Source organism: Enterobacter cloacae complex sp. 394I7 (genome assembly GCF_057320345.1).
The window spans coordinates 397689-454549 of sequence record NZ_JBXWCR010000002.1 but is presented as its reverse complement, the minus strand read 5'-3'; the positions used below and the strand labels follow the sequence as shown (position 1 = coordinate 454549).

General features: G+C 56.0%; 56 protein-coding genes, 5 tRNA genes and 1 pseudogene (2 of these 62 cut by a window edge). 29 read left to right on the top strand and 33 right to left on the bottom strand.

The window, feature by feature from the left end:
• The 4 genes from AC2FAP_RS13265 to AC2FAP_RS13250 all read right to left on the bottom strand — a co-directional run.
• On the bottom strand, positions 1-839 hold the 5' portion of the coding sequence (locus tag AC2FAP_RS13265; RefSeq protein WP_138014110.1) for a xanthine permease. Its footprint begins 706 nt before the window's first position; only the first 839 of its 1545 coding nucleotides appear in the window; the start codon lies at positions 837-839; its stop codon lies beyond the left edge, outside the window.
• Between the two features lie 11 nt (positions 840-850).
• On the bottom strand, positions 851-2266 hold the full coding sequence (locus AC2FAP_RS13260) for a YlbE family protein (protein WP_032680426.1): 1416 nt from the start codon (positions 2264-2266) through the stop codon (positions 851-853).
• Positions 2266-3807 carry an acyl-CoA synthetase FdrA gene (fdrA, locus tag AC2FAP_RS13255; protein WP_272756027.1) on the bottom strand — a complete coding sequence of 514 codons (1542 nt, stop codon included), beginning with the start codon at positions 3805-3807 and terminating at the stop codon, positions 2266-2268. The genes AC2FAP_RS13260 and fdrA overlap by 1 nt, the downstream gene beginning before the upstream one ends.
• Positions 3808-3913: 106 nt before the next feature.
• On the bottom strand, positions 3914-4519 hold the full coding sequence (locus AC2FAP_RS13250) for an ankyrin repeat domain-containing protein (protein ID WP_047366136.1): 606 nt from the start codon (positions 4517-4519) through the stop codon (positions 3914-3916).
• Between the two features lie 320 nt (positions 4520-4839).
• On the opposite strand from AC2FAP_RS13250, the gene AC2FAP_RS13245 reads away from it, so the two are divergent.
• Entirely contained in the window at positions 4840-5769 is a 930-nt protein-coding gene (locus AC2FAP_RS13245; protein WP_020883871.1) for a LysR substrate-binding domain-containing protein, read from the top strand.
• On the opposite strand, the gene AC2FAP_RS13240 is transcribed toward AC2FAP_RS13245, so the two are convergent.
• Complete coding sequence (locus tag AC2FAP_RS13240) at positions 5766-5924, bottom strand: YqaE/Pmp3 family membrane protein (RefSeq protein ID WP_032678825.1); 159 nt, start codon at positions 5922-5924, stop codon at positions 5766-5768. The two genes, AC2FAP_RS13245 and AC2FAP_RS13240, sit on opposite strands and share 4 nt — an antisense overlap.
• A gap of 179 nt (positions 5925-6103) precedes the next feature.
• On the opposite strand from AC2FAP_RS13240, the gene AC2FAP_RS13235 reads away from it, so the two are divergent.
• The 3 genes from AC2FAP_RS13235 to AC2FAP_RS13225 all read left to right on the top strand — a co-directional run bounded on the left by AC2FAP_RS13235 (position 6104) and on the right by AC2FAP_RS13225 (position 7193).
• Positions 6104-6403, top strand: a complete 300-nt coding sequence (locus AC2FAP_RS13235) for an ArsR/SmtB family transcription factor (protein WP_020883869.1) — start codon at positions 6104-6106, stop codon at positions 6401-6403.
• Positions 6404-6412: 9 nt separating this feature from the next.
• On the top strand, positions 6413-6934 hold the full coding sequence (locus AC2FAP_RS13230; RefSeq protein ID WP_150342913.1) for a rhodanese family protein: 522 nt from the start codon (positions 6413-6415) through the stop codon (positions 6932-6934).
• Positions 6935-7013: 79 nt separating this feature from the next.
• Entirely contained in the window at positions 7014-7193 is a 180-nt protein-coding gene (locus tag AC2FAP_RS13225) for a YodC family protein (RefSeq protein ID WP_014171310.1), read from the top strand.
• Between the two features lie 38 nt (positions 7194-7231).
• Here the strand turns inward: AC2FAP_RS13225 and stpA are convergent, their stop codons facing one another.
• Positions 7232-7636, bottom strand: coding sequence for a DNA-binding protein StpA (stpA, locus tag AC2FAP_RS13220; RefSeq protein ID WP_020883867.1), 405 nt, complete (start codon positions 7634-7636; stop codon positions 7232-7234).
• Between the two features lie 493 nt (positions 7637-8129).
• Between stpA and alaE the strand changes: the two genes are divergently transcribed.
• Positions 8130-8579, top strand: coding sequence for an L-alanine exporter AlaE (gene alaE, locus AC2FAP_RS13215; RefSeq protein ID WP_020883866.1), 450 nt, complete (start codon positions 8130-8132; stop codon positions 8577-8579).
• A 32-nt stretch (positions 8580-8611) separates the two neighbouring features.
• On the opposite strand, the gene AC2FAP_RS13210 is transcribed toward alaE, so the two are convergent.
• Positions 8612-8956, bottom strand: a complete 345-nt coding sequence (locus AC2FAP_RS13210) for a DUF2002 family protein (protein ID WP_006811693.1) — start codon at positions 8954-8956, stop codon at positions 8612-8614.
• Between the two features lie 160 nt (positions 8957-9116).
• On the opposite strand from AC2FAP_RS13210, the gene AC2FAP_RS13205 reads away from it, so the two are divergent.
• The 13 genes and pseudogenes from AC2FAP_RS13205 to leuA all read left to right on the top strand — a co-directional run bounded on the left by AC2FAP_RS13205 (position 9117) and on the right by leuA (position 23818).
• On the top strand, positions 9117-9443 hold the full coding sequence (locus AC2FAP_RS13205) for an ElaB/YgaM/YqjD family protein (RefSeq protein ID WP_449541520.1): 327 nt from the start codon (positions 9117-9119) through the stop codon (positions 9441-9443).
• 252 nt (positions 9444-9695) lie between these two features.
• Complete coding sequence (gene nrdH / locus AC2FAP_RS13200) at positions 9696-9935, top strand: glutaredoxin-like protein NrdH (RefSeq protein ID WP_020883865.1); 240 nt, start codon at positions 9696-9698, stop codon at positions 9933-9935.
• Positions 9932-10342, top strand: coding sequence for a class Ib ribonucleoside-diphosphate reductase assembly flavoprotein NrdI (gene nrdI / locus AC2FAP_RS13195; RefSeq protein WP_014171316.1), 411 nt, complete (start codon positions 9932-9934; stop codon positions 10340-10342). Before nrdH ends, nrdI begins: the two co-directional genes overlap by 4 nt.
• Positions 10315-12459, top strand: coding sequence for a class 1b ribonucleoside-diphosphate reductase subunit alpha (gene nrdE, locus AC2FAP_RS13190; protein WP_449541519.1), 2145 nt, complete (start codon positions 10315-10317; stop codon positions 12457-12459). Before nrdI ends, nrdE begins: the two co-directional genes overlap by 28 nt.
• Positions 12460-12468: 9 nt before the next feature.
• Positions 12469-13428, top strand: a pseudogene (gene nrdF, locus AC2FAP_RS13185) (class 1b ribonucleoside-diphosphate reductase subunit beta).
• A 333-nt stretch (positions 13429-13761) separates the two neighbouring features.
• Positions 13762-14964, top strand: a complete 1203-nt coding sequence (gene proV, locus AC2FAP_RS13180) for a glycine betaine/L-proline ABC transporter ATP-binding protein ProV (RefSeq protein ID WP_020883862.1) — start codon at positions 13762-13764, stop codon at positions 14962-14964.
• Positions 14957-16021 carry a glycine betaine/L-proline ABC transporter permease ProW gene (gene proW, locus AC2FAP_RS13175; RefSeq protein WP_014171320.1) on the top strand — a complete coding sequence of 355 codons (1065 nt, stop codon included), beginning with the start codon at positions 14957-14959 and terminating at the stop codon, positions 16019-16021. Before proV ends, proW begins: the two co-directional genes overlap by 8 nt.
• A 9-nt stretch (positions 16022-16030) precedes the next feature.
• Positions 16031-17029, top strand: a complete 999-nt coding sequence (gene proX, locus AC2FAP_RS13170; protein ID WP_025203399.1) for a glycine betaine/L-proline ABC transporter substrate-binding protein ProX — start codon at positions 16031-16033, stop codon at positions 17027-17029.
• Positions 17030-17178: 149 nt separating this feature from the next.
• Positions 17179-18363 carry an MFS transporter gene (locus tag AC2FAP_RS13165; protein ID WP_014171322.1) on the top strand — a complete coding sequence of 395 codons (1185 nt, stop codon included), beginning with the start codon at positions 17179-17181 and terminating at the stop codon, positions 18361-18363.
• Positions 18364-18677: 314 nt separating this feature from the next.
• A complete protein-coding gene (gene emrR / locus AC2FAP_RS13160) occupies positions 18678-19208 on the top strand; it encodes a multidrug efflux transporter EmrAB transcriptional repressor EmrR (RefSeq protein WP_014171323.1) in 531 nt (176 codons plus the stop codon).
• 127 nt (positions 19209-19335) lie between these two features.
• Positions 19336-20508, top strand: a complete 1173-nt coding sequence (gene emrA, locus AC2FAP_RS13155; RefSeq protein WP_020883861.1) for a multidrug efflux MFS transporter periplasmic adaptor subunit EmrA — start codon at positions 19336-19338, stop codon at positions 20506-20508.
• A 16-nt stretch (positions 20509-20524) separates the two neighbouring features.
• Positions 20525-22072, top strand: coding sequence for a multidrug efflux MFS transporter permease subunit EmrB (gene emrB / locus AC2FAP_RS13150; protein ID WP_182268862.1), 1548 nt, complete (start codon positions 20525-20527; stop codon positions 22070-22072).
• Positions 22073-22168: 96 nt separating this feature from the next.
• Positions 22169-23818, top strand: a complete 1650-nt coding sequence (gene leuA / locus AC2FAP_RS13145) for a 2-isopropylmalate synthase (protein WP_104440319.1) — start codon at positions 22169-22171, stop codon at positions 23816-23818.
• Here leuA and AC2FAP_RS13140 read toward each other — a convergent pair.
• The 19 genes from AC2FAP_RS13140 to mltB form a co-directional block, all read right to left on the bottom strand.
• Positions 23815-24579: an AraC family transcriptional regulator gene (locus AC2FAP_RS13140; RefSeq protein WP_032680417.1), complete on the bottom strand. Its 765-nt coding sequence runs from the start codon at positions 24577-24579 to the stop codon at positions 23815-23817. The genes leuA and AC2FAP_RS13140 overlap by 4 nt on opposite strands.
• Positions 24580-24633: 54 nt before the next feature.
• Positions 24634-25149: an S-ribosylhomocysteine lyase gene (gene luxS, locus AC2FAP_RS13135; RefSeq protein ID WP_008499539.1), complete on the bottom strand. Its 516-nt coding sequence runs from the start codon at positions 25147-25149 to the stop codon at positions 24634-24636.
• A gap of 152 nt (positions 25150-25301) precedes the next feature.
• Positions 25302-26846: a glutamate--cysteine ligase gene (gene gshA / locus AC2FAP_RS13130; protein WP_182268861.1), complete on the bottom strand. Its 1545-nt coding sequence runs from the start codon at positions 26844-26846 to the stop codon at positions 25302-25304.
• Positions 26847-26929: 83 nt separating this feature from the next.
• Positions 26930-27358: a YqaA family protein gene (locus AC2FAP_RS13125; protein WP_032678833.1), complete on the bottom strand. Its 429-nt coding sequence runs from the start codon at positions 27356-27358 to the stop codon at positions 26930-26932.
• Positions 27355-27921 (bottom strand): fructose-1-phosphate/6-phosphogluconate phosphatase, encoded by a 567-nt coding sequence (gene yqaB / locus AC2FAP_RS13120; RefSeq protein WP_182268860.1) that lies wholly within the window; start codon positions 27919-27921, stop codon positions 27355-27357. The genes AC2FAP_RS13125 and yqaB overlap by 4 nt, the downstream gene beginning before the upstream one ends.
• 133 nt (positions 27922-28054) lie before the next feature.
• Positions 28055-28131: transfer RNA gene (locus tag AC2FAP_RS13115), tRNA-Arg, on the bottom strand.
• Between the two features lie 64 nt (positions 28132-28195).
• Positions 28196-28272: transfer RNA gene (locus tag AC2FAP_RS13110), tRNA-Arg, on the bottom strand.
• 161 nt (positions 28273-28433) lie between these two features.
• Positions 28434-28510 (bottom strand) — tRNA-Arg (locus AC2FAP_RS13105).
• A gap of 64 nt (positions 28511-28574) precedes the next feature.
• A tRNA-Arg gene (locus tag AC2FAP_RS13100) sits at positions 28575-28651 on the bottom strand.
• Positions 28652-28655: 4 nt separating this feature from the next.
• Positions 28656-28748: transfer RNA gene (locus AC2FAP_RS13095), tRNA-Ser, on the bottom strand.
• Between the two features lie 343 nt (positions 28749-29091).
• Positions 29092-29277 (bottom strand): carbon storage regulator CsrA, encoded by a 186-nt coding sequence (csrA, locus tag AC2FAP_RS13090; protein WP_000906486.1) that lies wholly within the window; start codon positions 29275-29277, stop codon positions 29092-29094.
• A 241-nt stretch (positions 29278-29518) separates the two neighbouring features.
• On the bottom strand, positions 29519-32146 hold the full coding sequence (gene alaS / locus AC2FAP_RS13085; RefSeq protein ID WP_485452949.1) for an alanine--tRNA ligase: 2628 nt from the start codon (positions 32144-32146) through the stop codon (positions 29519-29521).
• 131 nt (positions 32147-32277) lie between these two features.
• Complete coding sequence (gene recX / locus AC2FAP_RS13080; RefSeq protein WP_182268858.1) at positions 32278-32778, bottom strand: recombination regulator RecX; 501 nt, start codon at positions 32776-32778, stop codon at positions 32278-32280.
• Between the two features lie 68 nt (positions 32779-32846).
• Complete coding sequence (gene recA / locus AC2FAP_RS13075) at positions 32847-33905, bottom strand: recombinase RecA (RefSeq protein ID WP_020883855.1); 1059 nt, start codon at positions 33903-33905, stop codon at positions 32847-32849.
• A gap of 89 nt (positions 33906-33994) precedes the next feature.
• Entirely contained in the window at positions 33995-34492 is a 498-nt protein-coding gene (pncC, locus tag AC2FAP_RS13070; protein ID WP_020883854.1) for a nicotinamide-nucleotide amidase, read from the bottom strand.
• A 130-nt stretch (positions 34493-34622) separates the two neighbouring features.
• Positions 34623-35501 (bottom strand): metal ABC transporter substrate-binding protein, encoded by an 879-nt coding sequence (locus AC2FAP_RS13065; RefSeq protein WP_485452948.1) that lies wholly within the window; start codon positions 35499-35501, stop codon positions 34623-34625.
• 14 nt (positions 35502-35515) lie between these two features.
• Positions 35516-36376 carry a metal ABC transporter permease gene (locus AC2FAP_RS13060; protein ID WP_020883852.1) on the bottom strand — a complete coding sequence of 287 codons (861 nt, stop codon included), beginning with the start codon at positions 36374-36376 and terminating at the stop codon, positions 35516-35518.
• Positions 36373-37026: a metal ABC transporter ATP-binding protein gene (locus AC2FAP_RS13055; RefSeq protein ID WP_151711785.1), complete on the bottom strand. Its 654-nt coding sequence runs from the start codon at positions 37024-37026 to the stop codon at positions 36373-36375. Before AC2FAP_RS13055 ends, AC2FAP_RS13060 begins: the two co-directional genes overlap by 4 nt.
• 248 nt (positions 37027-37274) lie before the next feature.
• Positions 37275-38375 (bottom strand): lytic murein transglycosylase B, encoded by a 1101-nt coding sequence (mltB, locus tag AC2FAP_RS13050; protein WP_025203388.1) that lies wholly within the window; start codon positions 38373-38375, stop codon positions 37275-37277.
• Positions 38376-38649: 274 nt separating this feature from the next.
• Between mltB and srlA the strand changes: the two genes are divergently transcribed.
• The 7 genes from srlA to gutQ all read left to right on the top strand — a co-directional run bounded on the left by srlA (position 38650) and on the right by gutQ (position 43555).
• Positions 38650-39213 carry a PTS glucitol/sorbitol transporter subunit IIC gene (gene srlA, locus AC2FAP_RS13045; RefSeq protein ID WP_449541290.1) on the top strand — a complete coding sequence of 188 codons (564 nt, stop codon included), beginning with the start codon at positions 38650-38652 and terminating at the stop codon, positions 39211-39213.
• A complete protein-coding gene (gene srlE, locus AC2FAP_RS13040) occupies positions 39210-40169 on the top strand; it encodes a PTS glucitol/sorbitol transporter subunit IIB (RefSeq protein WP_182268855.1) in 960 nt (319 codons plus the stop codon). The genes srlA and srlE overlap by 4 nt, the downstream gene beginning before the upstream one ends.
• Before the next feature lie 12 nt (positions 40170-40181).
• Positions 40182-40544 carry a PTS glucitol/sorbitol transporter subunit IIA gene (srlB, locus tag AC2FAP_RS13035; protein WP_020883848.1) on the top strand — a complete coding sequence of 121 codons (363 nt, stop codon included), beginning with the start codon at positions 40182-40184 and terminating at the stop codon, positions 40542-40544.
• A gap of 15 nt (positions 40545-40559) precedes the next feature.
• Positions 40560-41339: a sorbitol-6-phosphate dehydrogenase gene (gene srlD, locus AC2FAP_RS13030; protein ID WP_063925523.1), complete on the top strand. Its 780-nt coding sequence runs from the start codon at positions 40560-40562 to the stop codon at positions 41337-41339.
• Between the two features lie 61 nt (positions 41340-41400).
• Positions 41401-41760, top strand: coding sequence for a transcriptional regulator GutM (gutM, locus tag AC2FAP_RS13025; RefSeq protein ID WP_047366619.1), 360 nt, complete (start codon positions 41401-41403; stop codon positions 41758-41760).
• Between the two features lie 63 nt (positions 41761-41823).
• A complete protein-coding gene (srlR, locus tag AC2FAP_RS13020) occupies positions 41824-42597 on the top strand; it encodes a glucitol operon DNA-binding transcriptional repressor SrlR (protein WP_485452947.1) in 774 nt (257 codons plus the stop codon).
• Positions 42590-43555, top strand: a complete 966-nt coding sequence (gene gutQ, locus AC2FAP_RS13015) for an arabinose-5-phosphate isomerase GutQ (RefSeq protein ID WP_014171349.1) — start codon at positions 42590-42592, stop codon at positions 43553-43555. Before srlR ends, gutQ begins: the two co-directional genes overlap by 8 nt.
• On the opposite strand, the gene norR is transcribed toward gutQ, so the two are convergent.
• The gene (norR, locus tag AC2FAP_RS13010; RefSeq protein WP_025203385.1) at positions 43552-45066 is read right to left on the bottom strand and encodes a nitric oxide reductase transcriptional regulator NorR; all 1515 of its coding nucleotides are present in this window, start codon (positions 45064-45066) and stop codon (positions 43552-43554) included. The two genes, gutQ and norR, sit on opposite strands and share 4 nt — an antisense overlap.
• Before the next feature lie 187 nt (positions 45067-45253).
• Between norR and norV the strand changes: the two genes are divergently transcribed.
• The gene (norV, locus tag AC2FAP_RS13005) at positions 45254-46693 is read left to right on the top strand and encodes an anaerobic nitric oxide reductase flavorubredoxin (protein ID WP_182268853.1); all 1440 of its coding nucleotides are present in this window, start codon (positions 45254-45256) and stop codon (positions 46691-46693) included.
• Positions 46690-47823 (top strand): NADH:flavorubredoxin reductase NorW, encoded by a 1134-nt coding sequence (gene norW / locus AC2FAP_RS13000; protein WP_040018924.1) that lies wholly within the window; start codon positions 46690-46692, stop codon positions 47821-47823. Before norV ends, norW begins: the two co-directional genes overlap by 4 nt.
• A 121-nt stretch (positions 47824-47944) precedes the next feature.
• Here the strand turns inward: norW and AC2FAP_RS12995 are convergent, their stop codons facing one another.
• The 4 genes from AC2FAP_RS12995 to AC2FAP_RS12980 all read right to left on the bottom strand — a co-directional run bounded on the left by AC2FAP_RS12995 (position 47945) and on the right by AC2FAP_RS12980 (position 52891).
• Positions 47945-48967, bottom strand: coding sequence for a HoxN/HupN/NixA family nickel/cobalt transporter (locus AC2FAP_RS12995; RefSeq protein ID WP_040018923.1), 1023 nt, complete (start codon positions 48965-48967; stop codon positions 47945-47947).
• Position 48968: 1 nt separating this feature from the next.
• Positions 48969-51191, bottom strand: coding sequence for a carbamoyltransferase HypF (gene hypF / locus AC2FAP_RS12990; RefSeq protein WP_040018922.1), 2223 nt, complete (start codon positions 51189-51191; stop codon positions 48969-48971).
• Between the two features lie 6 nt (positions 51192-51197).
• Positions 51198-51743, bottom strand: a complete 546-nt coding sequence (hydN, locus tag AC2FAP_RS12985) for an electron transport protein HydN (RefSeq protein ID WP_023308960.1) — start codon at positions 51741-51743, stop codon at positions 51198-51200.
• Positions 51744-51877: 134 nt separating this feature from the next.
• Positions 51878-52891: a LacI family DNA-binding transcriptional regulator gene (locus AC2FAP_RS12980; protein ID WP_032678843.1), complete on the bottom strand. Its 1014-nt coding sequence runs from the start codon at positions 52889-52891 to the stop codon at positions 51878-51880.
• 214 nt (positions 52892-53105) lie between these two features.
• Here AC2FAP_RS12980 and ascF point away from each other — a divergent pair, with 214 nt between their 5' ends.
• Together ascF and AC2FAP_RS12970 are read left to right on the top strand one after the other, a co-directional pair.
• Entirely contained in the window at positions 53106-54557 is a 1452-nt protein-coding gene (gene ascF / locus AC2FAP_RS12975; RefSeq protein WP_040018921.1) for a PTS cellobiose/arbutin/salicin transporter subunit IIBC, read from the top strand.
• Positions 54558-54575: 18 nt separating this feature from the next.
• Positions 54576-56000, top strand: a complete 1425-nt coding sequence (locus tag AC2FAP_RS12970; protein ID WP_020883838.1) for a 6-phospho-beta-glucosidase — start codon at positions 54576-54578, stop codon at positions 55998-56000.
• 87 nt (positions 56001-56087) lie between these two features.
• Here the strand turns inward: AC2FAP_RS12970 and hycI are convergent, their stop codons facing one another.
• Both hycI and AC2FAP_RS12960 read right to left on the bottom strand, forming a co-directional pair.
• Positions 56088-56543 carry a hydrogenase maturation peptidase HycI gene (hycI, locus tag AC2FAP_RS12965; protein WP_014171360.1) on the bottom strand — a complete coding sequence of 152 codons (456 nt, stop codon included), beginning with the start codon at positions 56541-56543 and terminating at the stop codon, positions 56088-56090.
• A protein-coding gene (locus tag AC2FAP_RS12960; RefSeq protein WP_485452946.1) for a formate hydrogenlyase maturation HycH family protein crosses the window boundary here: on the bottom strand, positions 56536-56861 show its 3' portion. It continues 85 nt past the right edge of the window; only the last 326 of its 411 coding nucleotides appear in the window; its start codon lies beyond the right edge, outside the window; its stop codon occupies positions 56536-56538. Before AC2FAP_RS12960 ends, hycI begins: the two co-directional genes overlap by 8 nt.

Below are 56861 nucleotides of genomic sequence, written 5' to 3'. Positions count from 1 at the left end.
GTCGGGTACTCATCCCCCGCCGCGTGGGCGCTTTCGATGTTTTCCAGGTCAAAAATGTAGTTCGCCAGACCCAGCGGGACGGCAGAAGCCAGGTACGGTAATGCGTGCGGCAGTCCCTGCATAAAGCTGTCGACATGCACTTCCGGCGGGTTAAAGCCAAACGACGACATTGAGGCTTTGATGGCCTCCGGGCTTTGCAGACCGGAGATCCACGCCAGCGCGGTACCGGCAATCAGCAAGAGCAGGCCGGTCGGGATTTTGGCGAAGATCGGCTTTTTACCAAACCAGTTAATAAAGATCAGCAGCAGCACGATGAACGACACGGTAGGTGCCTCAAACGCCTGCAGCATCGGGTTCATCGCCAGCAGCAGCAGGCCCAGCCCGGACAGGCACGACAGCAGGACGGTACGCGGGATCATCTTGCGGATGGTTTCCCCCAGGAACGAACCGCCCGCCAGAATCATCGCCTCCACGAAGCACCACACCAGACCAATCTGGATAGCGAAATCCGCATCACCGGTTTGCTGGTAGACCGGCATCAGCACCAGAAAGGTCACGGTGAAAATTGACGGCGCGCTTGGGCCAGACGGCAGCGCGGTGACATCCGTACGCCCGGTCTGGCGCGCCATCTGCAGGCCAAACCACGCGTAGCAGACGCTCGCGACCAGCACCGCCAGCCCGAAGGCTGGCGCAATGCGTCCATAAACAATCTCCTTCGGGATGCCGACGACAAAAATGAGCAGCCCCATCATGGTCAGCAAATTGGTCAGGTTGTTGGTCATCAACCCGAAATACGCCGCCCAGTCACCTCTTTTCCACTCCAGTTTCATGTTTTTCATGGATGCATGCCTTATAAAAAGTAGCGATCGCGGAAGGTCAACAGCGCCTTTTCAAAACAGCTAAACGGCGGGTGAACGATGCCCGCCCCAATCATGCCAATACCTGCGTCTTTGTGAGCAATGGCGGTATTAATGACCGGCAGAATGCCGCTGCCCGCGACTTTTGTGATGTCGATGGCGGTTGGAATGCCCATAAACGAGAGCAGCGGTATGGTGACGTTCGGGTTTTCACCGAGGGTGATCTCGCGCATCTGACGGGAGAAATCGATGGCTTCATCCACCGTGCCACCCACCAGTGCCACGATCGCCGGGGCTGTGGCCATCGCAAAACCACCGATACCGTAGGTTTCGGTAATGGCGCTGTCGCCAATATCCAGCCCGGAGTCTTCCGGCCTGTAGCCCGCGAACATGGGCCCTATCACCTGCTGCGCCGGGCCGGTGAACCACTGCCCCGGCAGCCCGGAGATGCGCAGGCCGAACTCGTAGCCGTTACGCGCCATGGTGGTGACCACGGTGCTGTACTCAATACCGTGTGCGGCATCCATGGCGGCTTTACACATCGCCATCCACGTCGGGCCGGAGAAGTAATCGCTGCTGGCGACGAACTCAAACACCTCACGCTGCTGTGCCACCGGATACCCGGCCTGAATCAGCCCGGGCGTCAGCGCCTGGATCAGCAGCGTGGTGCCGGCGTTGTTGCGGTTATGACACTCGTCGCCCATGTGCAGCGCCTGGGCCAGCATCAGGCGCAGGTCGATTTCACCAATGATTTTCATGGCATCGCGCAGCATCGGGCCGAGCACGTCACGCATCCAGTTCAGGCGGTCAATAACGCTCTGGTCGTTGGCGCCCATGCGCAGGATCTTCGCCATCTGCTCGCTAAGGTTAGTGAACGCCCGGTTGCCATAGGTTTTATTCTCAACGATGTGCATAAACATCGATGCCGAAGTGACGCCCGCCATTGAGCCTACGCAGTCGTGCTCGTGGCAGGGCGAGAAGGTGATCGCCCCTGACGCCGCCACGCGCTCCGCGTCGTCGATATCGCGTGCCAGCCCTTCAAACACCAGCGCCCCGGTCACGGCCCCTTTCATTGCGCCACACATGTTTTCCCAGCTGACGGGCGGACCGGCGTGCAGAATGGTGGTGCGGGTCATGCCCGGCACGACGTTGATTGCCTGGTCGTAGCCCACCAGCACCGGATGGGACTGGATAATGCGCTCAAGGGCAATCTTATTGGCGGCGGCGATTTTGTCAGCCAGTGGCGCAAGGGCCAGCTGATCCAGCGCTTCTACAACCTGCAAATTCCCCTGCCCCGGCGGCGTCCAGTCGAGCTGGGTCACGGGGATATGCTGCTTTTTGAGATCCGCACTGAACAGCGCGATACCGACGTTAATCACGTTCAACGGCTGGTTAAATAAGGTCGTCATCAGGCAGTCTCCCCTTTAAAGACAAATTCACGTGCCAGTAATCCGGTGTTGGTGCTGCTGCTCGCCCAGATCACCCCTGCCTCGGTCAGAAGCTGACACTGCTGTGCCAGGGACGGTGAGTCCTGGTCGGTTCCGAGCACATAGCCGAGAATTGCCAGCGGGCGGTTATCGGCTTTCGCCGTCGCCTGCGCCTCTTTTATGGCCTCAAGCATCACGCCGACCGGATCCTCGTGCGCGCCAAAGCCCAGAACAAAGTCCATCACGATCACCCCCACCTCGGGGTCACGCGCCTCCTGCAACAGGCGGCTGATGCGGTTGGTCGGATCGATCATCGGGTGCGGTTTGCCGTGGGTGAAATCGTCATCGCCAAAATCAAGGAAGGTGTGGGCTTTACTGACGTTGATATCGTCCAGCCGTTTCGCCGGATCGGGTTGAATGTTGCTGTAGACGTCGTCGAACTTTTCCAGCGCGGCGAACATGGCCTCATCGCACAGGGTGCCGCCGCAGAACAGGCCGCGGATGTATTTCTGCTGGGGTGTCAGCCGGGCACGCACCTCTTCGATCAGTGGCCAGTTCAGCGGATGCAGGTCGAGAGACTCTTTTTTCACCCCCGTTAACAGCACGGCCTTCAGCGCCGCCTCTTTGGTGCCACGGGCGAACTGCAGGTTGCCGTCATCAGCCGGCGGCTGATGACGACCGAGGAAACAGACCACCACCGGTTTGCGGCAGGTGCGGGCGCGGGCCAGCACTTTTTCTGCCACCGACGGCGCAGGCGGTTTAGAGATGAGGGTAATCACCTGGGTGGCGTCGTCAGCGTCCAGCATCGCGATGGCATCCAGCATCATCAGGCCACCTATCTTTTCGCTCAGATCGCGCCCGCCGGTGCCAATCAGCTGCGACACGCCGCCGCCGAATTCATGGATCCGCACGCTCAGCTCCTGGCTGCCGGTCCCGGACGCCCCGATAATACCGATCGGTCCGCGGCGCACGGCATTGGCGAAGCACAGCCCGGTACCGTTGATAATGGCCGTACCGCAGTCCGGCCCCATCATCAGCAGCCCTTTCTGGTGTGCCAGCTGCTTCAGCGCCAGTTCATCATCAAGGCTGACGTTGTCGGAGAAGAGCATGACGTTGAGATCGTTTTCCAGCGCCTGACGTGCTTCGCGGGCGGCAAACGTGCCGTTTACTGAAATCACCGCCAGGTTGCTCTCAGGGCGATGGGTTTTCGCACTGGCAAGGGTGGCATAACGCGCTTCATGGCTCCCGCCGCTCTCCTTGCGGGTGAAAAGCGCTTCGATGGCTGCCAGCGTTTCGTCATTCGCCGCCTCGCCTTTAATCACAATCATTAAGTCGCCGTTTTTGGCATCCGCTAATTCCGGCGTTAATAGCCCGAGATTTTTTAAAACGCCTTTGTTCATTTCTGTCGCCATAGCCACAAAAGCCTGCTCAACGCCCGGCAATTTATTGGCCTTGGTGGAAACCGACATCAATGACACCGAGTCAAAATAGGTATTCTTTTTTATGACGATTTTGGTGGGCATTATTTTCTCCTGAATGAGGATAAAAGGGGGCCGCCGTCGTGCAATAGGCACGTCGGTAAAATACTGTCTGAATGAGCGACCAGCCGGAAAAGGCTGGCCGAAGGAATTACGCGCCTGCGGCCAGCAGCAGGTCTGCTATCTGGTGGTAGCCTTTTTCCCGCGCCAGTTCGAGCGGGGTTTTGCCGTATTTATCGGTCATGTGCGGATTTGCGCCGTTATCCAGTAACAGCTTTACAATTTCCTGCTGTTTCGCGCCGCCATCGTTGAGGACAATCGCTTCCAGCAGCGGCGTCCAGCCCACGAAGTTGGTGTGGTTGACGTTAATATCGGTTTTCTCCAGCAGCTCGCGCACAATCTCAACGTGCCCTTTCTCGCTGGCAGGCGTAATGCCGACGCCACCGAAGCGGGTCAGGCGATCAAGATCCGGGTTGGCGGGTAAAACTATCCGCAGCAGGGTTAAATCATTTGTCAGGCAGCTAATCAGGAAGGGGTTAAAACAGGTCTGATCCTGTTGATCAATATCTGCTCCGGCGGCAATTAAAAATGCCACGCAGTCATAATGCTTTTTCAGGCTGGCAATAATAACGGCCGTTCTTTTCTGGCGTTGAGTGACATTAATATCGACACCTTTTTCAAGGCAGGCTTTTAGCCCGTCAATATTGCCCTGCTCTGCCGCCAGCAAAAATTCAGTAACGAGTTCGTTCGCAGACATATTCAGACTCCCCATGATGTATTGCTCATGACCTGAGAATAGCAACAGCCTGGTGAGAAAAGAATCCGCTTAAAAATCATTCATCGACAGTCAATTCATTATTGAGTTAAATTCAACAATTCAGCCAAAATGTGCGGCCGTGCAATCTTTTACTTATGTTTTAGCGCTTTTATTCGCCTCAGGCAGCATTCTGCTTATGCCTGATGAAGCCTGACATGACGCGGCTCGACGCGAATAATCAGAACTGTGACCGCCGTCATATGCGTTGTAACAGCGCTGTTAAAATATGTTCAAAACTGATGGCTAACAGGAGCCGTAATATGAATTCCATCTTTACTGAAGAGAACCTGCTGGCCTTCACCACGGCGGCACGCTTTGGCAGCTTCAGCAAAGCCGCCACCGAGCTTGGCGTAACCACCTCTGCCATCAGTTACACCATCAAGCGAATGGAGACCGGGCTGGATGTGGTGCTGTTTGTACGCAATACGCGCAGCATTGAGCTGACCGAGTCGGGGTTTTACTTTTACCGTAAAGCGACCGACCTGCTGAATGATTTTCATGCCATCAAGCGCGGGATAGACACCATTTCGCAGGGCATTGAGGCGCGGGTCCGCATCTGCATCAATCAGCTTTTGTACACCCCACGCCATACGGCGCGGCTGCTGCAGGTGCTGAAAAAACAGTTTCCTACCTGCCAGATCACCGTCACGACCGAGGTCTACAACGGCGTCTGGGACTCCATCATCAACAACCAGGCCAATATCGCGATTGGCGCACCGGATACGCTGCTCGACGGCGGCGGCATTGATTACACCGAGATCGGTGCCATCCGTTGGGTATTCGCCATCGCGCCGGAACACCCGCTGGCCTTCGTGCCGGAGCCGATAGCCGAAAGCCAGCTGCGTCTGTACCCCAACATCATGGTGGAAGACACGGCGCACACTATAAACAAGAAGGTCGGCTGGCTGCTGCACGGCCAGGAGGCGATTCTGGTGCCCGACTTCAACACCAAATGCCAGTGTCAGATCCTTGGGGACGGGATTGGTTTTTTACCGGAATATATGGCCCGCGAGGCGGTGGAGGACGGGCTGCTGGTCACGCGGCGAATCAATAATCCGCGTCAGGATTCACGCATGCTGCTTGCCACGCAGCATGCGGCGACCGGCCAGGTCACGCGCTGGATCAAACAGCAATTTGGTCCACAGGGCGTGCTGACCGGGATATACAGCGACCTATTGTGGCGCGCTTAGTTTTTGCTTTGCACCCAAAACGCGTGAATAAGACCAGGGATGTAGCCCAGTAAGGTCAGAACGATGTTAATGATAAACGCCCAGCCAAACCCTTTGCCGAGCAGCACGCCCAGCGGTGGCAGGATAATAGTAAAGACAATACGCCAAAAACCCATAACGACTCCGTGCAAGCTAACCAATTGAAAATAAAAAAGAGAACATTCTCTAAGCGTAGCCAGTTTAACGGCCTGCGCCATCTCTTTATCGCCCTTTTACCCTCTTTTACGCTTTTGACACTGGCTTAATCCTCCCCATTAGTTTAGAGTTTTCTTAATTAAGTAAATACTAAACTAACATGACTGAACTCGAACAACTTCAGGCCAGCGCCGGACAGGCCGCAGCCCTGTTAAAAGCGATGAGCAATCCGCGTCGGTTGCTGATCCTCTGCATGCTGTGCGGTACACCGGGTACCAGCGCGGGCGATCTGGCGCGGGCGACGGGGCTTAGCCCATCCGCCACGTCACAACATCTGGCGCGTATGCGTGAAGAGGGGCTTATCGACAGCACCCGTGAAGCGCAGCGCATCCTGTATTTCATTAAAAACGATGCGGTGCATCAGCTGATCAGCACCCTGAAAAGCCTCTATTGCCCGTAAGGAGCCACCATGTCACTACCGCTCATTTCACCCCAGCAGGCCAATGCGCTCGTTGCTGAAGGTGCAAAACTGATCGATATTCGCGATCCCGACGAATATGCCCGCGAGCATATTCCCGCCGCCCGGTCCGTGCCGCTGGACACCTTACCCGGCGGGCTTGAGACGCACGCGGGAGAAACGGTGATTTTTCACTGCCAGTCTGGCGCCCGGACATCCTCGAACGCAGCCCGCCTTGCTCAGGCTGCCACGCCTGCTCAGGCATTTATCGTTGAAGGCGGAATTCAGGGGTGGAAGCAGGCCGGGTTGATCACGCAGGAAGACACGTCACAGCCGCTGCCGTTGATGCGCCAGGTACAAATTGCCGCCGGGCTGCTCACCCTGTGCGGGGTCGTGCTGGGCTTTACGCTCTCCAGCGGCTTTTTCCTGCTGAGCGGCTTTGTGGGGGCCGGGCTGCTGTTTGCCGGGCTGACCGGGTTTTGCGGAATGGCGAGACTGCTGAAAGTGATGCCCTGGAACCGGCGTACCTCGTAAGCAGTAATCGGTGAAATACGCTGTACCCGGCATCAGACGTGGGCTAAGGTGAAGATCATTGAAACGATGAGGAGGTAGTATGTTTTCTGTCGGTGATTATGTGCAACCGCGTAAAGGCGGCCCAAAACTGAAAGTACTCGAAGTGAACGGCGATAGCGTTGTGGCGGTTCAGGCCAGCAATGAGCAAGGCGAGAAATTTACCCTGAAGGCCGCAGACCTGGCCCTGTATACCGAAGAGGGTGATTTCGGCGTCTGCTAAACAGGCAACCGGGCGGTGTCTTCCGCCCGGCTCATGGATTAAATCAGAAAATCATCCAGTGATTTACCATTTGCCAGTGCATTGGCAATAGGCTTTGGCGTACGCCCCTGACCGGTCCATGTTTTCTCTTCACCGTTGAGATCAATAAAGCGATATTTCGCTTCACGCGGTTTACGTTTTTTCGCTGGCTTACCGGCCTGCGCCATATCTGAACCGAGGAGATCGGACGGTGAAATACCATCAGCTTTCATCAGTTCCAGCAGGGCATTAATTTTTTCCTGCTGCTCAGCGCGTTGTTGCTCTAATTCAGCCAGCTCACTCCGTTTCTCTTCAGCAACGACCCTGACTTTTTCCAGCATTTCTTCAAGAACGTCCAGGGATAATTCACGCGCCATCGCACGCAGAGTTCGGATATTATTAAGATTCTGTAACGTCAAAGACATATATTTGAAAACCTTTTCTTTAGGGTAAATCGAAAAATCGACAAGAGAATAATTCATTTCGCCTGGAATATCTACCCGCGGGCACGTCTTGCTAAAAATGTAAATGTTTTAAAATATCGCGTTTAATAATATCGGCGGATAACTGTCGGTACCGCCGGATTCAATCTTTATCTCAGTATAAACGGTTAGATTTAATCCAAATCAAAGCATGCCGCACTGTCGTCGTTCGGGAAGAACGTTCGCTTCGACACGCTCAAGATCAACAGATTGATTTACATACAAAAACTGACGACAGGGACAGATTATAACGAACCGAACAAAAAACACGCAATTTTAGAGAATTTTGTGGACAAAACGCGACTAAATAAAAATTAATAACTAGTTGTTAGTTCAAAGGCAGAGATATACGCTATACACGCCTGACAAACCAACCTAAAGCACTAACCGCTGAGGGAAAATCGTTTCTATTGTGTTCTTCTCAAGGAGTTCAGACATGTTCTCACCGCAATCTCGCCTGCGCCATGCGGTAGCGGATACCTTCGCGATGGTTGTTTACTGTTCCGTCGTGAACATGCTGATCGAAATTTTCCTCTCCGGAATGTCCTTTGAGCAGTCACTTTCTTCTCGCCTGGTGGCAATTCCGGTCAACATTATTATTGCGTGGCCTTACGGATTATACCGCGATGCGGTCATGCGCTTTGCGCGTCGTATTAGCCCGTCAGGGTGGGTGAAAAACCTCGCCGACGTTTTGGCATACGTGACGTTCCAGTCGCCGGTTTACGTGGCTATTCTGCTGACAGTGGGCGCAGACTGGCATCAAATCGTCGCAGCGGTCAGTTCAAATATCGTGATTTCAATGCTGATGGGTGCGGTGTATGGCTATTTTCTCGACTACTGTCGCCGCCTGTTTAAGGTCAGCCAGTACAGCCAGGCCAAAGCATGATGTGAGGCGACTGGCGAATGCCAGTCGCAGATTTACTGTACGTCGCCAAACAGTCCCTTCAAAAACCGCTCCAGCGCCATACGCGAACTGAAGCCATGCGGAATACCATAATGTTCATGCGTTTCACCACCTAAATACAGTGGGAATTGCTGATAATGATCGCAGGTTTTAATATCCGAGGCAGGCTCAGCAAATGACAAACTTCTGTCTTTCAGCGTCGGGTGAATAATGAGAGCGGTACGTCCCATTCTTGCTTCACGATTAACGTAAACATAATTCTCGCCACGGCGATATCCATACGCTTTTGATGTCACCTCATCCATGGTGAATCCCTCTTTTTCAAGAACGCGCGCCACCTCATCAGGTCGTAAATACATATCTTTTCCTCGTTATCTTTTCCTGCCCGGCAACCTTACAGTATTCAGCATTAGCAGGGCTTTCAGAATATTCCATAAACTGCCAGATAACGCGTGACGCGCTTCAGATATTAAATTTCTGGACTAAACTAAACGGGAACGCAAAATTACGGAGGATCGTATGTTTAACAGACCGAACCGAAACGATATTAACGACGACACACAGGATATTCGTAACGATGTCAGCCAATTAGCGGACTCGCTGGAAGAAGTGCTGCAATCCTGGGGTTCCGGTGCGAAGGACGAAGCGGATGCCGCAAAACGTAAGGCTCAGTCTTTGCTACGTGAAACCCGCGCCCGCATGAATGGGCGTTCGCGCACCACGCAGGCTGCCTGCGATGCCATCAGCTGCGCCAATACCTTCGTTCGCGAAAAACCCCTCTGTACGCTTGGTACGGTAGCCGCGGTGGGTATCTTCGTGGGGGCGCTGCTTAGCCTGCGCAAATAGTCGTCTCAGCCTGTCCGTATCCGCCCCGGTCGCGTCAGCCCCCGGGGCTTTTCTTTGCCTGCGCGCCTGAAAAAGCCGTACAGCCCGCCCTGCCCCGCTGTGCTCATCATCGGGGCCATATCAATCTGAAATTCCCATATCTTGTATGGTTGAATCTTACGACAACCACATCTAGTATTCCCTTTAGCAAGATACACACAACCTGACGCGATGATTCGCGCCGCTCTCTCATTTTAAATGGAAATACGAATCATGAGCATTATTATTTACACTCGTAACGATTGTGTTCAGTGCCACGCGACAAAACGTGCAATGGAAAGCCGTGGAGTGGCCTTTGAGATGGTGAACATTGACCTGCAGCCCGAAGCTGCCGATACCCTGCGGGCGCAAGGTTTTCGCCAGCTGCCGGTCGTCGTCGCCGGGGAGACCAGCTGGTCCGGCTTTCGCCCCGACATGATTAACCGCCTCGCCGCCCAGGCCGCCAGGGCATGAGTGGGCTGGTCTACTTCTCCAGCAGCTCGGAAAACACGCTCCGCTTTATTGAGCGCGTCGGGCTGCCTGCGATACGTATCCCGCTTAATGAGCGGGAACGGATCCGGGTAGACGACCCCTACATTCTGGTGGTCCCGAGCTATGGTGGAGGTGGCACCGCGGGGGCCGTGCCTCGTCAGGTGATCCGCTTTCTCAACGATCCCCACAACCGACAGCTTATTCGCGGCGTTATCGCGGCGGGCAATCGCAATTTCGGCGATGCCTTTGGCCGTGCCGGGGATGTCATTTCTCAAAAATGCGGCGTGCCGTATCTCTATCGTTTTGAACTGATGGGGACACAGCAGGACGTAGAGAACGTGCGTAAAGGAGTGAACGAATTTTGGCAACGACAACCGCAGAACGTGTAATTCAGGCGACACCGGATTACCACGCATTAAACGCAATGCTGAACCTCTATGACCGTGAGGGGCACATTCAGTTTGGCAAAGATCATGAGGCGGTGGAGGCGTTTATCGCCACCCACGTCCGCCCCAACAGCATGACCTTTGCAAGCCAGAATGAACGTCTCGATTATCTGGTCAAGGAAGGCTATTACGAAGAGCGCGTGCTGGCCCGGTACGATCGTGCCTTTGTGGAGACGCTGTTCGGGCAAGCCCATAGCCGCGGTTTTCGTTTCCAGACGTTTCTTGGCGCATGGAAGTTTTACACCAGCTATACCCTGAAAACGTTCGACGGCAAACGCTATCTTGAAAGCTTCGAGGACCGCGTGGTGATGGTTGCCCTGACGCTCGCGCAGGGCGATGAAATGCTGGCAGAACGCCTGATGGATGAGATGCTCTCCGGCCGTTTCCAGCCCGCCACACCGACCTTTCTCAATTGCGGAAAAGCTCAGCGCGGCGAGCTGGTCTCCTGCTTCCTGCTGCGCATCGAAGACAATATGGAGTCGATTGGTCGCGCGGTGAATTCGGCGCTGCAGCTCTCTAAACGCGGCGGCGGTGTGGCGTTTCTGCTGTCGAACCTGCGTGAAGCCGGTGCGCCAATTAAGCGCATCGAAAACCAGTCCTCCGGCGTGATTCCGGTCATGAAAATGCTGGAAGATGCTTTCTCGTATGCCAACCAGCTGGGGGCGCGTCAGGGCGCGGGGGCGGTCTATCTGCACGCGCACCATCCGGATATCCTGCGCTTCCTGGATACCAAACGTGAAAACGCCGATGAAAAAATCCGCATTAAGACCCTGTCGCTTGGGGTGGTGATTCCGGATATCACCTTTGCGCTCGCCAAAGAAAATGCCGAGATGGCGCTCTTCTCGCCCTACGACATTGAGCGTATTTACGGGAAAGCGTTTGGTGATGTGGCGATAAGCGCCCTGTATCACGATCTGGTGGCCGACGATCGCATTCGTAAGAAGTACATTAACGCCCGCGATTTCTTCCAGACGCTGGCCGAAATTCAGTTTGAGTCCGGCTATCCGTACATCATGTATGAAGATACGGTCAACCGTGCGAACCCGATTGCCGGGCGAATCAATATGAGCAACCTCTGCTCGGAGATATTGCAGGTGAACAGCGCATCAACGTATGACGAAAACCTGGACTACGCCGACATCGGCAAAGATATCTCCTGTAACCTCGGGTCGCTGAATATTGCCCACACCATGGATTCCCCCGATTTTGGCCGCACGGTGGAGACCGCCATTCGCGGGCTGACCGCGGTGTCAGACATGAGCCACATCCGCAGCGTGCCGTCCATTGAAGCCGGTAATGCCGCCTCGCACGCCATCGGCCTTGGGCAGATGAACCTGCACGGCTATCTGGCGCGGGAAGGTATCGCCTACGGTAGCCCGGAAGGACTGGATTTCACCAACCTCTATTTTTACACCATTACCTGGCATGCGCTGCATACCTCTATGATGCTGGCGCGCGAGCGTAACCAGCGCTTTGCGGGCTTTGAACAGTCGCGTTACGCCAGCGGTGAGTACTTCAGGCCATATCTGGAAGGAGACTGGCAGCCGAAAACCGACAAAGTGCGCCAGCTGTTTGCCGATGCCGGGGTTCTCCTGCCCACCCGCGAGATGTGGCAGCAGCTGCGGGACGATGTGATGCGTTACGGCATCTATAACCAGAATCTGCAGGCCGTACCGCCAACCGGGTCAATCTCTTACATTAACCACGCCACGTCGAGTATCCACCCGATTGTGTCGAAGATTGAGATCCGCAAGGAAGGTAAGACCGGGCGCGTTTACTACCCTGCCCCGTTCATGACCAACGACAATCTGGCCCTGTATCAGGACGCGTATGAGATTGGCCCTGAGAAAATTATTGATACCTACGCCGAGGCGACAAAACACGTGGATCAGGGGCTGTCGCTGACGCTCTTCTTCCCGGACACCGCCACCACGCGCGATATCAACCGGGCGCAGATTTACGCCTGGAAGAGAGGGATCAAAACCCTCTACTACATTCGCCTGCGCCAGCGTGCGCTGGAAGGTACCGAAATTGAAGGCTGCGTGTCCTGCGCGCTGTAAGGAGAAAGGATGAAACTGTCACGCGTGAGTGCCGTTAACTGGAATAAAATTCAGGATGATAAAGACCTGGAGGTGTGGAACCGCCTGACCAGCAACTTCTGGCTGCCGGAAAAAGTCCCGCTTTCAAACGATATTCCGGCCTGGCAAACCCTCAGCCACGCCGAACAGCAGCTGACGATCCGTGTGTTCACCGGTCTGACGCTGCTGGACACCATTCAAAATACCGCCGGTGCCCCTGCGCTGATGGCCGACGCGCTGACGCCTCACGAAGAGGCGGTGATGTCGAACATCAGCTTTATGGAGGCGGTCCATGCCCGCTCCTACAGCTCGATTTTTTCGACGCTGTGCCAGACCAAAGATGTGGACGCGGCGTACACCTGGAGCGAAGAAAGCGAGTCATTGCAGCGAAAGGCCAGCCTGGTGCTGGAGTATTATCAGGCCGACGAACCGCTGAAGAAGTAAATTGCCAGCGTGTTTCTGGAATCCTTCCTGTTCTATTCGGGCTTCTGGTTACCGATGTACTGGTCGAGCCGCGGCAAGCTGACCAACACCGCCGATTTAATTCGCCTCATCATTCGTGATGAAGCCGTACACGGGTACTACATCGGCTATAAATATCAGAAAGGGCTGGAGAACGTCAGCGAAGAAAAGCGCGAAGCGTTAAAAGGTTTTGCCCTCGATTTGCTGATGGATTTGTACGAGAACGAACTGAGTTATACCGAAGAATTGTACGCCGGTACCGGTTGGGAGGAGGAGGTAAAAGCGTTTCTTTGCTACAACGCCAATAAAGCGCTGATGAATCTCGGCTACGAAGCGCTTTTCCCACCGGAAATGGCCGACGTGAACCCGGCGATCCTGGCGGCACTGTCACCCAACGCCGATGAAAACCACGATTTCTTCTCCGGGTCTGGTTCGTCGTATGTGATGGGCAAAGCGGTAGAGACCGAAGATGAGGACTGGGATTTTTAATGAGCGGGTTAACGTTCATTAATTTAATATAAATCTAACAATTTCCTCCCTAATATTTCACGGGCAACTACACTGTAATTCCCCGTTCATATTCGCCTGAATCACTCCGATTCAGGCGAAATTTCGCTGTGCAAAAGCAAAAAATTCAGAAAAATTCAAACCACGCTCAGCCCTTTACTCATGGGAAATTCAGCCGTTTCGCTTACGGCAAAATTCCTGCCATAAGCAAACCCAGGGTTGTCTCAGATTCTCAGTATGTTAGGGTAATGCCAGTTAACTATTTACCATGGTAATGATATCGACATAAACAAATAACAGGACACTCTCTATTGCATGGCAATTAAATTAGAAGTGAAAAATCTTTATAAAGTATTTGGCGAGCATCCTCAGCGCGCATTCAAATATATTGAGAAAGGCCTTTCAAAAGAGCAAATTCTGGAAAAAACCGGGCTGTCGCTTGGCGTTAAAGACGCCAGTCTGGCCATTGAAGAAGGCGAGATTTTTGTCATCATGGGGTTATCCGGTTCGGGTAAATCCACTATGGTTCGCCTTCTCAATCGCCTGATTGAACCCACCCGTGGACAGGTGCTGATAGATGGCGTTGATATCGCCAGAATATCAGAGGCTGAACTTCGCGAGGTGCGCAGAAAGAAGATTGCAATGGTGTTCCAGTCATTCGCGCTGATGCCGCATATGACGGTGCTGGATAATGCCGCCTTTGGCATGGAATTAGCGGGCGTTACCGCTAATGAACGTCAGGAAAAAGCGCTGGATGCATTACGTCAGGTGGGCCTCGAGAATTATGCGCATGCCTACCCGGATGAGCTTTCTGGCGGGATGCGCCAGCGTGTCGGATTAGCCCGCGCATTAGCCATTAACCCAGACATTTTATTAATGGATGAAGCCTTCTCGGCACTCGATCCATTAATTCGCACCGAGATGCAGGATGAGCTGGTAAAATTACAGGCTAAACATCAACGTACCATTGTTTTTATTTCCCACGATCTTGATGAAGCCATGCGTATTGGTGACCGTATTGCCATTATGCAAAATGGTGAAGTGGTGCAGGTCGGCACGCCGGATGAAATTCTGAATAATCCGGCCAATGATTATGTGCGCACCTTCTTCCGCGGCGTGGATATTAGTCAGGTCTTTAGTGCGAAAGATATCGCCCGTCGTTCACCGAACGGTCTTATCCGCAAAACACCGGGCTTTGGTCCGCGCTCTGCACTGAAACTGTTGCAGGATGAAGATCGGGAATACGGTTATCTGATCGAACGCGGTAATAAATTTGTTGGCATTGTTTCCATCGACTCCCTGAAAACCGCACTCAGCGAAAATCAGGGTATTGATGCGGCAGTTATCGACTCCCCGCTTGCCGTGGACGCCGAAACGCCGCTCAGCGAGTTGCTCTCTCACGTTGGTCAGGCCCCGTGTGCCGTACCGGTAGTCAGTGAGGAACAACAGTACGTCGGCATCATCTCAAAACGCATGTTGCTGCAGGCTTTAGATCGCGAGGGGACAAACAATGGCTGATCAATCTAACCCGTGGGGAACCACCGAGGCGGCGGACAGCGCTGCTCAATCTGCCGATGCGTGGGGGTCTTCCACGCCTGCGCCAACCGATGGCGGCGCGGCGGACTGGCTCAACAGTGCACCGGCCCCTGCGCCAGAGCACTTCAATATTATGGATCCGTTTCATAAGACGCTGATCCCGCTGGATAGCTGGGTCACGGAGGGGATCGACTGGGTAGTGACTCACTTCCGTCCGGTCTTCCAGGGGATCCGCGTACCGGTGGATTACATCCTGAACGGTTTCCAGCAGCTGATGCTCGGCATGCCCGCGCCGGTCGCTATTGTGCTCTTCTCCCTGATTGCCTGGCAGTTTGGCAGCGCTGGCATGGGTGTCGCCACGCTGATCTCACTGATAGCCATCGGCGCGATTGGCGCCTGGTCGCAGGCAATGATCACCTTAGCGCTGGTGCTCACCGCCCTGCTCTTCTGCGTCGCTATCGGCTTGCCGATGGGGATCTGGCTGGCGCGCAGTCCGCGGGCGGCGAAGATTATTCGTCCGCTGCTGGATGCGATGCAGACCACCCCCGCGTTTGTCTACCTGGTGCCGATCGTGATGCTGTTTGGTATCGGCAACGTGCCGGGCGTCGTGGTGACCATTATCTTCGCCCTGCCGCCGGTCATTCGTCTGACGATACTCGGGATTAACCAGGTACCGGCCGATCTTATCGAGGCGTCGCGTTCATTTGGTGCCAGCCCGCGCCAGATGCTGTTTAAAGTTCAGCTTCCACTGGCGATGCCAACCATCATGGCGGGTGTCAACCAGACGCTGATGCTGGCCCTCTCCATGGTGGTGATTGCCTCAATGATCGCCGTCGGCGGACTGGGTCAGATGGTGCTGCGCGGCATTGGTCGTCTTGATATGGGACTGGCCACCGTGGGCGGCGTCGGCATTGTGATCCTCGCCATTATCCTTGACCGCCTGACGCAGGCTGTCGGTCGTGATTCACGCAGTCGCGGCAACCGTCGCTGGTATAGCACCGGCCCTGTCGGGTTAATCACCCGCCCATTCAGAAAATAAGGAACAACGATGCGACATCGCGTACTTTTTGCCACAGCGTTTGCCACCCTTGTCTCCACCAGCACGTTTGCAGCAGACCTGCCGGGCAAAGGCATTACCGTGCAACCGGTGCAAAGCACCATTTCAGAAGAGACCTTCCAGACGCTGTTAGTCAGCCGCGCGCTGGAAAAACTGGGCTATACGGTCAACACCCCAAGTGAAGTGGATTACAACGTGGGCTACACCTCGATTGCCTCCGGTGATGCCACCTTTACCGCCGTCAACTGGCAGCCGCTGCACGACGACATGTATGCCGCCGCCGGCGGGGATAAAAAATTCTACCGTGAAGGCACCTTCGTGACCGGTGCGGCGCAGGGGTACCTGATCGACAAGAAAACAGCCGACCAGTACCACATCACCAATATTGAGCAGCTGAAGGATCCGAAGATTGCCAAACTGTTCGACACCAACGGTGACGGCAAAGCTGACATGATGGGCTGCTCGCCGGGCTGGGGCTGTGAGGCGGTGATTAATCACCAGAACAAAGCCTTTGACCTGGCGAAAACGGTCGACGTCAGCCACGGTAACTACTCGGCGATGATGGCCGACACCATTGCCCGCTTCAAAGAGGGTAAACCGGTTATCTATTACACCTGGACACCGTACTGGGTGAGCGACGTGCTGAAGCCGGGGAAAGACGTGGTGTGGCTGCAGGTGCCCTTCTCTTCCCTGCCGGGCGAGCAGAAAGATATCGACACCAAACTGCCAAACGGCATGAACTATGGCTTCCCGGTAAACACGATGCATATCGTTGCTAACAAAACCTGGGCTGAGAAAAACCCGGCGGCAGCGAAGCTGTTCTCGGTGATGAAACTGCCTCTGGCGGACATCAACGCCCAGAACGCAATGATGCACGCGGGGAAATCGTCCGAAGCTGACATCAAAGGCCACGTGGATGGCTGGATCAAAGCCCACCAGCAGCAGTTTGATGGCTGGGTAAAAGAAGCGATGGACGCGCAGAAGTCATAAGAGCCCTTCAGACCTGCCCTCTCCCCACGGGAGAGGGTGAACTCCCCTAAACCGCACAATCCAGCACGTAACAATCCCACCACATTCACAATCATTCGCTATTATGGTTCACGGAAAAATAATCACTTAACTCACGATTCCTGAACCTGATGACTAAAACAACTCAAGGGCTTAGCCCGGCACTCATCCTTTTAATGTCCGTGGCAACGGGTCTGGCAGTCGCCAGTAACTACTACGCGCAGCCACTGCTCGATACCATCGCCCGCGCATTTAACCTTTCTGCCAGCTCCGCTGGCTTTATTGTCACCGCCGCGCAGCTTGGCTATGCCGCCGGGCTGCTTTTCCTCGTGCCGCTGGGCGATATGTTTGAGCGTCGGATGCTGATTGTCTCCATGACCTTGCTGGCCGCAGGCGGGATGCTGATCACCGCCAGCAGCCACTCGTTAACGATGATGATTATCGGCACCGCGTTAACGGGTCTGTTCTCCGTCGTGGCGCAGATTCTGGTTCCGCTCGCCGCCACTCTCGCCTCACCGGAAAAGCGCGGCAAGGTGGTGGGAACAATCATGAGCGGCCTGCTGCTGGGGATTTTGCTGGCGCGGACCGTCGCCGGGCTGCTGGCGAGTCTTGGTGGCTGGCGTACCGTGTATTGGGTGGCGAGCGTACTGATGGCCGTGATGGCGCTTGCCCTGTGGCGCGGGCTGCCAAAGGTGAAGCAGGAAAATCACCTTAATTATCCGCAGCTTCTCGCCTCCGTTTTCAGCCTCTTCACACACGATAAACTGCTGCGTACGCGTGCGTTGCTGGGCTGTTTGACCTTCGCCAACTTCAGCATCTTATGGACCTCAATGGCGTTTCTGCTGGCCGCACCGCCGTTCAATTATTCCGAAGCGGTGATTGGTCTGTTTGGTCTGGCGGGCGCTGCGGGAGCCCTGGGCGCGCGTCCGGCGGGCGGCTTGGCGGATAAAGGCAAATCCCATCTGACGACCTCTGCCGGGCTGGTTCTGCTCCTGCTCTCCTGGGCAGCCATCTGGTATGGCCATACCTCTGTGCTGGCGCTGATCGTCGGTATTCTGGTACTCGACCTGACCGTACAGGGCGTGCATATCACTAACCAGACCGTCATCTACCGCGTGAAGCCAGAGGCGCGTAACCGCCTCACGGCCGGATACATGACCAGCTATTTTATTGGCGGCGCAGCGGGTTCGTTAATTTCAGCCTCGGCGTGGCAGCATGCCGGTTGGTCAGGCGTGTGCGGGATAGGGGCAATCGTCGCCGCGCTGAATCTGCTAGTATGGTGGCGCGGGTACCATCGCCAGGACGTAATTAACTAAGTTTTACATTGCTTTGGGCCTCTTAGGGTGTAAAGGGGCCCTGCAGTCTGTTAATGTAAACGTAATCATTTATCCCAGAAATTTTAATGTGGGTGACATATTTTCTACCGGCATGAATAGTTCAGACCCCCGTCCTCACATCCTCTCTTCCGCGGGTTCACTCCCAACGCTCTCTGTGCTCACCGGGTCACGGACTTACCCGGCGCTTTCTGATGGTGACATAAGTTTGGCGGATATAACCGCACAAATAATTCATTTACATTATTTGTCACTATCGTTACTATATCGGCTGTAATTAATGAGGTTATGCCCAAATGGATAGTTCGTTTACGCCCATTGAACAAATGCTTAAATTCCGCGCCAGTCGTCATGAGGACTTCCCGTATCAGGAGATCCTGCTGACCCGCCTGTGCATGCACATGCAGGGTAAGCTACTGGAAAATCGTAATAAGATGCTGAAAGCTCAAGGGATTAACGAGACGTTGTTTATGGCGTTAATTACGCTGGAGTCTCAGGAAAATCACAGCATTCAGCCGTCAGAGCTGAGCTGCGCGCTGGGTTCATCCCGTACTAATGCCACCCGTATTGCCGATGAACTGGAAAAACGCGGCTGGATTGAACGCCGTGAAAGCGATAACGATCGCCGCTGCCTGCATCTGCAGCTGACCGACAAAGGTCACCAATTCCTGCGTGAGGTGCTGCCACCTCAGCATAATTGCCTGCATCAACTGTGGTCTGCCCTCAGCACCACCGAGCGCGACCAGCTTGAGCACATTACTCGTAAGCTGCTGACCCGTCTGGACCAGATGGATGAAGACGGCGCTGTTCTAGAGGCGCTGCGCTAACGCGACAACACGCTCAACAATCCCAGACTCATAAGAAAACCGACAGGCCAGCACGTCACACTGCTGGCCTTTCTGACAACAGCTCGGCTCAGCCGATGTGAAAATAAGAAGATCGTGGAGAACAACAATGAGCGCAAATGCGGAGAGCACTACCCCGCAGCAACCGGTCAATAAAAAGGGCAAACGCAAAAGCGCCCTTATTGTACTGACATTGCTCTTTATTATTATTGCCGTGGCATATGGGATCTATTGGTTTTTAGTATTGCGTCATGCTGAAGAGACAGACGATGCATACGTGGCAGGGAACCAGGTACAAATTATGGCGCAGGTATCGGGCAGCGTGACGAAAGTCTGGGCTGATAACACCGATTTTGTGCAAAAAGGGGATGTATTGGTCACGCTCGATCCGACCGACGCCCAACAGGCTTTTGAAAAAGCCCAGACCGCGCTGGCCTCCAGCGTCCGTCAGACCCGCCAGCTGATGATCAACAGCAAGCAGCTGCAGGCCAACATCGACGTGCAGAAAACCGCACTGGCGCAGGCGCAGAGCGACCTGAACCGTCGCGTTCCCCTCGGCACTGCCAACCTGATTGGCCGTGAAGAGCTGCAGCACGCGCGTGATGCCGTTGCCAGCGCACAGGCGCAGCTGGACGTGGCGATTCAACAGTACAACGCCAACCAGGCGATGGTGCTGGGCACCAGCCTGGAAAACCAGCCTGCCGTGCAACAGGCTGCCACCGACGTGCGCAACGCGTGGCTTGCCCTGCAGCGTACTAAAATTGTCAGCCCGATGACCGGCTACGTCTCTCGTCGTTCCGTCCAGCCTGGCGCCCAAATTAGCCCAACCACGCCGCTGATGGCGGTCGTTCCGGCGGACAACCTGTGGGTTGATGCGAACTTTAAAGAGACGCAGCTTGCCCATATGCGTATCGGCCAGACCGCGACGGTGATCAGCGATATTTACGGTGATGACGTGAAGTACACCGGGAAAGTGGTCGGCCTGGATATGGGGACCGGCAGTGCCTTCTCCCTGTTGCCAGCGCAAAACGCCACCGGGAACTGGATCAAAGTGGTTCAGCGCTTGCCTGTACGTATTGAACTGGATGCAAAACAGCTGGCGGACCATCCGCTGCGTATTGGCCTCTCTACGCTGGTAACGGTTGATACCGCCAACCGCGATGGTCAGATCCTGGCAAGTCAGGTGCGCAGCACCCCGGCTTATGAAAGTAACGCCCGTGAAATTAGCCTCGATCCGGTCAATAAACTGATCGATGACATCGTGAAGGCAAACGCCGGTTAATCCGAAGGTGAGCGTTATGCAACAGCAAAAGCCGCAAAAACCGCTGGAGGGGGCGCAACTGGTTATCATGACCATTGCGCTGTCGCTGGCGACATTCATGCAGGTGCTGGACTCTACCATCGCAAACGTGGCGATCCCGACCATCGCCGGTAACCTTGGCTCGTCACTGAGCCAGGGGACCTGGGTCATTACCTCGTTTGGGGTGGCAAACGCCATCTCCATCCCTATCACCGGCTGGCTGGCGAAGCGCGTCGGTGAAGTGAAGCTGTTCCTGTGGTCAACGGTATTGTTCGTGCTCGCCTCCTGGGCGTGCGGCATGTCCAACAGCCTGACGATGCTGATCATCTTCCGCGTCATTCAGGGGATTGTGGCCGGGCCGCTGATTCCGCTGTCGCAGAGTTTGCTGCTGAACAACTATCCGCCCGCTAAGCGCTCTATCGCGCTGGCGCTGTGGTCAATGACGGTGATTGTCGCACCGATTTGCGGGCCTATCCTCGGCGGCTATATCAGCGACAACTACCACTGGGGCTGGATCTTCTTCATCAACGTGCCGATTGGGGCGCTGGTGGTGATGCTGACCCTGCAAACGCTGCGCGGTCGCGAAACCCGAACAGAGCAGCGGCGAATTGACGCCATTGGTCTGGCGCTGCTGGTGGTCGGGATCGGTAGCCTGCAGGTGATGCTCGATCAGGGTAAAGAGCTGGACTGGTTTAACTCGACAGAGATTATCATCCTGACCGTTGTCGCGGTGATATCGCTGAGCTTCCTGATCGTCTGGGAGCTGACAGACGATAACCCAATCGTCGATCTCTCGCTGTTTAAGTCGCGAAACTTCACCATCGGCTGCCTGTGTATCAGCCTGGCCTACATGCTCTACTTCGGCGCAATCGTTCTGCTGCCGCAGCTGTTGCAGGAGGTATATGGCTACACCGCAACCTGGGCAGGTTTGGCTTCTGCGCCAGTGGGGTTAATTCCGGTCCTGCTGTCGCCGATTATCGGCCGCTTCGCTCACAAGCTCGACATGCGCAGACTGGTGACCTTCAGCTTTATTATGTACGCGGTGTGCTTCTACTGGCGCGCGTATACGTTCGAGCCGGGCATGGACTTTGGCGCATCCGCATGGCCGCAGTTCATTCAGGGCTTCGCCGTGGCGTGCTTCTTTATGCCGCTGACGACCATTACGCTTTCTGGCTTGCCGCCAGAGCGCATGGCGGCGGCATCAAGCCTGTCGAACTTTACGCGTACGCTGGCAGGCTCCATCGGGACGTCGATCACCACGACCCTTTGGACCAATCGCGAGTCGATGCACCATGCGCAGCTGACCGAAGCGGTGAACCCGTTTAACCCTAACTCGCAGCAGATGTACAGTCAGCTTCAGGGAATGGGGATGACGGAGCAGCAGACATCCGGCTGGATCGCCCAGCAGATCACCAACCAGGGCCTGATTATCTCGGCAAACGAGATATTCTGGATATCGGCGGGGATCTTTATCATCCTGCTGGGACTGGTATGGTTTGCCCGACCACCGTTTGGCGCCGGAGGCGGTGGCGGCGGTGCGCACTAACGTGCGGTGTCCAGATCGCGACAGCGATTGTCAGTAACGATAAAGCAGCGCTCCTGAAATCGATTCACGATAGTGAAAAGACAACAGGAGCGCACCATGCTGAAAACACCTTCCGACAAATACCAACCTCAACCTGCTATTTCCCTGCCCGATCGCCGCTGGCCTGAGCAACGCCTCACGCAGGCGCCGCGCTGGCTTTCCACCGATTTACGCGACGGTAATCAGGCCCTTGCCGAGCCGATGGACAGCAACCGCAAACTGCAGTTCTGGGCGTTGTTACTGCGTTGCGGATTCAAAGAAATCGAAGTCGCTTTCCCCTCTGCCTCACAGACGGACTTCAATTTTGTGCGTCAGTTGATCGACGAAAACCGCATTCCCGATGACGTCACCATTCAGGTATTAACCCAGGCGCGAGAAGACCTTATCCTGCGTACCTTTGCGTCGCTGCGCGGGGCGAAGCAGGCCACCGTACACCTGTATAACGCCACCGCCCCGCTGTTCCGCCGCCTGGTGTTCGGCATGGAGAAAGCGCAAATCGTTGAGCTGGCGACCCGTTCCACGCGTCTTATCCGCACGCTGTGCGAAGAGAATCCCGCCACCCGCTGGCAATACGAATACTCTCCGGAAACTTTCTGCTTTACCGAGCCGGACTTTGCGCTGGAGATTTGCGAAGCCGTGGCAGACATCTGGCAGCCGTGCGCCGAACGCCCGATGGTGATCAACTTACCGGCCACCGTTGAGGTCAGTACACCGAATGTGTATGCCGATCAGATTGAGTATTTCTGCCGTCATTTCAGCCGCCGCAGCGATGTCTGCATCAGCGTCCATCCGCATAACGACCGCGGCACCGGTGTCGCCAGCGCGGAGCTGGCCCTGATGGCCGGTGCAGACCGTGTCGAAGGGTGTCTGTTTGGGAACGGCGAACGAACCGGTAACGTCTGCCTGGTCACGCTGGCGATGAACCTCTACAGCCAGGGGATTAGCCCGAATCTGGACTTTAGCGACATGAATCACGTGGTGGAGGTGGTAGAAACCTGCAATCAGCTGCCGGTGCATCCGCGCCATCCGTGGGCAGGACGGCTGGCGTATACCGCATTTTCAGGTTCACATCAGGATGCCATCAAGAAAGGCTTTGATGCCCGCAAGCCTGACGAACGCTGGGAAATGCCCTATCTGCCGGTTGACCCGCAGGATATTGGTTGCACCTACGAAGCGGTGATCCGGGTTAACAGCCAGTCAGGGAAAAGCGGCAGCGCGTGGCTTATTGAACAAAATCATGGTCTGAAATTACCCCGCGCCCTGCAGCAGGACTTTAGCCAGCACGTACAGCAGGAAACCGACCAGCACGGTAAAGAGATGACGCAGCATGCGCTGTGGCAACTGTTCCGCACCCGTTATGGGCTGGTAGAGACGCCGGGCTTTGCCCTGCACGCTTACCGTAGCGACAGCCAGCAGGACGGGCAGTTACATCTGACGGCAAGCGTCACGACGCAGGGCGGGATGCGCCAGCTGGAGGGGCAAGGCAACGGGCTTTTATCCGCGGCGGCCAATGGTCTAAGCCGCTGGGTCACGACCCCGTTTGTCATTAAGGACTATCACGAACATACGCTTGGGGAGCGCAGCGACAGCCGCTCGGTGGCGTATATCCGCTGTCTGTTTCAGGATGGTAGCAGCCGCTGGGGCGTCGGCATTGACAGCGACGTGGCCCGCGCGTCTCTTCAGGCCCTGTTCAATGCTGTCAGCTAGCTGTCTTTGAAATAATCGCTGGGTGATATCCCCATCACCCGGCGAAACATCGCCGTAAAGGCACTGTGGCTGCCGTAGCCCAGATCAAGCGCCACACGTAGCACTGGCTGACCTTGTCCCAGGCGCAGCAGCGCTTCCAGCAGGCGCGCCCTTCTTAGCCACTCACCGTAGCTTAACCCCGTCTGCTGCTTGAAATGGCGGTTCATCGTACGTTCACTCATACCAAGCGTGTTTGCGGCCTGCATGCTGCCCCAGCTTTCCCCCGGCAACAGCCGGATCTGCTGGCAAAGGGTACGCAACGGCTCGCTTTCCGGCTCAGGCAGGTGAAACGGCAGCACCCGCATCGTGCGGATTTCATCCAGAATGAGCTCATATACGCGCTCATCACGACTGCCTGGCGAGTAGGACGCCTCAAGCGTCAGCGAGGTGAGGATAAGTTCGCGTAACAGACCGGAGATCTGGACTATCTGACAGGTTGCCGGAAGATCGGCTCGCGCCAGGGGATCGATAAACAACGTGCGCGCCGCAACGTTGCCGGTAATACGCAAAGAGTGCGGAGTGCCCGCGGGTAGCCAGACGCCACGTCCGGGCGGCACCACCCAACAACCTGATGCGGTATCGACTCTCACCACCCCACTCAGGGTGTGCAGCAATTGCGCGCAGTCGTGCTGATGCCACGGCTCGCTGTCGCCATGAAGGTAATCATGGGCATAAGGAACAAGTGGGCGATGGGTAAAGGAGAAGGTTGAGGTTGTGGTCATGAGGTTAAACGCCCCTCACCCTACCCTCTCCCTGAGGGAGAGGGAAAAGGTGCACTAGATGTGCAGTTCCTGCAGTTTTTCTTTTGGCAGCGCCAGCTCTTCGTTGCTGTTTACGCGAACGTCACGCTCGATGATATGACGCGCGATCTCCTGGGCTTCTTCCAGAGAGTGCATCTGGTAAGTTCCGCACTGATATACGTTCAGCTCAGGGATCTGGTTCTGCTCTTTCACCTTCAGCACATCTTCCATTGCCGCTTTCCAGGCATCCGCGACGCGTTTCTCTTCAGGCTGACCAATCAGGCTCATGTAGAAACCGGTACGGCAACCCATCGGAGAGATATCGATGATCTCCACGCCATTACCATTCAGGTGGTCGCGCATAAACCCGGCAAACAGGTGCTCCAGGGTGTGAATGCCTTTCTCTGGCATCACTTCTTTGTTAGGCACGCAGAAGCGCAGATCGAATACGGTGATCGTGTCGCCGTGCGGGGTGTGCATGGTCTTCGCCACACGTACTGCAGGTGCTTCCATACGGGTATGGTCGACAGTAAAGCTATCTAATAACGGCATACGTCACCTCCGATAGTGATTTTTTTTAAAATAAACTGAACTCTTCTACAAAATGCACGTCTGAGTATATGAAAGACGCGCATTTGTTATCATCATCCCTGAATTCAGAGATGTATATTTTGGCCACAGCGATGTGGCCTTTTTCTTTTCTGTTAAGCCTGTTTCGCCAGAAACGCCTCAAACGACTCCGTATCCGCCGCTTCAACCTCTTTCTGACGCACGACAGACGCGTCTCGTTCTGCCACAAAATCGGCTTCACTCAGAATCTCTAACGGCTCCTGCTTCAGCATCTCGCGGTATTCCGCAGAGAGCGAACGCCCGGTGCCGCCAATACCCTGATCAATCATAGAACGCAGAATACGCGCTGAGAACGTCAGTTCCGGGTTATCAAACGATTCAACCAGCTGGTCGCACACGTTCTGATAGGCTTCACCACCGTCAATGCTGTCCATGGTTCGGGCAACACGCTTCAGGTCACGGAACAGATCCTTGCCGACTTTCGTCAGCGGGAACTGCGCTGTCTCGCAGCCAATACCCAGCGTAAGACCCGGCTTGCGCCCTTCCAGAATCACGCGGTTCCAGTTGGTACGGGTACAGAGCAGTTCCTCTGAACTCATTTCCGGCGCATCCGCCAGTACGCACCAGACCATAAACAGATCCAGGAAGCGAACCTGCTGCTCATCAACGCCGATGGGTGAGAACGGGTTGATATCCAGCGAGCGCACTTCTATGTATTCAATCCCGCCGCGCTGCAGTGCATCCGACGGGGTTTCACCGCTGTGCGTGACGCGCTTCGGACGAATAGGCGCGTACAGTTCATTTTCAATCTGCAGCACGTTGCTGTTAATCTGCAGGCGCTTACCGTCTTTTTCGAGGCCGATTTTCTCGTACTCTTCCGACGGCGTTTTGATCGCCCGCTTCAATCCTGCCACATATTCGTGCAATTCGTTAAACGTAATACCGAGATTGCTTTGCGACTTATTGGTATAACCCAGATCGCTAAGACGCAGGGAGGTGGCGTACGGGAGATAGTACATTCCACACTCTGTCTTCTCGAACGGCAGCGTGGTCGGTTTCCCCTGCAGGAATGACGAGCATATCGCAGGCGATGCCCCAAACAGATACGGAATGACCCAGCCAAAACGATAGTAGTTGCGGATCAGGCGGAAATAACCCGCGGAGATCGCGTCTTTATCCGTTTCGCCGCACTTCGCCTGCCAGAACGCCATGGGTAAAGAGAAATTGTAATGCACGCCAGAAATGGTCTGCATCAACGCACCGTAGCGGTTTTTCAGCCCCTCACGATAGAGCGTTTTCAGCTGACCGATATTTGACGTGCCGTATTGCGCCAGTTCAATCTCCTGGCCTTGTTCGATATAGCACGGCATGCTGAGCGGCCACATACGCTCATCACCCAGATTGCGGGCAGTGTAGCGATGGATGTCGCGCAGAATCGTTAGCATATGATCAATATCACCATCCACTGGCGTGATGAATTCCAGCAGCGCTTCAGCGAAATCGGTTGTGATCCATTTATGTGTCAGCGCCGAGCCTAACGCCTTCGGGTGACCCGTTGTCGCTAAGCTACCGTCCGCGTTAACGCGCAGCGTTTCACGCTCAAGACCACGCTGAATACCCTTCAGTGCCTGAGGGTGATTTTCCAGCCAGGCCAGCGCCTGAGATACGTCCGGGATCAAATTGACCTCCCGCCTGTCAAAGTATTGTTACTCAGCATAATTGTAATGGTTGACGATTGAAGGTCGCGTATTCATTCCACCAATTAGTGCCACCACGTCATACCCTGTAGTGTTGCCCATGCCACGAGAACATAGCGCAACGCCTTGCCAAGGCACAAAAAAAAGAGCACTGGCCCCCAGGAGATGCGCATCCATCCCGCCAGCAGGCACAGTAAATCACCTATTACAGGCATCCAGCTTAATAACAGCGTGGCAGCGCCATAGCGTTTTAGCCAGCCGACTGCCTTTTCCTGCCAGCGCGATTTTTCACGCAGCGGAAAGAAACGCCCAAGAATAACGTTAGTCAGCCCTCCAAAGCTATTACCCATTGTTGCTATTAACACGAGCAACCAGGGCTGACTCACGCCAGACAACAGCATCGCCACCAGCACCACTTCCGAATTTCCCGGCAAGAGCGTGGCGCTTAAAAAACTGCTGGCGAATAATGATAAAAGTGACAGCGCGTCACTCACAGTAAGCGGACGTCCACAACATCCATCCCGGCATCGCGCGCGGCCTGAATACCAAAATCAGCATCTTCGAACACAACACATTTCACCGCAGGCACACCCATCAGTTCTGCACAACGCAGGAAGGTGTCCGGTGCGGGCTTGTGATTTTGAACATGATCGGCGGCAACCACCGCAGAGAAATAATGGCGCAGGCCAAGATGGGTGAGCAGCGCTTCCGAAATAGCGCTTTCACTGCCCGTGCCAACGGACATAGGACGACGCCCGTGCCATGCTTTTACGACGTCAATTAACGGTAACGGACGCACGGTATCTAAAAGCATCGCTTTTACCGCATCGGTTTTTTCACGGGCCAGAAGGTGCGGGTCGAGATCGGCATGATTACGTTCAATCACGGCCTGCGCTATACGCCAGGTTGGGGCTCCGTTGAGGGCGATCATCGCCTGAAGATCGAAACGCATACCGTAACGAGCAAGGACATCAGTCCAGGCTTGACGATGCGTGGGTTCGGTATCCAGGAGAGTGCCATCCATATCGAAGATCAAACCGTCATACTGTGCGTACATCGTGCTCTCGCTAAACGATTAACAAAGCATTACTTTATCGTAAACGGTGGTTTTTGTCGCTCAAAGAGAAATGATTGCTGACGGAACGTCGAAGGAATAACCAGGGAGAAAGAGAGTGGTACAGAAAAGAAGATGGTGCATCCGGGAGGATTCGAACCTCCGACCGCTCGGTTCGTAGCCGAGTACTCTATCCAGCTGAGCTACGGATGCATCGGGATTTACTATTGTACTACTCGATATTCATATCACTTCGAAAGCAATATGAAGTAATAGATGGTGCATCCGGGAGGATTCGAACCTCCGACCGCTCGGTTCGTAGCCGAGTACTCTATCCAGCTGAGCTACGGATGCATCAGGGTACTGCTTTCAGAAATAGTAAATGGTGCATCCGGGAGGATTACTCGGCTGCGCCTCGCCCTTCGAGCCGTTGCTAAAGCAACGTTATCCTCCCTGGTGCTTGCGGCTAACCCGCAGACCTTGAAACAACAGCTTTGCTGTTATCTCGGAGAAGATGGTGCATCCGGGAGGATTCGAACCTCCGACCGCTCGGTTCGTAGCCGAGTACTCTATCCAGCTGAGCTACGGATGCATCGGGATTTACTATTGTACTACTCGATATTCATATCACTTCGAAAGGAATATGAAGTAATAGATGGTGCATCCGGGAGGATTCGAACCTCCGACCGCTCGGTTCGTAGCCGAGTACTCTATCCAGCTGAGCTACGGATGCAAAATGGCGGTGAGGCGGGGATTCGAACCCCGGATGCAGCTTTTGACCGCATACTCCCTTAGCAGGGGAGCGCCTTCAGCCTCTCGGCCACCTCACCACACAACGCCTCTTTCGAGTGCTTCGAGTAACTCGTTAAGAGCTTCTCGTCGCTGCGTGGCGCATATATTACTTTCTGGGACTTATAAGTCAAACAATTTTCCAAAAGCTTTTATCGTTTGCACAAATCACACGCAATTCGCATGCAAAAGCTGCAAAGAGGGTGTTTTATAAGCGGATTTTGCAGGCATCTTCTCAGAAAACTGATGACAGAATAGTGATGTTAAGGCGAGTTAAGGGTAAGAGAGTGGTTAAAAACAGAGCGATTGAAATTAAACGGTAACTTTAAGCAGGAAAAATGGCGGGAGAGGTTGCGTCTCGCCCGACAGCGAGACGCGACAATATCAGTAACTGGACTGCTGGGATTTTTCAGCCTGGATACGCTGGTAGATCTCTTCACGGTGGACAGATACTTCTTTAGGAGCGTTTACACCAATACGTACCTGGTTACCCTTTACCCCTAAAACTGTCACGGTGACCTCATCCCCAATCATGAGGGTCTCACCAACTCGACGAGTCAGAATCAGCATTCTTTGCTCCTTGAAAGATTAAAAGAGTCGGGTCTCTTGTATCCCGGCATTATCCATCATATAACGCCAAAAAGTAAGCGATGACAAACACGTAAAGTGTAAGCAGTCACGGCATCACATTCTGTTAAACGTAAGTTTAGCCGATATACACAAACTCAACCTGACTTTATCGTTATCGATAGCGCAGTGAACAAGACGCCATAACGTTACCGCTATGGCGTCTGCTTGTGCTTTGTAGTTATTACAGTTTCGCGCTCACCCAGCTTTCAACACTGGCCAATGCCGCAGGAAGTGCCGCCGCATCCGTACCACCGGCTTGCGCCATGTCCGGACGACCGCCACCCTTACCGCCCACCTGCTGGGCGACCATACCAATCAGTTCCCCTGCTTTTACGCGGTCGGTCACATCCTTAGAGACGCCCGCAATCAGAGAAACCTTACCTTCTGCCACTGTCGCCAGCACGATAACTGTGGAACCGAGCTGGTTCTTCAGATCGTCGACCATAGTACGCAGCATCTTAGGCTCAACGCCCGCCAGATCGCTGACCAGCAGTTTGACGCCCTTAATGTCTACAGCTTTGCTGGAGAGGTTTGCACTCTCCTGCGCCGCAGCCTGCTCTTTCAGCTGCTGCAGCTCTTTTTCCAGCTGACGCGTGCGATCCAGCGCAACGCGCACTTTCTCGCCCAGGTTCTGGCTATCACCTTTCATCAACTGCGCGATGTCGTGCAGCTGATCGCTCTGCGCATGCAGGCTGGCAATCGCGCCTTCACCGGTTACCGCTTCAATACGACGCACGCCCGCCGCCGTTCCTGATTCGGAAACAATGCGGAACAGACCAATGTCGCCGGTACGGGAGGCATGCGTACCGCCGCAGAGTTCAGTCGAGAAGTCGCCCATGCTCAGCACGCGAACGCGGTCGTCGTATTTCTCGCCGAACAGTGCCATCGCGCCTTTCTTCTTCGCCGCCTCGAGATCCATGATATGGGTTTCGATTGGCAGGTTACGACGGATCTGCGCATTCACCAGATCTTCCACCGCGCGGATTTCTGACGGCTTCATCGCTTCAAAATGAGAGAAGTCGAAGCGCAGCACTTTATCGTTAACCAGAGAACCTTTCTGTGCAACGTGCGTTCCCAGAACTTCACGCAGGGCAGCGTGCATCAGGTGCGTAGCTGAGTGGTTCAGACGAATGCGCGCACGACGAGCTTCATCAACGTTCGCCTGGACACCCTCGCCCACTTTCAGAGAACCGGCAGTCAGTTTGCCCTGATGGCCAATCGCCTGACCGTATTTCTGCGTGTCGCTTACGCTGAAGCTGAAACCGTTGCCTTTCAGTTCGCCTTTATCGCCAACCTGGCCGCCGGATTCTGCGTAGAACGGCGTTTTGTCCAGAATGACAACCGCATCCTGACCCGCGTTGATGCTGTCTACGGCTTTACCGTCAACAAACAGGGCGGTCACTTTGCCAGTCAGTTCCAGATTTTCGTAGCCTTTGAATTCTGATGCGCCATCAACGCGGATCATCGCGTTGTAGTCAGTACCAAAACCGCTGGACTCGCGCGCACGGCGGCGCTGCTCTTCCATTGCGGCTTCAAAGCCTGCTTCGTCCACTTTAATGTTGCGCTCACGGCAAACGTCCGCCGTCAGGTCAACCGGGAAACCGTAGGTATCGTACAGGCGGAAAGCGGTTTCGCCGTCCAGCGTATCGCCCTTAAGTTTCGCCAGCTCTTCATCCAGCAACGCCAGTCCGCGCTCCAGAGTACGAGCAAACTGCTCTTCTTCCGTTTTCAGAACCTGCTCAACCTGCGCCTGCTGACGTTTCAGCTCATCACCGGCTGCGCCCATCACGCCAATCAGTGGCCCAACGAGTTTATAGAAGAAGGTGTCCTTCGCGCCCAGCATGTTGCCGTGACGGATAGCACGACGAATGATACGACGCAGCACATAGCCACGGTTTTCATTCGACGGGATCACGCCGTCGGCAATCAGGAACGCACAGGAACGGATGTGGTCTGCAATAACGCGCAGCGATTTGTTGTTCAGATCGGTTGCACCCGTCACTTGCGCAACGGCTTTAATCAGGGTGCTGAACAGGTCAATTTCGTAGTTGGAGTTAACGTGCTGCAGAACAGCCGCGATACGCTCCAGACCCATACCGGTATCAACGGACGGTTTCGGCAGCGGCTCCATCGTACCGTCAGCCTGACGGTTGAACTGCATGAAGACGATGTTCCAGATCTCAATGTAGCGATCGCCGTCTTCTTCCGGGCTGCCTGGAGGACCACCCCAGATATGGTCGCCGTGATCGTAGAAGATCTCGGTGCACGGACCGCAAGGACCGGTATCGCCCATCTGCCAGAAGTTGTCAGACGCATAAGGTGCGCCTTTGTTATCACCGATGCGAATAATACGCTCGCGCGGGATACCAACCTCTTTTTCCCAGATTTCGTAGGCTTCGTCATCGGTTTCATAGACGGTAACCCACAGACGATCTTTCGGCAGGTTGAACCAGTTTTCACCGGTCAGCAGTTCCCACGCATATTGAATGGCATCGTGTTTGAAATAGTCGCCGAAGCTGAAGTTACCCAGCATTTCGAAGAACGTGTGGTGACGCGCGGTGTAACCGACGTTTTCCAGGTCGTTGTGTTTACCGCCCGCACGCACGCAACGCTGTGAGGTTGTGGCGCGGGAATAATTACGTTTGTCGAGACCAAGGAACACATCCTTGAACTGGTTCATCCCGGCGTTGGTAAACAGCAGAGTCGGATCGTTGTTCGGTACCAGGGAGCTGCTGGCAACTACCTGATGTCCCTTACTATGGAAAAAATCGAGAAACGCCTGACGGATCTCAGCGGTGCTCTTGCTCATAATTATCCTGAAATCAAGCTAACGAAATGTCGTAGCAAGCCTGTATCGGTAAAACGTTGGACAGACCAGCTACTGGAAAAAGTGGGAATAAGATAAGTTTTCTTTAGTGGGAAGTAAAATCCCGCATGCATTCAATCCGCAAAATTACGCCAGATATCCTGAATATCTTCCATCAGAAAGCCGCGGTAGAGCAAAAAGCGCTGGATTTTAACTTTTTCTGAAAATTCACGTGGCAAGGGTTCGCCGTACTTGCGAATGGCCTGTTCTTTTGCCAGCGCGCACCAGTCTGTGTCGCATTCGCGCATGGCCTTTTCAATGGTTTCACGGGCGACCCCTTTCTGGTTCAGCTCCTGGCGGATACGCGCGGGGCCATATCCTTTGCGGCCACGGCTGGCAAGAAACCGGGAAGCGAAACGCTCGTCATCCAGATAGAGGTGCTCATAGCACCAGGCAATGACGCGGTCGTAATCTTCCGCAGTCGCATCAATCTCTTCCGGCCCGTTTTTACTCATTACGGGGGCCGACAGTTTTCGCCGCAACTCCTGTTCGCTGTGGTCACGGACGGCAAGAATGCGCACCGCACGGTCCAGTAAGCGTGCATAGGCAGGGCGGCGTGAAGTCGATTCACTCATAAAAAACCTGCTGATTCAGAAATGCAAAAAGGGCCGCATTAGCAGCCCTTCATCTTTAAACGAGAGAATTAGAAATCTTCGTTGGTTTCTTCAGCACCCGCGTTATCCACCACGAAATCAGGCGTACCGTCCTGGTTGTTCAGCAGAAGCTCACGCACTTTCTTCTCAATTTCTTTCGCCGCAGCCGGGTTCTCTTTCAGCCAGGAGATTGCATTTGCTTTACCCTGACCAATCTTGTCGCCGTTGTAGCTGTACCATGCGCCCGCTTTTTCAATCAGCTTCTCTTTCACGCCCAGGTCAACCAGTTCGCCGTAGAAGTTGATACCTTCACCGTAGAGGATCTGGAATTCAGCCTGTTTGAACGGCGCTGCGATTTTGTTCTTCACAACCTTCACGCGGGTTTCGCTACCCACTACGTTTTCACCCTCTTTCACCGCGCCGATACGGCGGATATCCAGACGGACAGACGCGTAGAATTTCAGCGCGTTACCACCGGTAGTGGTTTCCGGGTTACCAAACATCACACCAATTTTCATACGGATCTGGTTGATGAAGATCAGCAGCGTGTTGGACTGCTTCAGGTTACCGGCCAGCTTACGCATTGCCTGGCTCATCATACGTGCCGCGAGGCCCATGTGAGAGTCACCAATTTCGCCTTCGATTTCAGCTTTTGGCGTCAGAGCAGCAACGGAGTCGACCACGATAACGTCAACCGCACCGGAACGGGCCAGCGCGTCACAAATTTCCAGCGCCTGCTCACCGGTGTCCGGCTGAGAACACAGCAGGTTGTCGATATCAACGCCCAGCTTACGAGCATAAACAGGGTCCAGCGCGTGCTCGGCATCGATAAACGCACAGGTTTTACCTTCACGCTGTGCCGCAGCGATAACCTGCAGCGTCAGGGTTGTTTTACCTGAGGACTCGGGCCCGTAGATTTCTACGATACGGCCCATTGGCAGGCCGCCAGCGCCCAGCGCGATATCCAGAGAAAGCGAACCGGTGGAGATAGTTTCCACATCCATGGAACGGTCTTCACCCAGGCGCATGATGGAGCCTTTACCGAATTGCTTTTCGATCTGGCCCAGTGCTGCCGCCAACGCTTTCTGTTTGTTTTCGTCGATAGCCATTATTACTCCTGTCATGCCGGGAGAAGCGACTGTGCTTCACCGTGGATTTCTGTTCTGTTGGTGCAATTATACTGTATGGTCATACAGTATCAAGTATTTTGTAGAAATTGTTGCCAGAGCGTTTTTAATGCATAAACGGTTGCCTGACGACGCACGCTTTCGCGATCGCCGCTAAAGCACTCCCGGCGGGTGATCCCTTCACCTCTGGCGGTAGCAAAACCAAACCAGACGGTGCCGACAGGCTTCACGTCACTGCCCCCGTCCGGGCCCGCAATGCCGCTAATCGATATTGCATAATCCGCGCGCGCCTCTTTGAGCGCACCAATAGCCATCTCAATCACCACCGGCTCGCTGACCGCGCCATGCTGTTCGAGCGTAGATTCCCGCACGCCGATCATTTGCGCTTTAGCTTCATTACTGTAGGTCACAAAACCACGTTCAAACCAGGCGGAACTGCCGGCAATATCGGTAATCGCTTTCGCCACCCAGCCGCCGGTGCAGGACTCCGCGGTGGTGAGGGTCGCCCCGCGTTGCTTAAGCGCCAGCCCTACCACTTCGCTAAGCTGCATCAATTCATGGTCAGTCATTCTCGCTCCAGGCCTTAGAAAAACATGCAGCACAAGATAGCACTTTCTCGTCAGATATGGGGATGCGCTGCAGGATTTACGAGGGGGCTTCAGAAAAAAGCCGATGCGAGCGCACCGGCGGTGGCGAGGATTATTTCATGCTGTCAGCGAGGGTATCCACATTGTGGCGGAACGCCTTAACGTAGGTCTCTGCCACGCCCCCTTTTGCCGAGAGCGCTTCAGGGTAAAGCTCGCCTCCCGGCTGCGCGCCGGTGGCTGTAGCAATCTGTTTAACCAGCCGCGGGTCGAGCTGGTTTTCCATAAACCAGGTTTTCACGCCGTCCGCTTTAATCTGATTAATGATCTCAGCGACCTGTGCCGCGCTGGCCTCGCTCTCTGACGACAACCCCTGGGGTGCCATAAACGTCACCCCGTAGGCGCGGCTGAAATAGCCGAACGCGTGATGACTGGTCAGCACTTTACGTTTCACCAGCGGGATCTGGCTAAAACGCGTTTTGGCCCAGCTATCCAGCTGCTTAAGCTGCGCGATGTACGGTTCTCCGGTCGCTTCCAGCGCGGTTTTATCTTCTGGGTCGGCTTTCACCAGCCCGTTGAGAATATTTTGCGCGTACAGCGCCCCGTTCGCCGCGCTGTTCCAGGCGTGCGGGTCAGTGACGGTTTTGCCCTCTTCTTCGAGGGTATGCGTCTGCACACCACGCGACGCCACCACCAGCTGGCCTTTGAACCCGGAGGCTTTCACCAGGCGATCCAGCCACCCTTCCAGCCCCAGACCATTGACCACCACAACATCTGCCTTGCTTAGCGCCGCGCTATCTTTTGGCGAGGGCTCGAAGGTATGCGGATCGCCGTCCGGCCCCACCAGCGTCGTGACGTTCACATGGTCACCGCCCACCTCCCGGGTCATATCCCCCAGTATGGAAAAGCTGGTCACCACATTGAGCGTTTTCGCCATCACCGTTTGCGACATCATCCCCAGCGCGAGCGCCACTACGAATCCCGTACGTTTCATCGTTTCCCCTTGCGTTAAAAAAGCGCACGCAGGCTGCCAGCCAGCCTGCTGCGCGTGCCAAATAAAATGGAAATAAAGAACAGCGCGCTGGCGGTAAGCACGATGGACGGCCCCGCGGGCAGGCTGGCGGCCCAGGAGAGACTGAGTCCGAGCCACGCGCAGAAAATACCGCTGATACCCGCCATCAATAGCAGTCCGGGTAAGGTGCGTGCCCAGCAGCGTGCCGCTACCGCAGGGAGCATCATCAGCCCGACCGCCATCAACGTGCCAAGCACCTGAAAACCGGCAACGAGATTAAGCACCAGCAGCGCCAGAAACAGGCCGTGTAATAAGCCGGGAACATGGCGGGCGTTTACCTGCAGCCAGGCGGTGTCAAAGGCCTCGGTCACCAGCCCACGGTAGAAAATCGCCAGCGTGATAAGGGTGAACATGCAAACGCCTGCCACAAAAAGCGCGGCATCGTTATCCACCGCCAGGATGGAGCCAAACAGCAGGTGCAGAAGATCGACGCTCGAACCGCGCAGTGATACCAGCGTGACGCCCAGCGCCAGCGAGCCAAGATAGAACCCGGCAAAACTGGCGTCCTCTTTAAGCGGCGTTCGACGGCTGACCAGCCCGGCCACCAGCGCCACGGTAATACCGGCAATAAAGCCTCCCACACTCATGGCCAGCAGCGACATACCGCTGAGCAAATACCCCACCGCGACACCGGGCAAAATGGCGTGAGAGAGGGCATCGCCCATCAGACTCATCCGGCGCAGCTGAAGGAAAACGCCCAGAGCAGTGGTACTGACGGACAACGCCAGGCAAACCACCAGCGCGCGGCGCATAAAGCCATACTCAATAAAAGGCTGAAAAAAGATATGCCAGATCATGCCACCCTCACCCGCTCGGTTTTCCACTGGGGCATGTCAGCGTCCAGCCGTAACGTCTGCGGGAAGTGGCGCGATACACGCTCGCTGTCGTGCAACACCGCAAGCACCGTTTGCCCCTGCATATACATTTCCAGCATCAGGTCCATCAGCACATTACAGGTAGCTTCATCAACGCCGGTAAAGGGCTCATCGAGCATGACCAGCGGCGCCTGCTGCACTAATACCCGCGCGAACAGCATGCGCTGAAACTGACCGCCTGAGAGCTCATCAATGGTCGTTAGCGCCATCGTTCCAAGCCCCACCCGCTCAAGCGCACCGGCAATGCGCAGCCGCATTTCACGGCGAAGGCCAGAAAAAAGCGACGCTTCAGGCCAGCAGCCCATGCTGACCACATCCTGCACGGTTAGCGGAAATTGCGCCTCCAGGGCATGACGCTGTGCCAGCCAGCCCATTACCGGGCGTTTTTTCTGCCAGTGAAAACGGCCGCTTACCGGCGGGATAAACCCGGCGAGGGTTTTCAGAAGCGTTGATTTACCGCAGCCGTTGGCCCCGAGGATGGCGGTCATGCTCCCGCATTCAATCACCCCGGAAAGAGGACGCGTGACCGGCTCGCGGTCGTAACCCGCCGTGAGTTGACTCATCACAATCATGGCAATGCCACCGCCCAGCACACGGCCAGCCCGATAAAGACAATCAGCGCCAGCGCCATCAGAAGCCGGACCGGCGCAGACAGAGAAAAAAAGGAAGTAGACATCTCATCACCACATCAAATGTTATAACATAACAATAATGAAAGATAATGCGGATGTAAATGAGCGGAGATTAACGGGAGTGTGGCGAAATGTTTCTGGATATCAGCCCGACCCTCTCCCGGCGGAAGAGGGTCGAGCATCAAGCGTTACTGACTGAACGGCGACGCGGCAGGCACGCGCGCCTGTGACACCGCCAGCCCCAGCTGCCATACGGCCATCGCATAGTGAGTGCTGTGGTTATAGCGGGTGATGGTGTAGAAGTTAGGCAGCCCGTACCAGTACTGATAACCCGTACCGACATCCAGACGCAGCAGGCTCGCCTGTTGCGTATTTCCCAGCGGCTGCGTTGGCGTTAAGCCTGCAGCGGCCAGCTGCGAAACGCTGTAGTTGGTTTTAAAGCCGTTCTCAAGCCCTGGTGCCTGGCCGTTAGCCTGCACCGCCACCTGACCGCCCGGCACCCAGCCGTGCGCTTTAAAGTAGTTCGCCACGCTGCCGATGGCATCCACCGGATCCCACAGGTTAATGTGGCCATCTCCGTTAAAGTCGACGGCATATTGCTTATAAGAGGACGGCATAAACTGGCCGTAGCCCATCGCACCGGCAAACGAGCCTTTGAGATCTAACGGGTCATCTTGTTCATTGCGCGCCATCAGCAGGAAGGTTTCCAGCTCAGACGAGAAATATTCAGCGCGACGCGGGTAGTTAAAGGAGAGCGTCGCCAGCGCATCGAGGATACGGGTTTTGCCCATCACGCGGCCCCAGCGGGTTTCCACGCCGATAATCCCGACGATGATTTCAGGCGGTACGCCATACACCTGCCACGCACGGTTCAGCGCATCTTCATATTGGTTCCAGAAGACCACGCCATTTTGCACGTTATCCGGCGTAATGAACTGTTTGCGATAACGCAGCCATGCGCCATTTGGCCCGGTCGGTACCTGAGCCGTCGGTGCCTGGCGATCCATCAAACGCAGAACATAATCCAGTCGCTTCGCCTGCGACAAAATTTCATGCAGTTGCTGGCGGTCAAAACCGTGTTTGCTCACCATTTTATCGATGAACTGCTCGGCCGCCGGGTTATTCGCAAAGTCGCCTCCCATTTGCATCATATTATGCTGCGGCTCCAGCAGGAATCCTCCGGAAGGCGCGCCAGCCGTTTGCTGCACGGCTTCGGTCTTGGGTTTGCTACTACAGGCAGACAGCAGAATAAGCGCAGGTAACAACGCTGCATAACGACGCTTGAACATGTGACATCCATTTAACGGGTTCGATAAGAACCCAGTATGGTAAAGCATCCGCAACACCTCAAGGAAGTGGTACGCACCTCCCCCACCAAATCTTTACGCTCCCCATCGCAAATCTGTGCAATTTTCATCCACACAAGACTCTCATTGGCAATTAACTTTCAAAATAATCCATTTTTCTTTCATTGTGAGATCTAATTAACACTTTAAAACCTTTCAAAGTGATTATTATTAGCCTCGGTTATACAAAAACAAAAAAGCCCCACAGGAGAGAAGAATGATAGAAACCATCACCCACGGCGCCGAGTGGTTCATCGGGCTGTTTCAGAAAGGCGGAGAAGTGTTCACCGGCATGGTGACCGGGATCCTGCCCCTGCTGATTAGCCTGCTGGTCATCATGAACGCGCTGATTAACTTTATCGGCCAGCAACGCATTGAACGTTTTGCCCAGCGCTGCGCCAGCAATCCGCTGTCCCGTTACCTGGTTCTGCCCTTCATCGGTACGTTTGTTTTTTGCAACCCGATGACGCTGAGCCTCGGCCGCTTTATGCCTGAAAAGTACAAACCCAGCTATTACGCCGCAGCCTCCTACAGCTGCCACTCCATGAATGGCCTGTTCCCGCATATCAACCCCGGCGAGCTGTTTGTCTATCTGGGCATTGCCAGCGGCCTGACCACGCTTGGCCTGCCGCTCGGTCCGCTGGCGGTGAGTTATCTGCTGGTCGGTCTGGTCACCAACTTTTTCCGCGGCTGGGTCACGGACCTCACCACCGCCATTTTCGAGAAGAAAATGGGTATCCAGCTTGAACAGAAAGTCCATCTTTCAGGAGCCGCAGCATGAGCCGTATTCGCATTGAAAAAGGAACGGGCGGCTGGGGCGGCCCGCTGGAATTCGACGCCACTGAAGGCAAAAAAATCGTCTATATCACCGCAGGTACACGTCCGGCCATTGTCGACAAACTGCGTGAGCTGACCGGCTGGGAAGCGGTCGACGGCTTCAAAGAGGGCGAACCGCCTGAACCGGAAATTGGTGTGGCGGTGATCGACTGCGGCGGCACGCTGCGCTGCGGCATCTACCCCAAGCGGCGTATTCCTACCGTGAATATCCATTCCACCGGTAAATCAGGTCCGCTGGCGCAGTACATCCTGGAGGACATTTATGTCTCCGGCGTGAAGGAGGAAAACATTCACCTGGCACAAGGGTCTGTTGCCCCTCAGAAAGCGGCCCCGCGCGATTACGACACGAGTAAAAAAATCACCGAACAGAGTGACGGCCTGCTGGCAAAAGTCGGAATGGGGATGGGCTCTGCCGTGGCCGTGCTGTTCCAGTCCGGGCGCGACACCATCGACACGGTGCTGAAAACCATTCTGCCGTTTATGGCATTCGTTTCGGCGCTGATCGGCATCATCATGGCCTCGGGTCTGGGCGACTGGATTGCCCACGGCCTCGCCCCGCTGGCGAGCCACCCGCTCGGGCTGGTGACGCTGGCGCTGATCTGCTCCTTCCCGCTGCTGTCGCCGTTTCTCGGCCCGGGCGCGGTCATTGCGCAGGTTATCGGCGTGCTGATTGGCGTGCAGATTGGCCTTGGCAACATTCCCCCGCATCTGGCTCTGCCCGCCCTGTTTGCCATTAACGCCCAGGCGGCGTGTGATTTCATTCCTGTCGGGCTGTCGCTGGCAGAAGCGCGCCAGGACACCGTGCGCGTTGGCGTGCCGTCTGTACTGGTCAGCCGTTTCCTGACCGGCGCACCGACGGTGCTGATTGCCTGGTTTGTCTCCGGCTTTATTTACCAATAAGAGGTTCCTGTGATGACCGTAATTTACCAGACCACCATCACCCGCATTGGCCAGAGCGCGGCCGATGCGCTCAGCGACAAGATGCTGATTACCTTCCGCGAAGGTGCGCCCGCGGATATCGAAGAGTTTTGCTTTATCCACTGTCACGGCGAGATGAACGGCGAGCTGAAGGCCGGGAGCCAGCTGGAGTTGGGCGACGCGCGCTACGCCGTGACCGCCGTCGGCGACGTGGCCGGACAAAACCTGCGGGAGCTCGGCCATATCACTTTGCGTTTTGATGGCCAGCCGCAGGCGGAATATCCCGGTACGGTTCATGTGGATGGCCCGGTTCCGCAGGCTGTCACCCCAGGCTGCACGTTGAAGTTTGTTGCGTAATTTAAGGAGAAAGATATGAGTCAGGTTGCCGTTGTCATTGGTGGGGGACAAACCTTAGGCGAGTTCCTCTGCCGTGGGCTTGCTGCAGAGGGTTACCGCGTGGCGGTAGTGGATATTCAGAGTGAAAAAGCCGCACGCGTGGCGGACACCATCAACACCGAATTGGGTGAAGGAATGGCCTACGGATTTGGTGCTGATGCCACCAGCGAGCAGAGCGTGATGGCGCTGGCCCGCGGCGTGGACGAGATTTTTGGCCGTACCGACCTGCTGGTATACAGCGCAGGGATAGCCAAAGCGGCCTTTATCAGCGATTTCGAACTGGGGGACTTCGACCGCTCCCTGCAGGTTAACCTGGTGGGCTATTTCCTCTGCGCACGCGAGTTTTCCCGTCTGATGATCCGCGATGGCATTCAGGGGCGCATCATCCAGATCAACTCGAAATCGGGCAAAGTGGGCAGCAAACACAACTCCGGTTACAGCGCGGCGAAATTTGGCGGCGTAGGGCTGACGCAATCTCTGGCCCTCGATCTGGCCGAATATGGCATTACCGTTCACTCGCTGATGCTGGGCAACCTGCTGAAATCGCCGATGTTCCAGTCCCTGCTGCCGCAATATGCCACCAAGCTCGGGCTGAAAGAGGAGGAAGTGGAGCAGTATTACATCGACAAAGTGCCGCTGAAGCGCGGCTGCGATTATCAGGACGTGCTGAACATGCTGCTGTTTTATGCCAGCCCCCAAGCCTCTTACTGCACCGGGCAGTCCATTAATGTCACCGGCGGGCAGGTGATGTTCTGATCGAACACGCTGATGCCCGTATCCCCCTCTCCTTCGGGAGAGGGAACAACAAGGAGCTCGTATGGTTACCGCACTCATTACCGTTGCCGCCATCGCCTGGATGTGCCAGCTGATCTTTGGCGGCTGGCAAATCCGCCAGTTTAACCGCGCGTTTGATGCCCTGTGTCAGAAAGGGCGCGTGGGCGTCGGGCGTTCCGGCGGGCGTTTCAAACCGCGCGTGGTGGTTGCCATTGCGCTGGACGAACACAATACGGTCTGCGATTCCCTCATCATGCGCGGGATGACCGTTTTTGCCCGCCCGGCGAAAATCCAGGCGATTAACGGGATATCGCTGCAGGAATTACAACCCGATGTGATCTTTCCCCATGATTCGCTCTGTCAGAATGCTCTATCATTAGCGCTTAATCTGAAACATGGATAATTTCGTTGTGAACGCGATAAGCTTGCGAAATTATCATTTCGCAACCTAAGGAATTGAGCGCCTATGAAACCACGTCAGCGTCAGGCGGCCATTCTGGAGCATCTGCAAAAGCAGGGAAAATGCTCGGTAGAAGAACTGGCCCACTACTTTGACACCACCGGCACGACAATACGAAAGGATCTGGTATTGCTCGAAAACTCTGGTGCAGTCATCCGAACCTACGGCGGCGTGATGCTCAACAAAGATGAAGCCGACCCGCCTATCGATCACAAAACGCTGATCAATACTCACCAGAAAGCGCTGATTGCCGAGGTCGCCGTAAAATTTATCCATGATGGCGACTCCATTATCCTTGATGCAGGCAGCACCGTGCTGCAGATGATCCCGATGCTCAGCCGCTTTAACAACATCACGGTGATGACCAACAGTCTGCACATCGTCAACGCCCTGTCGGAGTTCGACAGCGAGCAAACCATTCTGATGCCCGGCGGGACGTTCCGTAAAAAATCTGCGTCGTTTCACGGTCAACTGGCGGAAAACGCCTTTGAACACTTCAGCTTTGATAAACTCTTTATGGGCACGGACGGTATCGATTTGAACGCCGGCGTGACGACCTTTAACGAGGTGTTCAGCGTCAGCAAAGCGATGTGCAACGCCGCGCGCGAAGTGATTTTGATGGCAGACTCGTCGAAGTTTGGCCGTAAAAGTCCCAACATAGTCTGCAGCCTTGAAAGCGTCGATAAGCTCATTACCGACGCAGGTATCGACCCGGCGTTCAAAAAAGCGCTGGAAGAGAAAGGGATCGACGTGATTGTAACCGGAGAGAGAGATGAGTGATTTTCTGTTAAACGCAGGCCGCCAGACCCTGATGCTGGAGCTGCAGGAAGCCAGCCGCCTGCCGGAACGTCTGGGCGAGGATTTTGTGCGCGCGGCAAACACCATTATCCAGTGCGAAGGTAAAGTGGTGGTCTCCGGGATCGGCAAGTCCGGTCATATCGGCAAAAAGATTGCCGCTACGCTTGCCAGCACCGGCACACCGGCGTTCTTCGTGCATCCGGCTGAAGCGCTGCACGGCGATCTGGGGATGATTGAAAGCCGCGACGTGATGCTGTTTATCTCCTACTCCGGTTCGGCCAAAGAGCTGGATCTCATCATCCCGCGTCTGCAGGAAAAATCGGTCGCGCTGCTGGCGATGACCGGTAAATCCCGCTCACCGCTGGCACTGGCGGCCAAAGCTACGCTTGATATCTCCGTTGAGCGCGAAGCCTGCCCGATGCACCTCGCTCCCACCTCCAGCACCGTAAATACGCTGATGATGGGCGACGCGCTGGCAATGGCGGTAATGCAGGCACGCGGCTTTAACGAAGAAGATTTTGCCCGCTCGCACCCGGCGGGCGCGCTCGGTGCGCGACTGCTCAATAAAGTTCATCATCTGATGCGGACCGACGAGGCCATTCCGCAGGTCAAACTCAACACCAGCGTAATGGATGCGATGCTGGAACTGAGCCGCACCGGGCTGGGTCTGGTAGCGGTGTGCGATGAAACCGGTAGCGTTAAAGGCGTGTTTACCGACGGCGACCTGCGCCGCTGGCTGGTGGGCGGCGGCAAGCTGGAATCCCAGGTTTCGGAAGCGATGACCCGGGGCGGGTTGACCCTGAACGCCGAGAGCCGCGCCATCGAAGCCAAAGAGGTGCTGATGAAACGCAAAATCACCGCCGCGCCGGTGGTGGATGAGCACGGCACGCTGTGCGGCGCCATCAACCTGCAGGATTTCTACCAGGCCGGGATTATTTAACCTTTGAGTCCCAGACGTTTCGCCAGCCGGTGCAGGTTGGCGACGTCCATTTCCAGCGCTCGCGCGCACGCCGCCCAGCTGCGGTTATTCTGCTCCAGCGCGCGGGCGATCGTCTGACGCTGAAACGCTTCTGTTGCTTCCCGCAGGTTCTCATGGGCCATTTCCGGCGCGGCAGGCGTAACGAACGAAGCGGTGTCATCGTGCAATGCGAAATGCCGCGCGTGGATCACCACCTCATCTCCCGAACGTGTCGCCCGCGCCAGCACCACGGCGCGGTGAATCGCATGTTCCAGTTCGCGTACGTTACCCGGCCAGCCGTAGCGCATCAGATGGGCTCGCGCGCCGGGGCTTAATACCACGCGGGAAAGGCCCATTCGTAACCGACATTGCTCGCAGAAAAAACCCGCCAGCAGCACCACATCGTCACCGCGCTCGCGTAGCGGCGGCACGGTAAGCGGAAACACGCTCAGACGATGGTACAGGTCAGCGCGAAAATTCCCGGCCAACACCTCTTCGCGCAGGTCACGGTTGGTTGCCGCCAGCACACGCACGTTGACTCTCAGGCTGCGATCGTCGCCGACGCGCTGAATATCGCCGTACTGCAGGACGCGCAGCAGTTTGGCCTGAAGCGACAGCGACAGTTCGCCAATTTCATCGAGGAACAACGTGCCGTTATCCGCCATTTCGAATTTGCCGCTGCGGTTGCTGATCGCCCCGGTAAACGCCCCTTTGACGTGACCAAACAGCTCACTTTCCGCCACGCTTTCCGGCAGCGCGGCGCAGTTGAGGTACACCAGCGGGTTGACCGCGCGCGGCGAGGCTTCGTGGATGCCCTTCGCCACCAGCTCTTTACCGGTGCCGGTTTCCCCGAAAATCAGCACGTTTAAATCCGAGGCCGCCACGATATCGATCTCTTTTTTTAGCTGCACCATCCCCGGTGACAGCCCAATCATCTCCGTGTGTGCCACCGGTTCAAACGCCGACGGGCTGCCGGGAAGGATGTTCTGGCTCTCCAGCTGTTCGATCAGCAGCGCGTTATTCAGCGCACCGGCGGCCAGCGCGGCAATCAGCCGCAGCTCTTCATCGCTAAAGGTGTCGAACTGATCCGGCGACAGGCCGTCGAGGGTTAATGCCCCAATCAGGTTTTGTCCGGCAAACAGCGGCAGGCCGATACAGGCATGAACTTTCAGGCTCTCCTGCCCCGGGATCAGCCCGTCGTAAGGGTCGGGCAAATCACTGTCCGCCGGAAAGCGCACCACGTCACCGGCCCGCGCGATGGTTTCCAGACGCGGATGGCCTTCCAGGGAGAAGCGTCGCCCAAGAACGTCCTGCGCCAGCCCGTCGATAGCCAGCGGAATAAACTGCCGGGCGTCGTAGCGCAGCAGTGCCGACGCATCGCACGCCAGCACGTGGCGCAGCGTCGAAATCAGCCGCTGAAAACGGTCCTGATGACCGATACCGGTTTGCAGTTCAATGGCAATTTTTGCCAGTACGTCCACGGAAAAGCTCATCTGCGCCTCACTGTCATTTTGACCATTCATATTGTCACAATGACCATAAATCAGATAGTCATATTGACTACCCATTACGAGTAATAAAATTTAAAAACCTTAAAAAACAGCAACATGAAAAACTGGCACGCAACTTGATAAAGGCTAGTCATCTTATTTGAAAAACGCCGTATTAATTGAGGTTGCTATGTCTATTCTGGTTAAAAATAACATTCATTGGGTTGGCCAACGTGACTGGGAAGTGCGTGACTTCCACGGAACGGAGTACAAAACGCTGCGCGGCAGCAGCTACAACAGCTATCTCATCCGTGAAGGCAAAAACGTGCTCATCGATACCGTCGATCACAAATTCAGCCGGGAGTTCGTGCAAAATCTGCGCAGTGAAATCGATCTTGCGGATATCGACTACATCATCATTAACCATGCGGAAGAGGATCATGCCGGGGCGCTGACCGAGTTAATGTCCTGCATTCCCGACACCCCGATTTACTGCACCACCAACGCCATCGACTCGATTAACGGCCATCACCACCACCCGGAGTGGAATTTCCACACCGTCAAAACCGGCGACACGCTGGATATCGGCAACGGCAAACAGCTGATCTTCGTTGAAACCCCGATGCTGCACTGGCCCGACAGTATGATGACCTACATGACCGGCGATGCGGTGCTGTTCAGCAACGATGCCTTCGGCCAGCACTATTGTGACGAGCGCCTGTTTAACGATGAAGTGGATCAAACCGAGCTGTTCGAACAGTGTCAGCGCTACTACGCCAATATCCTGACGCCGTTCAGCCGTCTGGTGACGCCAAAAATCACCGAAATCCTCGGCTTTAACCTGCCCGTGGATATGATAGCCACCTCTCACGGCGTGGTGTGGCGCGAAAACCCCACCCAGATCGTGGAGCTGTACCTCAAATGGGCCGCGGATTATCAGGAAGACCGTATCACGCTTTTCTACGACACCATGTCTAATAACACCCGCATGATGGCGGACGCCATTGCGCAGGGTATTAACGAAGTCGACCCGAACGTGGCGGTGAAAATCTTCAACGTGGCGCGTAGCGATAAAAACGAGATCCTGACCAACGTCTTCCGCTCCAAGGGCGTGCTGGTGGGCACCTCCACGATGAACAACGTGATGATGCCGAAAATTGCAGGCCTTGTGGAAGAGATGACCGGCCTGCGCTTTCGTAATAAACGGGCCAGCGCATTTGGCTCCCACGGCTGGAGCGGCGGCGCAGTAGACCGGCTCTCCACGCGTTTGCAGGATGCCGGTTTTGAGATGTCCATGAGCCTGAAGGCGAAATGGCGTCCGGACATCGACGCGCTTGAATTGTGCCGCCAGCATGGCCGTGACATTGCGCGTCAGTGGGCGCTCGCGCCGCTCCCCGACATGAACGCCAAAAACCCCGCGCCGCAACAAGCCTGCGCCGCAGCGGTCGCTGACTTTGGCCCTCGCATGCAGTGCAGCGTCTGTCAGTGGATTTACGACCCGGCACAGGGCGAGCCGCTGCAGGATGTTGCCCCCGGTACCCCCTGGTGCGACGTGCCGGACAATTTCCTCTGCCCGGAATGTTCCCTGGGAAAAGAGGTCTTTGACGAACTGGCGACGGAGGCACAATGAACCACGGTATCGTTATCATCGGCTCGGGCTTTGCCGCCCGCCAGCTGGTGAAAAACATTCGCAAGCAAGACGCCCGCGTGCCGTTGACGCTCATTGCCGCCGACAGCATGGACGAGTACAACAAGCCTGATTTAAGCCACGTTATCAGCCAGAATCAGCGAGCCGAAGACCTCACCCGCCAGACCGCGGGGGCGTTCGCGGAACAGTTTAGTCTGCGGTTATTTCCGCACACCTGGATAACCGACATCGACGCCGCCGCCCATGTGGTGAAAGCAAAAGACAAAACCTGGCAATACGACAAGCTGGTGCTGGCGACAGGGGCTTCTGCTTTTGTGCCGCCGGTGGAAGGCCGGGAACTGATGATCACCCTCAACAGCCAGCAGGCGTATCAGGCCAGTGAAACCCTGCTGCGTGACGCGAAGCGGGTGATGATTGTCGGCGCAGGGTTGATTGGCACAGAGCTGGCGATGGATTTTAGCCGGGCGGGTAAATCCGTCTCCCTGGTCGACCATGCGGCAAGCATTTTGTCGGCGCTGATGCCCGCAGAAGTAAGTAGTCGCTTACAGCATCGTCTGACCGATATGGGCGTACATCTGCTGCTGAAATCCCAGCTGCAAAGCCTGAAGAAAACCGGGAGTGGGATTCATGCAACGCTCGACCGCAGCCGCAGCGTTGAGGTGGATGTGGTGGTTGCCGCCACGGGCCTGCGTCCGGAAACGGCGCTGGCGCATCGCGCCGGCGCGGAAACAGGTCGTGGCGTGAAGGTAGACAGCTACCTGCAAACCACGCAGCCCGATATTTACGCCCTGGGTGACTGCGCTGAAATTAACGGACAGGTCCTGCCCTTCCTGCAGCCTATTCAACTGAGCGCCATGTACCTCGCGAAAAACCTGTCTGGCGGCAGTGCGCCACTGAAATTACCCGCCATGCTGGTAAAAGTAAAAACGCCAGCGCTCCCGCTGCACCTGGCAGGCGAAACCGAGCGTCCGGACCTGCACTGGCAACTCACCATTGAACCTCAGGGAATGGTGGCTCGTGGGTGCGACAGCGAAGGACAGATGCGCGCCTTTGTAGTGAGCGAAGATCGGATGAAAGAGGCTTTCGCTCTGCTGAAATCATTACCCGCTTAACGCTGATTCGCCTGCCACGCTAACGTAACCTTTGGATTTTATGGTCCACAGCCCCGATGTCCCGGGGCTTTTTTTTCAACGTCGTTTAGCCAGATAACGACAATGATGTTCAGACGCCGCGTCAGGAGCGCACGACAAGCGCATCGTAGCCGCGCCAGCGATAGTTGATCATGGAAATCAGCCAGCAGGCAACGAACAGCCCGACCACCACGAACCCGGCGTTACCGAGGTTGTCATTAACTGCGCCAATGCGATCCCAGAGGCCTCCGCTGAGGGCAAACTTATCCATCAACAGACCCAGAGCTTCCAGCCCGCCGATAAACAGCGCCACCACCACGGAGGTACCGGTGATGGTCATGTTGTAGTAAAGCTTGCGCTGCGGCTTGTTAAACGCCCAGCCGTAAGCGCCGACCATCAGCAGATTGTCGAGGGTATCGACCAGCGCCATACCGCTGGCAAACAGCGCCGGGAAGATCATGATGGACCAGACTGACATCCCGTTTGACGCGCTGGCGGCTGAAATCCCAAGCACACCGATTTCCGTCGCGGTATCAAACCCCAGACCAAACAGGAAACCGACCAGGTACATCTGCCAGCTCTTGTTCACCAGGCGGAACGTTGCGCCAAACAGCCAGTTCATGACTCCGCCTGATGCCGGAAGCGTGATGTCGTCACGCGTGACCTGACCGTTCTTCAGCGCCTGAAAATTACGCCACACGCCGCGCAAAATCACCAGATTGACCAGCGCCATCGCCAGCAGAAACGTTGCAGAAACGGCGGTGCCAATCAGGCTGCCGGTTTCATGAAACCATGCCATATTCTTCTGAAACGCCGTGGCGGTGGCCGCAATGGCAATGGAGGCCAGCACCACAATGGTGGAGTGTCCCAGAGAGAACCATGCCCCCACGCCGGAAGGGCGTTTACCCTGCTGCATCATCTTACGCGTGACGGTATCAATGGCCGCGATGTGGTCGGCATCCACCGCATGACGGAGTCCATAACACCAGGCCAGCAGGCTGGCGGCCATCAGCGCCGTACTGCCGCTGAAGGTTTGCCATGCCCAGCCCCATGCCAGAAGATTAGCCATTACCAGAGCCAGCAGCAGAAACGCCGCGCGGGGTTCATTGCGTAAGAGTCGTAACATTTTACATCCTTTGTGAACATGACCGGGCGGCAGCAACCACCGCCTGCCCGAAGGAGATAGCGCCGTCACCTGACGGCAGATGATGAGGAAAAAGCAGCGTGAAGTCTGAGAGGTAATGGCGCAGTCGCGCGCGCAGCAGACGGTTATGTAACACGCCGCCGCTGAAGCATACGGTGGAAAGCCCCAGTCGCCGGGTATGGGAGGTGACAAGCTCCGCCAGCCCTTTCGCCAGCGCATCGTGAAACGCCCATGCCCGCTCGCAGGGTTCCGCCTGCCAGTTCAGCCACTGTTGCCAGAAGCGCGTAAGGTTATCAGCCTGAAGCGTAACCGGATGTTGAACGTCGTGGCACTGCGCGGCCAGCGCTTCAAGCCGGCAGGCGGCCTCACCTTCATAGCTCTGGGTTTCTGACGTGATGCCGAGCGCGCAGGCCACCGCGTCGAACAAACGGCCGCAGGATGAGGCCAGCGGCGCGTTTAAACCGCGCTGAATGGCCGTAGCCAGCAGCGGCCAGTTGTGCCGCTGAACGTCACGCGTTTCCGGGTACTGCTGCCAGTCCGGCACAAACGCCAGGCAGTGGGCGAGTAAATTGCGCCACGGCTGCATGGCAGCCCTGTCCCCACCCGGCAGCGTAACCGCAGGCAGACCGCCCAGACGTTCGCAGTCGAGATAGTTTACCCGCAGGCACTCTCCGCCCCACAGCGCGCCGTTTTCACCCATGCCGATCCCATCCAGCGTCAGGGCAATGACATCTCCGCCCTCAAGCGGCCAGCCGTTTTCTGCCATGCATGCCGCCGCGTGAGCGTGGTGGTGAAGCACGGTGTCGATCGGCAAAGCCTGGGCTTGCGCCCACTGTCGGGCGTGATAGCCCGGATGGGCGTCGCATACCACGCGCTGCGGCTGAAACGCATAGATCTGCTGCATCATCGACAGCGCCGAACGCCACTGGGCCTCGACACCGTCGTCACTCAGATCGCCAAAGTGCTGACTCAGTACCGCCTGGTTACCGCGCACCAGACAGAAGGTATTTTTCATATCAGCACCGGTGCACACCATCGCCGGGACAGCGCTGAAACCGGCGGGCAGCGTGATGGCATCCGGCACAAAACCGCGCGCGCGGCGCAGCATCATACCGTCCTGATCCATCACGGAATCATCCATACGCTGCAGGATGTCGCGGTTGTGCAGCAGGAATCCGTCAGCGATGTCGCCCAGTTCATCCAGTGCCTGCTGGCAGGTGATGGCCGGCGGACGCCCGCTGAGGTTGCCGGAGGTCATCACCAGCGGGCGCTGGCAGTCCATCATCAGCACATGCTGTAGTGGGTTAGCGGGCAGCATCAGGCCAACGGTGTCCAGCCCTGGCGCAATCGCGTCAGGAAGCGGAGGACACCATGCTTTTGGCGTGATCACGATGGGCGCTGCGGGCGAGCGCAGCAGCGTTTGCACCGATTCCGGCAGTCCCTCCGCCTGCGGGATCATGACCGCCAGTGGCTTTATCGGGCGCTGTTTGCGCGCCCGCAGGGTTGCCACCGCCTGCGCGTTGGATGCGTCACAGGCAAGGTGAAAACCGCCCAGCCCTTTGATGGCGACAATCCCGCCATTTTTGAGCATGTGGACCGCCGCACTCAGCGCAGACTCGCGGGTGGCAACAGCCTCGCCCGAGCGCCATTCCAGCTCGGGTCCACAATCCGGACAGGCTACCGGCTGCGCGTGAAAACGGCGGTCAGCGGGATTGCGGTACTCGGTTTCACACGGCTCACAGAGGGGAAATGCCGCCATTGACGTGGCCGGGCGGTCATAGGGCATGGCGCGAATGATGGTAAAACGTGGACCGCAATGGGTACAGTTGATAAACGGATAGCGATAACGCCGCGCTCGGGGATCGCGCATTTCAGCCAGGCACGCCGGGCAGGTAGCGGCATCCGGCACAATCTGGGTGTCCATCGCTCCGCCCGCGCTATGGCGAATGGTGAACGCCTGCGGCACCGTTGCCCAGGTAAACGGCTGGCTGTCGACAGCATCGATACGTGCCAGCGGTGGGCAGTCCTGATGCAGCCTCGCGGTAAAGGCCCCCCCATTACCCGCGAGACGCACCAGCACGCCCTCTCCGTCATTACAAACGTCACCCGTCAGCTGTAGCTGATGCGCCAGTTGCCAGACGAAGGGACGAAACCCTACCCCCTGCACCTTGCCGCGCACCCGCAACTGTACGCCGTTATCGCCCATCGCGACTTAAAACAGCAGTGACGATGACGTGTCGAACGCGGCACGACGGCGTTTTTCCGCGCTCATCTGCTCAAGCTTGTCGCGATCCACGCAGACCAGGGCGTGCGTCGGGCAGGCTTCCATACAGGCCGGGCCGGCGTCACGGTGGTAGCAGAGGTCGCATTTATTGGCTTCCGCTTTTTCCGCGCGCACGCTCAGCCCCATGCCGCTGTTGCGCACAACCGGACGCACCACGACTTCCATCGCACCGTACGGGCAGGCAACCACACAGGTTTTGCAGCCGATGCAGCGCTCCTGCATCACATGCACGAATCCTTTCTCACGTTTGATGGCCCCGTTTGGGCAGACGTTAGCGCACGGCGCATCCTCACACTGGCGACAAATAGCGGCCGTGGAGATATTCACACCTTTAATGACGTGGATCCGCGGTAAAAAGGTATCAGGGGTGAGCGACGCGCAATCCTGCTCCGCCTGATGGGAAACCACACACGCCACTTCACAGGTACGGCAGCCAATGCATTTACTGGCATCGGCCATAATAAAACGGTTCATCTGCTTCTCCAGCATTACAGTCCTGCGCGGAGATATACATAAACCGTGCCAATTATTAACCTGTTGATTTTCTGCGGTTTATAAAATGACAGCAGGGCTGTCATCGTCACTTCTGACGATGACAGCTGTCGACATCAGCGGTGAGGCCCGTCAATAACCGAGTCACGCAGGATAAGCTCGCCGGAGAAGGTTTGCTGGTACTTAAACTCACCGCCATCCAGCAGGAAGATCAGGCGGCTAATGGTCTCTTTGATCATCTCCGTCACCGGAATGCGCACGCTGGAGAGCGAGGGGACGATGTAGGGGGCGATGGCCACATCGTCAAAGCCAATCACCGACACGACATCCGGGGTGGCGATCCCGCACTCGTGCAGCTGTTTCATGGCACCAATCGCCATATCGTCATTACTCGCCACCAGCGCCGAAAAGGTTTCACCGCGCGAAAGCAGCTCAGACACCGCTGCCGCACCGCTGGCCGGGTTCCATTTCCCCTGCGCAATCAGCGACGGGCGCAGCGGGATCTGGTGCTGTGCCAGGGCGTCTTTGTAGCCCGAGAGACGCTCAACGCCCGTGGGGGAATCCAGCGAACCGGTGATAAACGCAATCTCCCGGTGCCCTTTCTGAATCAGCTGCGACACGGCGTCCTGGCAGGAGGCTTTATGATCTGACCAGACGCTGTGACTGCTGTTTTTCCGTAAGCGGCGGTTAAGGACCATAATCGGCTGTTCGCATTTCTCAACAATATCGTCCATCTCATCCACGCTCAGGAAACGCGGGTAAATGATCACCGCGTCACAGCGCATATCGAGCAAATACTGAATGGCCTCGCGCTCTTCATCCGCACTGTGCTTACCGTCCGCCAGGATCAGCTGCCGCCCTTTCTCTTCCGTCATGCGGGCGGCGTGAAAGAGCAGTTCGCTAAAATAGACGCCGTGATAAAGGGTGTTGGTGACCACCAGACCCAGCGTCTGGGTACGTTTGGTCGCCAGATTTCGTGCCAGCAAATTCGGGCGATAGCCGCTCTCTTCAATCGCCTGAAACACCCGGTCTTTGGTCTCCTGGCTGACGTAGCCATTGCCCGACAATACCCTGGAAACCGTCGCTTTCGAAACGCCTGCCCGCTTCGCGACTTCAAGCATCGTGGTCATCGTAATCTTCCGTTTGAAACTACCAGGGCGCAGTGTACTGCACTGCAGAAAAATTGTCGCAGCGGCGATATCACGCTTTTTACCCCTCCAGGTGATCATCATCACGAAATGAAAAAATGCACAAAATGTGATCTTGTTTCATTCAAAGAAACTATTGATGATTATGTGGAACCGGTTTCCTACATTTCTCACAACGATAACAGGATTACATCCGATGGCCAAAAATTACGCTGCGCTGGCGAATGACGTTGTCAGCGCGCTCGGCGGCAGAGACAACATCGTCGCCGTCACCCACTGCATGACGCGACTGCGTTTCGTCCTCAAAGACGAAAGCCTCACCGATGCCCCGCGCCTGAAAAGCATTAACGGCGTGCTCGGCGTGGTCCGCAACGACAACCAGTGCCAGGTGATCATTGGCAACACCGTGTCTCAGGCCTACCGCGAAGTGGTAAGCCTGCTGCCCACCGACCTGCAGCCTGCCGTACCGGAAGGCCCGCAGAAAATGACCCTGCGCCGCATCGGTGCCGGGATCCTCGATGCGCTGATCGGCACCATGTCACCGCTGATCCCGGCGATCATCGGCGGTTCAATGGTCAAACTGCTGGCAATGATCCTGGAGATGACCGGCGCCCTGGAAAAAGGGGCACCGACGCTCACCCTTCTGACGCTGATTGGCGATGGCGCGTTCTTCTTCCTGCCGCTGATGGTCGCCGCCTCTGCCGCAGTGAAATTCAAAACCAACATGTCGCTGGCGATTGCCATCGCGGGCGTGCTGGTACACCCGGGCTTTATCGAACTGATGGCGAAAGCCGCACAGGGCGAGCACGTTGAATTCGCCTTTATTCCGGTGACGGCAGTGAAATACACCTACACGGTCATCCCGGCGCTGGTGATGACCTGGTGCCTGTCGTACATCGAACGCTGGGTTGATCGTATTACGCCGGCGGTCACGAAAAACTTCCTTAAACCGATGCTGATCGTTCTGATTGCCGCCCCGCTCGCCATTGTGCTGATAGGGCCGCTCGGGATCTGGATCGGGAGCGCGATTTCAGCGCTGGTCTACACTATTCACGGCTATCTGGGCTGGCTCTCCGTGGCCATTATGGGCGCCCTCTGGCCGCTGCTGGTGATGACCGGGATGCACCGCGTATTTACGCCGACGATTATTCAGACCATTGCCGAGACGGGCAAAGAGGGAATGGTTATGCCGTCGGAAATCGGAGCCAACCTGTCGCTCGGCGGTTCATCGCTGGCGGTGGCGTGGAAAACGAAAAACCCGGAACTGCGCCAGACGGCGCTCGCGGCAGCGGCTTCTGCCATCATGGCAGGCATTTCAGAACCTGCCCTCTATGGTGTGGCGGTACGTCTGAAACGCCCGCTGATTGCGAGCCTTATCAGCGGCTTCATCTGCGGGGCAGTGGCTGGCATAGCCGGTCTTGCCAGCCACTCAATGGCGGCGCCGGGGCTGTTTACCAGCGTACAGTTCTTCGATCCGGCCAACCCAATGACCATCGTCTGGGTATTCGTAGTCATGGCGCTGGCGGTTGTGCTCTCGTTTGTTCTGACCCTGCTTTTAGGTTTTGAAGATATCCCGGTCGAAGATGACGCTGAGAAAGCACGCGCCCTGCAGAGCGCTCCGGTTCAGGCCAAAGCAGCACAAGTCTAAATTTATAGCGAGGTAAAGATGTCTGTTTTTCCACAAGGATTTTTATGGGGCGGCGCGCTTGCCGCCAACCAGAGTGAAGGGGCTTACCGTGAAGGCGGCAAAGGACTGACGACGGTCGATATGATCCCCCACGGCGCGAATCGTCTGGCGGTGAAGGTCGGTAAGGAAAAACGTTTTACGTTGCGTGACGACGAGTTTTACCCGAGCCACGAGGCGATTGATTTTTACCATCGCTACAAAGAAGACATCGCCCTGATGGCGGAGATGGGCTTTACGGTATTTCGTACCTCGATTGCCTGGAGCCGCCTCTACCCGAACGGCGATGAGCCGCTGCCCAATAAAGAGGGGATTGCCTTCTACCGCGCAGTGTTCGAAGAGTGCAAAAAATACAACATCGAACCGTTGGTCACCCTGTGCCATTTCGACGTACCAATGCACCTGGTCACGGAGTATGGATCCTGGCGCAACCGCAAGATGGTCGATTTCTTCGCCCGCTATGCCCGTACCTGTTTCGAAGAATTTAACGGTCTGGTGAAGTACTGGCTCACCTTCAACGAAATCAACATTATGCTGCACAGCCCGTTCTCCGGCGCGGGCCTGGTGTTTGAAGAGGGTGAGAACGAAGATCAGGTGAAATATCAGGCCGCGCATCACGAACTGGTGGCAAGCGCCCTGGCGACCAAAATCGCCCATGAGGTGAACCCGGAAAACCAGGTCGGCTGTATGCTGGCCGGCGGCAACTTCTACCCCTACTCCTGCAAACCGGAAGACGTGTGGATGGCGCTGGAGAAAGACCGCGAAAACCTGTTCTTTATCGACGTGCAGGCGCGCGGCAGCTACCCGGCCTATTCTGCCCGCGTGTTCCGCGAAAAAGGGGTGGTGATTGTCAAAGACCCTGGCGACGATGAACTGCTGAAAAACACCGTCGATTTTGTGTCGTTCAGCTATTACGCCTCGCGCTGCGCGTCGGCGGACATGAACGCCAGTAATACCAATGCGGCGAATATCGTGAAATCCCTGCGCAACCCGCACATCCAGGTCAGCGAATGGGGCTGGGGTATCGACCCACTGGGGCTGCGCATCACCATGAACATGATGTACGACCGCTATCAGAAGCCGCTGTTCCTGGTGGAAAACGGCCTCGGCGCGAAAGACGTCATGGATGAACACGGTGAGATTAATGACGACTACCGTATCAGCTACCTGCGCGAACATATTCGTGCGATGGGCGATGCCATAGAAGACGGTGTGCCGCTGATGGGCTACACCACCTGGGGCTGCATTGACCTGGTGGCCGCATCCACGGGCGAGATGAGCAAACGCTACGGGTTTGTCTATGTTGACCGCGACGACGCGGGCAACGGTACGCTGGACAGAACGCGTAAGAAATCGTTCTGGTGGTATAAGAAGGTCATTGCAAGTAACGGCGCGGATCTGGCGTAGCCTGTTGCTCTCTCCCCCGCCCTCTCCCACAGGATGCGGGCGAGGAGGTGTCCAGGCCGGGTGGAAGCTACCACCACCCGGCACTGCTCACAGTCGGGAAAAACCGCCGTCCCCACGCCATCCGGCAAGCCGGGAGTAAACCTCTTCGACGGCCTCTTTCACCGGCGGCGTCATCGGATAATAAAACCCAACGATGTCCGGCTGAATGCCCAGAAACAATACCTCACCCACGTCGTCTTTAATCTGATCGACCAGATAGTTCAGCGGCATATTGTGGGTGGTCATCATAAACATCTCGGCGATGTCATCCGGATCAATCAGGCGGGTTTCCCCCGGATTAAGTCCCATATCGGTTGCATCCACAATCAGAAGCCTGTCCGGGTGCAGCTCACGGATCGCCACCACATCGTTTTCCGGTGCGCTGCCGCCGTCAATAACCACCCATTCACCCTGCGGATGCGCGGCACACATTTGTGCAAGCAGCGGGCCCGCGCCGTCGTCGCCCATCATGCTGTTGCCGACACACAGTAAAACATCAGTCACGTAATCTCCTCACCATCAGGTAGATGGCACTCTCCTGATGAATATCATGCAGCATGCTGAGCAAAATTTTGCTCCAGGCCTGCTGCTGTGGGGTTTGCACGCTCAGCGCGGCGTCGAAAGCACTGGCGAGCATCGCAATGTGGTTGGCGTCGATAACGATCTCACCGTACTTCGGCACGCCTTCCATTTTGCGGCGCGCCGTACTGCCCTCCGCCAGCGTGGTGATCCACGCCAGATAGTCAGGCCACGGGCAGCTTAATGCCGTTTCGAGACAATCTATCACCCCGAGGTGATGCCCAATGGCCAGGCTGTAATAGA

Coding starts and splice junctions, on each gene's coding strand:
- emrR (WP_014171323.1), top strand. CDS start 18,678: ATGGATAGTTCGTTTACGCCCATTGAACAAATGCTTAAATTCCGCGCC.
- srlD (WP_063925523.1), top strand. CDS start 40,560: ATGAGTCAGGTTGCCGTTGTCATTGGTGGGGGACAAACCTTAGGCGAG.
- leuA (WP_104440319.1), top strand. CDS start 22,169: ATGCTGAAAACACCTTCCGACAAATACCAACCTCAACCTGCTATTTCC.
- AC2FAP_RS13065 (WP_485452948.1), bottom strand. CDS start 35,501: ATGAAACGTACGGGATTCGTAGTGGCGCTCGCGCTGGGGATGATGTCG.
- norW (WP_040018924.1), top strand. CDS start 46,690: ATGAACCACGGTATCGTTATCATCGGCTCGGGCTTTGCCGCCCGCCAG.
- AC2FAP_RS13250 (WP_047366136.1), bottom strand. CDS start 4,519: ATGTCTGCGAACGAACTCGTTACTGAATTTTTGCTGGCGGCAGAGCAG.
- AC2FAP_RS13210 (WP_006811693.1), bottom strand. CDS start 8,956: ATGTATTTACGACCTGATGAGGTGGCGCGCGTTCTTGAAAAAGAGGGA.
- emrB (WP_182268862.1), top strand. CDS start 20,525: ATGCAACAGCAAAAGCCGCAAAAACCGCTGGAGGGGGCGCAACTGGTT.
- pncC (WP_020883854.1), bottom strand. CDS start 34,492: ATGACTGACCATGAATTGATGCAGCTTAGCGAAGTGGTAGGGCTGGCG.
- srlB (WP_020883848.1), top strand. CDS start 40,182: ATGACCGTAATTTACCAGACCACCATCACCCGCATTGGCCAGAGCGCG.
- AC2FAP_RS13245 (WP_020883871.1), top strand. CDS start 4,840: ATGAATTCCATCTTTACTGAAGAGAACCTGCTGGCCTTCACCACGGCG.
- AC2FAP_RS12970 (WP_020883838.1), top strand. CDS start 54,576: ATGTCTGTTTTTCCACAAGGATTTTTATGGGGCGGCGCGCTTGCCGCC.
- AC2FAP_RS13205 (WP_449541520.1), top strand. CDS start 9,117: ATGTTTAACAGACCGAACCGAAACGATATTAACGACGACACACAGGAT.
- AC2FAP_RS12980 (WP_032678843.1), bottom strand. CDS start 52,891: ATGACCACGATGCTTGAAGTCGCGAAGCGGGCAGGCGTTTCGAAAGCG.
- stpA (WP_020883867.1), bottom strand. CDS start 7,636: ATGTCTTTGACGTTACAGAATCTTAATAATATCCGAACTCTGCGTGCG.
- AC2FAP_RS13055 (WP_151711785.1), bottom strand. CDS start 37,026: ATGATTGTGATGAGTCAACTCACGGCGGGTTACGACCGCGAGCCGGTC.
- mltB (WP_025203388.1), bottom strand. CDS start 38,375: ATGTTCAAGCGTCGTTATGCAGCGTTGTTACCTGCGCTTATTCTGCTG.
- srlE (WP_182268855.1), top strand. CDS start 39,210: ATGAGCCGTATTCGCATTGAAAAAGGAACGGGCGGCTGGGGCGGCCCG.
- norV (WP_182268853.1), top strand. CDS start 45,254: ATGTCTATTCTGGTTAAAAATAACATTCATTGGGTTGGCCAACGTGAC.
- yqaB (WP_182268860.1), bottom strand. CDS start 27,921: ATGTACGCACAGTATGACGGTTTGATCTTCGATATGGATGGCACTCTC.
- srlA (WP_449541290.1), top strand. CDS start 38,650: ATGATAGAAACCATCACCCACGGCGCCGAGTGGTTCATCGGGCTGTTT.
- alaS (WP_485452949.1), bottom strand. CDS start 32,146: ATGAGCAAGAGCACCGCTGAGATCCGTCAGGCGTTTCTCGATTTTTTC.
- AC2FAP_RS13240 (WP_032678825.1), bottom strand. CDS start 5,924: ATGGGTTTTTGGCGTATTGTCTTTACTATTATCCTGCCACCGCTGGGC.
- AC2FAP_RS13140 (WP_032680417.1), bottom strand. CDS start 24,579: ATGACCACAACCTCAACCTTCTCCTTTACCCATCGCCCACTTGTTCCT.
- ascF (WP_040018921.1), top strand. CDS start 53,106: ATGGCCAAAAATTACGCTGCGCTGGCGAATGACGTTGTCAGCGCGCTC.
- AC2FAP_RS13260 (WP_032680426.1), bottom strand. CDS start 2,266: ATGACGACCTTATTTAACCAGCCGTTGAACGTGATTAACGTCGGTATC.
- emrA (WP_020883861.1), top strand. CDS start 19,336: ATGAGCGCAAATGCGGAGAGCACTACCCCGCAGCAACCGGTCAATAAA.
- csrA (WP_000906486.1), bottom strand. CDS start 29,277: ATGCTGATTCTGACTCGTCGAGTTGGTGAGACCCTCATGATTGGGGAT.
- hypF (WP_040018922.1), bottom strand. CDS start 51,191: ATGGGCGATAACGGCGTACAGTTGCGGGTGCGCGGCAAGGTGCAGGGG.
- srlR (WP_485452947.1), top strand. CDS start 41,824: ATGAAACCACGTCAGCGTCAGGCGGCCATTCTGGAGCATCTGCAAAAG.
- fdrA (WP_272756027.1), bottom strand. CDS start 3,807: ATGCCCACCAAAATCGTCATAAAAAAGAATACCTATTTTGACTCGGTG.
- recX (WP_182268858.1), bottom strand. CDS start 32,778: ATGAGTGAATCGACTTCACGCCGCCCTGCCTATGCACGCTTACTGGAC.
- AC2FAP_RS13165 (WP_014171322.1), top strand. CDS start 17,179: ATGACTAAAACAACTCAAGGGCTTAGCCCGGCACTCATCCTTTTAATG.
- AC2FAP_RS13235 (WP_020883869.1), top strand. CDS start 6,104: ATGACTGAACTCGAACAACTTCAGGCCAGCGCCGGACAGGCCGCAGCC.
- AC2FAP_RS13225 (WP_014171310.1), top strand. CDS start 7,014: ATGTTTTCTGTCGGTGATTATGTGCAACCGCGTAAAGGCGGCCCAAAA.
- gutQ (WP_014171349.1), top strand. CDS start 42,590: ATGAGTGATTTTCTGTTAAACGCAGGCCGCCAGACCCTGATGCTGGAG.
- hydN (WP_023308960.1), bottom strand. CDS start 51,743: ATGAACCGTTTTATTATGGCCGATGCCAGTAAATGCATTGGCTGCCGT.
- norR (WP_025203385.1), bottom strand. CDS start 45,066: ATGAGCTTTTCCGTGGACGTACTGGCAAAAATTGCCATTGAACTGCAA.
- proW (WP_014171320.1), top strand. CDS start 14,957: ATGGCTGATCAATCTAACCCGTGGGGAACCACCGAGGCGGCGGACAGC.
- gutM (WP_047366619.1), top strand. CDS start 41,401: ATGGTTACCGCACTCATTACCGTTGCCGCCATCGCCTGGATGTGCCAG.
- alaE (WP_020883866.1), top strand. CDS start 8,130: ATGTTCTCACCGCAATCTCGCCTGCGCCATGCGGTAGCGGATACCTTC.
- nrdI (WP_014171316.1), top strand. CDS start 9,932: ATGAGTGGGCTGGTCTACTTCTCCAGCAGCTCGGAAAACACGCTCCGC.
- AC2FAP_RS13060 (WP_020883852.1), bottom strand. CDS start 36,376: ATGATCTGGCATATCTTTTTTCAGCCTTTTATTGAGTATGGCTTTATG.
- AC2FAP_RS12995 (WP_040018923.1), bottom strand. CDS start 48,967: ATGTTACGACTCTTACGCAATGAACCCCGCGCGGCGTTTCTGCTGCTG.
- AC2FAP_RS13230 (WP_150342913.1), top strand. CDS start 6,413: ATGTCACTACCGCTCATTTCACCCCAGCAGGCCAATGCGCTCGTTGCT.
- recA (WP_020883855.1), bottom strand. CDS start 33,905: ATGGCTATCGACGAAAACAAACAGAAAGCGTTGGCGGCAGCACTGGGC.
- proX (WP_025203399.1), top strand. CDS start 16,031: ATGCGACATCGCGTACTTTTTGCCACAGCGTTTGCCACCCTTGTCTCC.
- nrdH (WP_020883865.1), top strand. CDS start 9,696: ATGAGCATTATTATTTACACTCGTAACGATTGTGTTCAGTGCCACGCG.
- luxS (WP_008499539.1), bottom strand. CDS start 25,149: ATGCCGTTATTAGATAGCTTTACTGTCGACCATACCCGTATGGAAGCA.
- proV (WP_020883862.1), top strand. CDS start 13,762: ATGGCAATTAAATTAGAAGTGAAAAATCTTTATAAAGTATTTGGCGAG.